This window comes from Sporosarcina sp. P7 (genome assembly GCF_002743425.1).
Lineage (GTDB): Bacteria > Bacillota > Bacilli > Bacillales_A > Planococcaceae > Sporosarcina.
Genome location: NZ_PDZF01000006.1, coordinates 57,672 through 115,342, shown reverse-complemented (window position 1 = coordinate 115,342; position 57,671 = coordinate 57,672). Strand labels below are relative to the sequence as shown.

Below are 57,671 nucleotides of genomic sequence, written 5' to 3'. Positions count from 1 at the left end.
ATAACGCCCACCCATTGTGTAATTGTAGCCGGCTTCACCAGCGACTGAACAAATGGTTCGATCCAGTTGACTCGAACCCAGACGGTTGAAGAAACGGCGATCCATCCCCTTAGAACTAAGTTTCCCCATATTTGCATAGAAACTGTAGGGAAGAATTGATTCTGGGCCTTCTTCAGAAATTAATTTTTTCCATTGATTTGTAATAGTTGTAATGGCTTCTTGCCAACTGATTGGAACGAATTGCCCATCGCCTTTTTCCCCGATTCGTTTCAAAGGAGTAGTAATCCGATTTTGATCGTAAATCCGTTCAGCCATATGCCGAACTTTGTTGCAAATACTTCCTTTTGTGATTGGATGTTCGGGATCACCTTCAATTTTAATGATTTTACCATCTTCTTTATGAATCAACAGTCCACACTGGTCTGGACAATCCAGAGAACAAACCGAGGGGACGATACCATTTTCTACATCAATATATGATTGCATTATACAAGTCCTTTCTACTAGAATAATTTTGTAATATAATATGGAATCCTGACATCGCTGAAGTTTCTAAATAAAGTAGTTATTTACATTCTGGAAATTGCGTTGATTGTAAAGGAATGCGTCTTCCTAAAGTATGGATCCGCGTTATTCCAATTTTAGTGAAAAATGCTCACTTATGAAGTTGATATAAACAAATGATTTTGCTAATTAGTATATCATACTATGGCAGTATATTTAGAAAGTTTCAATAACTGGTTGACTTAAAATTGATTATTATGTACAGTGAGTTCATTAGGTCTGTTTTTATTATATTCTACTAATTTCATATTATTTTTCTATCGAGAGAAGTTGAGGGACTGGCCCTATGAAACTTCGGCAACATAATTGTGCCAAATCCAGCAAGCGTAGCTTGAGAGATAGAAAGAGGAATGTATATTTATATTGCGCTAGCGATGAATACCAACGACTCTTTCTGTTTTTCACAGAAAGTTTTTTTGTTTTGTAAAGACATTACAAAACTGATATGAATGGAGGGCACTGATGTGTTGGAGAGAATTGGAATCACGAAAAACTTAGGTTGGGGCTTTTTTGGTGTGATGTTGTTTATGATGGGAGATGGAATTGAAGCCGGTTGGTTAAGCCCATTCTTAATTGAAAGCGGATTAACGATTCAGCAATCAGCTGCAATATTCACAGTGTATGGAATCTCGATCGCACTGTCATCTTGGTTCTCAGGTGTCTGTGTTGATGTTTTTGGCCCGAAACGTACAATGGCCATCGGATTAGCCGTCTATATTATCGGTACGGCAGGGTTTATTACATATGGCTTTTCTACGATGAATTACCCGATCATGCTTTTAACTTATTTCATAAAAGGTTTTGGTTATCCGTTATTTGCTTATTCTTTCTTGACATGGGTCATTTATAAGACACCGCAAAATAAATTGAGTTCTGCCGTTGGTTGGTTCTGGTTTGTATTTTGTGCGGGAATGATGGTACTTGGTGCGTGGTATTCAAGTGTGGCGATCCAATATCTCGGTTACATCAATACAATGTGGACATCCATTTTCTGGGTTAGTCTTGGTGCGGTTTTAGCTTTAATTATCAATAAAGACAAGTTTGAAAAGAAGAAACTAGCGAACAAAAAAGAAGCAGTCAAAGAATTATTGAAAGGTATTACCATTTTGAAATCAAACCCGAGAGTTGCTGCGGGCGGGGTTGTCCGCGTTATCAATAGTTTAAGTGTTTATGGATTCCCGGTATTCCTACCCATGCATATGGCACAACACGGTATTGAAACAACTGCTTGGCTGCAATTATGGGGAACATTCTTCTTAGGAAATATTATCTTTAATTTAGTGTTCGGCTTCATTGGAGACAAATTCGGTTGGAAAAACACGATCATTTGGTTTGGTGGAGTTGGATGTGCAATATTCACGCCACTTCTGTTCTATATACCGGTGATTACAAATGGTAGCATTGTTATGACAAGCATTGTCGGATTCGTTTGGGGTGGTTTAGTAGCGGGCTATGTTCCAATTGGTGCACTGGTACCTTCCGTTGCAGGTGAAGATAAAGGCGCGGCAATGTCCGTGTTGAATTTTTCTGCGGGTTTATCAACATTCGTAGCACCAGCGATCGCTTTAACGTTTATCGGGCTCGTTGGAGCGGAAGGGGTCGTGTGGATCTTCAGTGCCCTCTACCTAGTGAGTGCAATTATCGTAAAATTCATTCGTATACCGGAAGAAGAAAGTAGAAAGATGCAGGAAAAAGCTTTACTAGTAACCTCGTGAAATTACCGCTAGGTAGGCGGTGAATGATATAGTATAAGAAGGACTTTTATAACACAAACAGGCTGTGTACGCCTCTACTAGACAAGTGGATTTGGGCACGTGCATTCATAAAAAAGGAGATGTTGTCAATGGTTGAAAAGAATATTGAAAAGGCTGCATTTGCTGGAGGATGTTTCTGGTGCATGGTGAAACCGTTTAAAGAATGGCCAGGTGTCCAAGACATCGTGTCAGGATATATGGGCGGACATCTGGATAATCCAACGTATGAAGACGTGAAAAAAGGTACATCCGGTCATACGGAAGTCGTTGAAATCACATTTGATCCTGCCTTATTCCCATATGAGAAGTTGCTTGAAGTATTCTGGCAACAAATCGATCCGACAGATGCAGAAGGTCAATTTCACGACCGGGGCTCATCTTACACAACCGCTATTTTTTATTACACAGATACGCAACGGGAAGCTGCCGAAAAATCGAAAGCTGACCTAGCTGCAAGTGGTATTTTCACAAAACCTATCGTTACAACCATCCGCCCCGCAGAAACATTCTATCGGGCAGAAGAATACCATCAAGATTATTATATAAAAGAACAAGAACATTACAAGGACAACCGTGCACGTTCAGGACGCAATGAATTTATTGCTGAGCACTGGAGTAAATAACCCTAATGGTAAGAAGGACGAGCGTATTCATAGAACGCTCGTCCTTTTTGTTTGGAATGGTAGTTTAATAAAAGGCCAGGCAATGTTTAACTATAGCTGTCCATAATTGCTTAGTCTGGGGCGTCACGGTGTAAATTTTTTTGTTGTCAAATGAAATAATCATCAATAGATCTCCATATACTGTACCGCTCAGACCTTAGACTGATGCACAGTTCAGTCATCTGATGGACTCAATTTTATCAAGTTTCGCTTATGATAGAGTAAAGGGGTGTGAATATGCGGAAAACACTGTTAATAATTGCGGGAGTAGTACTATTAGGTGTAGTTAGCTTTTGGGTATATGACTGGATGAAAACGGACAGGGTTTCTGGTGCACTATCCATTGAAAAGGACAATGCGAAGTCACTGGATGTTGCTATACGTTTTGGTGCAGGTAAACTTCTAATTGAGGGAGGAGCCACGGGATGGGTGGATGGGGACATTGATACGAGTGTGAAAAAATGGTACCCGTCCGTTACGTATAAGAATAAAAGAGATGTAGGGTATGTGGAGATTCAGCAGAAAATGAAAGGTTTTTCAGCTTTGCGGAAGCAACGAAATGATTGGAATCTTCAACTGACAAATGAAATACCTGTGAATCTTGATGTTGAAATGGGTGTATCCGATTCAGAACTGAGATTGGCAGGAATTCCACTTAATCATTTAGCAATTGATGCTGGCGTTGGTGATACCCTAATCAATCTAGATGGCGAATGGAAGGATGGTTTTGACGCGGATATCAACTTGGGAGTGGGCGATGCAAAAATTTATCTACCTAAAGGGACTGGTGTTAAAATATCCGTTTCAAAGGGTATTGGTAGCGTGGGAACGAAGGGCTTACTATCTAAGGGCAAAGACATCTATGTAAATGAAGCATACGATCATTCGGATACTACCATTCATTTGAAGGTTAATGTTGGTGTAGGAAGTGTAGATTTTTCACTTATTGAGTAACAGGATGTTACAATCACCCATTGAAAAAGAAGCTGAATTCTAAAATGACATACGATTGAATTAGTTATGGATAATGATATCTTTAGACAAACAACGCTAAACCTGATCGCAGACATTACGTGATATAACTAATGAAGGATTGTTCTATAAAGATCGTATAAAGTAAAAAAATGCGTGAGGGCAATGTCATGATGGAAGACAAGGCTACCACGCATTTTTTATGTCTAGAGAATAAGATACGCAATGTAACTACCGAAATGGCTTCGTTTACGAGTATGTATTATAATTCAGTACATAACTATATGTATTATATGGGATCGTCAACGCATGTATTAGACTGGAGAGGATAAAGGTGGAAACACAGCCTAGCGCGAAGCCGTATGTAATCACAATTGCAGGAGCCGTCTGTTGGGGATTGATCGGTTTATTCATAGCGCCACTGTATGCACGAGGATTCACGGCTTGGGATGTGGTAGCGATTCGAGGAATCCTCAGCTTTGTGTTTTTATTTGCCATTATGATGCTGTTTTTTCGTGATCAGTTACGGACACGAATAAAAGATCATGTACTTTTTGCGAGTGCAGGTATTTTCAGTCTTGCGCTATTTAACTACTTTTACTTCGAAGTGTTTTCACGATCCAGCTTGTCTCTTGCCGTGACGTTATTATATACAGGACCGATATTCGTAATGGTTTTATCGCGGATCTTCTTTAAGGAACCGCTGACCACACGCAAACTTTTAGCATTAGCATTAGCCATTGTAGGTTGTGCATTGGTGGTTAGCCTACTGCCCCTCGGATCGGAAAGTATACCTAGTAAGACACTGTTCATGGGGATTCTTTCGGGGTTTTGCTATGCATTGTATAGTGTTTTCACCAAGCCGATAACCAAAAGATATTCGGCATTGACGATTACTACGTATACATTCTTTTATATGGCCTTGTTCATGTCGATGACAAGTGATGTCTGGCGTAAAGTCGATACATTTCAGCATGTTGATGTGTGGATAGCCGCTTTACTTCTAGCGCTAGTTTCCACTGTGACCGCGTATGTGTTGTATACATCAGGTTTGAAGCATTTGGAAGCAGGGAAGGCATCGATTCTTGCGACGATTGAACCCATTGTGGCAGTTGTCGTTGGTGTATTGTTCCTTGGTGATCAATTGCTTCCGTTACAGTTATTCGGCATTGCACTGGTGCTGTATTCGGCCATCCTAATAGTAGGTAGGAAAGTGAAAGGTAAGAAAAATCTGTGAGAGAAACAAATCGCGTTTGACGGCATAAGGGAACGGAATATTTTCTCTCACAAATGCATTTATGATTTGAGTTTTCCTATCTCATCCGCAACCACAAATGCCAAATCATCATTCCCGAATAGCTGAAGCACATCCAGCATCGTTTCATTATCTATATGAAGTTCGTCGAATTCATCATTGCTTTCCACGACTTCCTTTAAGGCGGAATTTGCTTGTTGTTCAGGATATGCTTTCTGATAAAGGACTTGAGGATTCAGCTTATGATTCGCACACCACTGGACAAACAGGCGGATCATTAAGTTTTCGTCATCTTTATATTTTTGAATGACTTGTTCCTCGATACTTTTAAACTCCATAGTGCAGACCTCCCTGGTCGTTTGGTTCTTTTAAGTATAAACGATAGGGAGACTATCTAGTAGTAAATGTGGTTGATATTGATTTGGATAGAAATGCGCTGCCCAATTCAGGCAACGTTTTTTATTTATCAATTTTATGTTACTTGTATGCGTAATTACGAATAAATCATAATAGGACCATACTATCAAATCATACTAGTTCACTTGCTAGTTTAGCAAGCTAGTCTGCAAGTTATTTAATTTGTGTTGCACGACGTATTTACCATTGTAAAGGCAGACGGATAATTTTGTATTCTTACAAAGTTTGCTACACTAGTAGTATCGCCGCTAGTCAATGATACGGAAGAACGTGTACATACAGCTTTGATGAAATAGCGGATACTATAATCGGGGAGGTTTTGGAAATGGCGGAAGATCGGTATCAACGTGGTTTGGAAAAGTTAATGGAACTTACGTTATCGGGTGAAGATAACCCAGCAGGTGAGATGGAAATTGGAGAGAGCTTCAAAGATGTAGCACCGGATTTGACTAAGTATGTAGTGGAATTTGCGTTTGGTGATATATATTCGCGACCTGGATTGGATAATAAACAGAAGGTCCTAACGACGATTACGGCACTTGTGGCACAAGGTAAGCCGCAGATTCAGATGCATATTAAAACAGGTCTTGATGTAGGCTTGACACCAGACGAGATTATCGGTTGTATTATGCACCTCATACCGTACACAGGATTCCCGAGCGTGCTGAATGCTCTATCTGTCGCTCAAACAGTATTTGCGGAACGTGGAGTATCCATTACGAAAACGGACGAGACCTGAGCATATTTAATTCGAATGGTATATCGTAAAGTGGCTTCAACCGGTGACGTGTAAAACGGTTGAAGCCACTTTTCTAATTTTTAAGATGGACTAACTACTTTGCTGATCAACTAAAGACATAATAGCCTGAATAGGAACTGCAGTATATGTAAGTGATACTTAGTCAAATCTGTCATTCATTATATAAATTCATTATAATAAACGAGTGTTGATCAATTACAAATAGTACACTATATTGCGTAAACGACTAGGGGAGAGATATCACATGTTTTCGAAAGAAGAAAAAGATGCAATTTACAAGGTAATTTATACTAGAAGAGATGTGCGAAGTTTTTTACCAACAGCCATTCCTGAAGAGGCGATACATAACATATTAAAAGCCGCTCACCAAGCACCTTCCGTCGGCTTCATGCAACCTTGGAACTTCGTGATCATTTCATCTGATGAAATGAAAGAAAAGTTAGCTTGGGCAGCTGATAAGGAAAGACGTGCGCTAGCTATTCATTATGAAGACGAGGCAGAAAAAGAGACAAAGTTCCTTGGCTTAAAAATACAAGGATTGAAAGAAGCACCCATCACTATTTGCGTAACATGTGATCCGACTCGTGGCGGGTCACATGTCTTAGGACGTAATTCCATTCCTGAAACAGACATGTTATCGACTGCTTGCGCCATACAGAATATGTGGCTAGCAGCATGTGCAGAAGGATTGGCAATGGGCTGGGTGAGTTTTTATAAAAAAAATGATGTCCGCGATATTTTGAACATCCCCCCTCATATTGAACCGATTGCTCTTCTATCTATTGGTTATACGGAGCATTATCCTACTGCGCCTATATTAGAAACAGAGAATTGGGAAAAACGACGAAGTGTAGATGATTTAATTTTTTTAGATCAGTGGAATAAGCGATAATTGTAAAGTGGTTAGGGACTACATTTGACGTGGCCATGACAAATAGGAGTAGTTTAATCATAATTTTTGGTGATAGCTCAAAGAAGTGGAATTCATCGATGCATTTTTTGTATAATAGTAAGACTGGCATCTGTAAGGGATAAGTATATGTAATAAAACCATTTTTGCACATGCAGATGCAAGTTATGAAGAGAGGATTTGAACACAACGATGAGTACTAATTTTTGGCTTGATCTACCACGGCCATTTTTTATATTAGCACCGATGGAGGATGTGACGGATGTGGTTTTTCGTCACGTAGTAAGCGAAGCTGCACGTCCAGATGTATTCTTTACTGAATTCACAAATACGGAAAGTTTTTGTCATCCAGAAGGAATTTTCAGCGTACGCGGACGTTTGGCATTTACAGAAGACGAACAGCCAATCGTTGCACATATTTGGGGAGATAAGCCTGAACATTTCCGCGATATGAGTATTGGGATGGCGGAACTTGGTTTTAAGGGATTGGATATTAATATGGGATGCCCTGTGCCAAATGTAGCAACAAAAGGTAAAGGCAGTGGTCTGATTAACCGTCCGGAAACAGCCGCGGCAATTATTCAGGCAGCAAAAGCTGGCGGATTGCCTGTGAGTGTAAAGACTCGTCTTGGCTACACAGATATAGAAGAGTGGCATACATGGCTCAGACATGTACTGGAGCAAGATATTGCGAACTTGTCGATTCATCTTCGTACCCGTAAGGAAATGAGTAATGGGAATGCACATTGGGAATTGATTCCGGAGATCAAGAAACTTCGTGATGAAATAGCGCCTGATACACTGCTGACGATCAATGGAGATATTCTTGACCGTCAAATGGGTCTGGAGCTTGTGGAAAAATACGGTGTCGATGGAGTTATGATTGGTCGCGGAATTTTTAATAATCCATTTGCATTCGAAAAAGAGAAGAGAGAGCATGATCATAAAGAGTTACTGGATCTACTGCGTCTTCATCTGGATCTATTTGATAAATATTCGACAGAACTAGAACCGCGGCTATTTAAACCGTTACGTCGTTTTTTTAAGATTTACATTAAAGGGTTCCGTGGAGCGGCTGAACTTAGACATGAATTAATGAATACGAATACGACAGATGAAGTGCGTGCATTACTGGATAGTGTGGAACTCGATTAATACATTTTAGATAACCTTTAGCGGACATGATCTGTTTATATAAGCGAAAGCCTCCTTGCCATACCAGGAATACTGGTATGAGTAAGGAGGCTTTTTGTATCAAGAGGCAATGTGGAAGTTTATCTTGTTACTTAAATAAACCAAGCTTTTCAATACGGCGAACCGCTTCTTGCAATCGTTCTTCACTTTCTAACAACCCGACTCGAATATATCCTTCGCCGTATACACCAAATCCGTTCCCTGGCGATACTGCAACATCTGCTTTGTCCAGTAATAAGTTAGCAAAGGTTTCACTTGTAAAGCCTTCTGGGACAGGTAGCCAAGCGAAAAATGAGCCAGTAGGTGCTGTAACGTCCCAACCGATGCGTTCACATTCCGTTAGCAATACCGTCAGACGGCCTTCATAGAGCGCCACTAACTCTTCAACGCATTGTTGCGGACCTGTCAATGCTTCAATTGCCGCACGTTGAACCGCTGGGAAGATGCTAGTGAATAAATGGTCTTGCAATACGTTTAACGCTTCTATTATCTCGGAGTTACCGACTGCAAAACCGACTCGCCAGCCTGCCATATTATACATTTTGGAAAGAGATAGCATTTCAATGCCGACTTCCTTTGCTCCTTCAGTTTGTAAAAAACTAATCGGTTTCTTACCTTCAAAACCAATACCGCCATACGCAAAATCTTGTAAGACCGCAATCTGATGTTCTTTGGCAAATGCCACCGTTTTTTCATAAAACTCGGGTGTGGCTGTAACACCCGTTGGATTACTTGGATAGTTTAAGTACATGAGTTTGGCATCATTTTTCTGATCATCCGTTAAATTATCGTAATCAGGAAGAAATCCATTCTCCTTACGTAGCGGCATCGTATCATATCGAATACCTGCTAAGCTGACGCCGGATAAGTAATCAGGGTAACCCGGGTCTGGCAGCAATAATAAGTCACCTTCATTCATAATAGCAAGAGGTAGCTCCACGACACCTATTTTTGTACCGCCAAGTACCGCTACTTCTGTTTCGGGATCAATCGTGACATTGTATTCACGCTGATAATATTCAGCAACTGCTTGTTTTAAAGCAAGTGTCCCCCGAAATGGAGAGTAACCGTGTGTAGCTGGATCTTCAACGGCTTCTTGCAATGCTTTAATAATATGAGGAGGTGTTGGCTGATCAGGATTTCCACGTCCTAGGTTAATCACATCTCTGCCTTCATCCATAGCCTTTTCTATTTTATTTAATAATAATGTAAAGAAATGCGGAGGGAGTTGTTGTAATCGGTTGGATAATGCCATAGTCTATTCCTTCTTTCTTTGATAGGGTATGTGCGTTAAGTATACATAGATCATACAAGATTTTTCAATAGAAGGATTGTGATTCGATTCTAGAACATTGCGAAAATTAGTCGATAGAGATTAAAGCTGATAGAATAAGTCGGATATTCCGATAAATTGGCGTTATTCTCCTTGACAGTTGTATTAATTCAGATTAGTATATGTTTTATGCATATAATTTAATAGCAATCTCTTATCAAGAGCGACGGAGGGAAATGGCCCGATGATGTCCAGCAACCCCTTGAATAATCCAAGGAAGGTGCCAAATCCTACAGTATGGTTTTCCATCTGAGAGATAAGCTGAGAATATTTCAGTCCCTCTTTCATTTAGAAAAATGAAAGATTTTTTTATTTAGAAAGAAATTTTCTAGCCAACTGTTTATGATTATTTACTTGAATGTAGAAAGAAGTGAGACTATGATCCAAATTCAACATTTGTCTAAGGAATATCAGACAAAAGAAAAAGTGGTAAAAGGTGTAGATGACGTATCACTAGACATCGAGACAGGAGAAATATTTGGCATTGTCGGTTATTCAGGGGCCGGGAAAAGTTCACTTATACGTTGTTTGAATTTGTTGGAAAGGCCAACGAGCGGCACTATTTTAATAGATGGTGTAAACTTAACGAAACTTTCAGGGATTGAGCTTCGACAGGCACGCTTGAAGATCGGAATGATTTTTCAGCACTTTTATTTAATTAGTCAAAAGACTATTTTCGAAAATATCGCATTCGCTTTACAGGCAGCGAAAATGCCTTCAGATAAAATAGAGACACGGGTAATGGAACTTCTCGAAATGGTGGGTCTGTCGGATAAACGCAATGTATATCCTGCCCAGCTAAGTGGGGGACAGAAACAACGCGTCGGTATTGCGAGAGCGCTAGCCAATAATCCATCCGTTTTGCTTTGTGATGAAGCGACATCTGCACTGGACCCTAACACGACTATGTCCATTTTGCGATTGTTGAAAAAGATTAATCAAGAATTGAATATCACGATTGTTTTAATTACGCACGAGATGAATGTGGTAAAAGAGATTTGTGATCGCATGGCGATTATGCAAGACGGAAAAGTGATCGAAGAAGGGCCAGTATATGACATCTTTTCTCATCCAGTTCAACCATTAACGAAGGAGTTTATTAGCAGTGTGGTGTCTTACGACATTCCTGAAGCCGTCATGTCCAATTTGGTCGGTACATTGATAAAAATCACATTTAAAGGTGAAGTAGCGATGGAAGGTGTAATTTCCGATACGATGCAGAGATATAAGGTCAAAGGAAACTTCCTGCATGGTTCGATTGAATATATTCAAGAACGAGCACTTGGGATTTTCTTGATGGAATTACAAGGTGAGCGTGAAGAAGTAGAGCAAGCGATTGCATACATACTGAAACAAAACGCACAAGTGGAGGTGATCCGACAACATGTTTGATCTATCTCACATCATGGAACTCATGCCGGATATTACAAAAGCATTTGGTGAAACATTGTACATGATCGGCATCTCACTTACGATTGCGCTGATTATTGGATTGCCGCTTGGCGTTCTGTTATTTACAACGGATAGAGGATTATTTTTAGAGAACCGTGCAATTAATTCGGTTATTGGGTTTCTCGTCAACATCATTCGCTCTATCCCATTTATCATACTACTTGTGGCTCTAATACCTTTGACGAAACTGATTGTCGGAAGTACGATTGGACCAGCAGCTGCAAGTGTGTCGCTTTCCGTTGCAGCCATTCCTTTCTTTGCAAGGATTGTTGAAACATCCATGCGTGAAATTGATAAAGGAGTTATAGAAGCAGCGATTTCAACGGGTGCTTCGCCCTGGATGATTATTTGGAATGTGTTATTGCCTGAATCAAAGTCGAGTATTATCCAAGGACTTACACTGACGTTAATCAACTTAGTTGCCTATTCAGCAATGGCTGGATTTGTTGGCGGAGGTGGAATTGGGGACCTCGCAATTCGTTTTGGCTATTACCGATATGATGACAGTATTATGCTCGTCACCGTCGCCATTCTAATAATACTAGTGCAGTTGATTCAATTTAGTGGAGATCGTTTTTCAAAAATGATAGATAAAAGATAATAGGGGAGAGATGGATTATGAAGAAACTGGTACTTGCATTCATTCTTACTGCGTTAGTTGCGGCTTTAGCGGCTTGTGGAGAAGAAAAGTCTACTGAAAAGTCGAATGAGGATAAAAATATACACTTTGGTGCAACTGCAGGTCCTTATAGTGACATGCTAAAAAAAGCAATACAACCTGCACTTGAGGAAAAAGGATATACTGTCGAAATCACGGAATTTAGTGATTATATACAACCCAATATTTCGTTGGATAGCGGAGATATAGATGCGAACTTGTTCCAAAATATCACGTACTTGGAAAACTTCGAGAAAGAAAATAAAATGGAACTCTCTGAATTGATTATCGTACCGACCGCGCCATTAGGTATCTATTCAAACAAATATACATCTCTCGATGAAATTGAAGAGGGATCAACTATCACTATTCCAAATGATCCAGTGAATGCTGCAAGAACGTTATATGTATTGGAAGATGTAGGGTTAGTGAAAATGGATGAAGGCATTGACCAATTAACGGCATCTGAAAAAGATATCACAGAGAACCCAAAAAACTTAGTAATTCAGCCGGTTGAAGCAGGGCAATTGCCCCGTTCGGTAGAGGGGGCTGACTTGGCTGCAGTGCCTGGTAACTTTGCAATTGCAGCAAATATGGATTTGTTAGACGCATTAGCTTTAGAAAATATGCCTGATCGGTTCCGTAATGTTGTAGCCGTGAAAACAGAAAACGTAGATAAGCAATTTGCGAAAGACATTATTGAAGTAGTAGAATCTGAGCAGTTTTTAGAAGTGATTGAATCCGAATTTAAAGGTTTCGGTAAACCAGCTTGGATGGAAAAGAACTAGTTGGACGTAAAGTAATACGATAAAAAATATACCAGACTCGAAGACAATGGAAAGTGTCTTCAAGTCTGGTATTTTACTGCTGTTTATTCTGTCTCCACCAATACAATATCATCAATAATAGGTACGTCGCGTTTTAACTCCGTAAGCATTTCTTCATCTACAGAGCTATCGATTTCACAAATCGTAATAGCGGGACCGTCAATTGCAAATCGTTCATTCGCCATACGGGCAATATTGATTCCTTTTCTCGAGAGAATTCCTAAAAGATCTGCAATAACGCCTTTTTGATCGGTGTGGCGGATCAATAGTGCTGGACGTTCGCCTGAGAATTTTAACGGATAATCATCAAGTTCTTGGACTTCGATTTTACCTCCACCAAGTGAACTGGCGAGAACTTTTACTTTGTTAGTTGGTCCTGTCAACTCGATGAGTACGGTATTTGGATGATAGCTCCCCAGCACACGTTTCGTAAATTCATATTCTAATCCTATCTCCATCGCAAGTTCTTTCGCATGCGGAATTCTATCATCTGTCGTATTGTACCCCATGACACCGGCAAGAAGTGCCAAGTCGGTACCGTGTCCTTGATAGGTCGTCGCGAAAGAACCCATCAGTGAAAACTTTGCATGAATGGGTTGCTCGTTCAATAGCTGATGCGCAACGTTTCCAATTCGTACGGCCCCAGCAGTGTGGGAGCTTGATGGGCCAATCATGACAGGACCAATGATTTCATAGGCACTTTGGTATTTAGCAGGCGCACTACTGCTTTTTTCTTTTGACTCTTTTTCTTTCCCGAATACTTGGTCCTTCAGTTTTTGCCCTGTGGGTGTACCAGCTAGGCCACCTATACCCGTTTCGCGCAGTGACTCTGGCATATTTTGTCCGACTTCGTGCATGACATGGATCACTTCGTCAGGTGGGATGATGCTCACCACTCCTGCCATCGCCATATCTGCAGCCGCTTCAGCTGTGATAGCATGTAGTCCATTTCGAATGATACAAGGGATTTCTACAAGACCCGCCACAGGATCACAAACAAGTCCTAATGAGTTTTTCAGCGCAATACCTATTGCATGACCGACTTGTTCGGGTGTGCCGCCGGCAAGTTCCACTAATGTTCCTGCCGCCATTGCAGTAGCGGAGCCGACTTCTGCTTGGCATCCTCCTGCAGCTCCAGAAATGGAAGCGCGATTGGCGATGACTAAGCCTAGCGCGGAAGCCGTGAACATGGATAAGACAATTTGTTCGCGTGTATACTTGCCACTATCTAGCGCATGTACGAGAACGGCAGGCAATATTCCTGCTGACCCCGCAGTAGGGGTTGCGACGATTCGTCCCATATTCGCATTTACCTCTGAGACAGCTAGCGCATTTGCAGCGGTGTGTAGAGTAGAAGGATGAACGAAAGAATTCCCCTTTTCGGCATAGTCATATAGGCGCTGTCCATCACCGCCAGTTAGTCCTGTGCGTGACATCACAGATGTAGTTGTCCCTTTACGAACAGCTTCTTCCATCACCGTAAACTGTTCTGACATTTTCTTGATGATAGTTTCTCTTTGCATGCTTTTTTGTTTAATTTCGGATTGAATCATTAACTCGTAAATTGGCTTATGACTCTGTTCCGCATGCTCGATCAGTTGGTGTAAGCTCGTGAATGCCATATGTGTTTGCTCCTTAAAGAGAACCGTTCGGATAGAAAGATTCAAGAACCATTCTCGTTGTATTTGACAAAAGATATCGTATTTTTGAAAGCGCTTACCTATAATTATTTGTTACTTTACGTGAAATGTCAATCAATCGAAAAGATACAGAAGCACCTGATGCCCAGTTGTGTATATGTTTACTAACTTTGAAGATCCGAGTTGTTGAATGAGCCTGAAGGCACCTTTGTATCCGGTCGATAGGTCACTAAATTGAACTCCTTTAATTGAGGTATTACTAAGTTAGTCTATAGTGTTAGACGTAAAGTTTCAATGATTTACAACGAAATGGATAAGTCCAACACGATCATCTTATGGTATGATTAATCCATGAGAATATAAGTATGTCAATATACAATACTACTTGCTAGGTGGGGGATTCTTACATGAATGGAGAAATAAATTCAGCACAAGAAATTACTGAACTTAGAAAACAAATTATTAAGTATGAGAAAATTATAGAGGATTTATCAGCGCCAATTATTCCTTCTATTGTACCAGAAACCATTTTAGTTCCGCTAACAGGAGTTCTTTCAGTAGGACGCTTTATGCATATCCAAGAAAAGATTGTGCAAAGAATATCTGCTAACAACATACTTACAGTAATCTTTGATTTTACCGATATCAGCAATTTGGCAGTAGAAGAAAATATGGGGTATGAGTTATTGAGTGAAAAAATTAATGAATTGGTCAGTGTGTTGCAATTAATGGGAACAGAAACCATTTTTGTAGGTTTTTCACCGGAGTTTGCTCAAAATTTAATTCTATCCAATGTATCGAACTATAATCATATTCGTGCGTTTACGAATTTCCGTGAAGGTCTTCGATACTTATTGGATCAAAAGGGAATGGAAATTGTTTATAAAAAGTAAACGAATGCTTGTGTAACAGCGGATTTTCAGTCTACTGTTATGCAGGCATTCATGTATTATTTTACACTACCTCGGACGACTAATACGTCACATGATGCAGTCAAAACAATTGCCTCAGAGACAGAACCTAGAAAAAAATGCTCTACGTTCTTCACACCTTGAGCACCGCAGACGATTAAGTCAGCTTCTACTACTTGAGCAAGTTCTTTGGAAATACTTACTTTCGGATCACCATGTTTGACGTATGTTTCCACATCGTCAATACCTTCTTCTTTAGCAAGGGTTATATAGCTATTCAGCAAATCCCCTATGCGTTGCTCTTCTCGTTCTAGAAAGGATATATCATCTTCGTCAATCGAAAAGATATCAATGACGCTGACGATGTGCAATCTCGCATTTTCTTCTTGCTTTACAACTTCTATCGATTTATAAAAAGCCCGTTTTGCTTCACTTGAACCATCTACCGCGACTAGAATATTCATATATTCATTCATCTTACAATCTCCTCCCGAAAATCAGGGTCATCTTTCATTCGTCCGATGTACTAACGATAGTATGGTAATAATCTGCTAATTATTATACCATGTTTGTAAGTAATATCTGTTAATCCATAGAAAAAACCGAGAGATCTGTGAGGTAGTGCTTTTACGTTTTCCAGTCACCGAGCACAGTTTGACAATTCATTTTCGTATGATAGTTAGAAAAAATAGCTGAACTACTTGTATAAATATTTAACATGAACATACTACACCTAGTAACCAGGGCGTTAGAGTGAATAAGGAGGAAGAGAACATGACAAATGTAAATAACAGGCTATCAACTGAAGAACAAGAAAAAGTCCTCGCAACACTTCAATTACGTTTCGTAAATAATATGGTTCGCCACGCGGATATGGATTGGTCTTCAGTACATGCCAAGCTTTTAGAAAACGGGGAAAAGCTATGGTCCCTCAATGAAATGGAAGTTACGGGAGGGGAACCAGACGTAGTGGATTATGATGAAATTACGGATCAATATATCTTTTTTGATTGTTCGGCAGAGAGCCCTGTCGGTCGCCGAAGTGTTTGCTATGATCGAGAAGCTTTAGAATCTAGAAAGAAGAACAAGCCGGAGAACAACGCGGTGGATCTGGCGAATGAGATGGGAATTGAATTATTGACAGAGGAACAATACCGTTGGCTCCAACAGTTTGGGGAGTTTGACAGAAAAACCTCGAGCTGGGTGCGGACACCAGAAGAAATTAGGAAACGTGGTGGAGCTCTATTTTGTGATCGTCGATATGATCAAGTATTTTTGTATCACAATGGAGCAGAGTCGTATTATGCTGCAAGAGGATTCCGAGGCTCACTCAGACTGTGAACTAGAAAGTACTATAGTCTGGGCAGTTTCGATTAACCATTCTCTTTTCTAGTGTATTTCATCTGTGGTAAGATAAAGAAAATAGTAGTTTGATATGGGGATATAGTATGGGGTATATAGGTAGAGTAGTGGCAGTATGTATTGTTATACTGTTCAATATCTTACGTTATGGCTATTACAATATCTATTTAGGTTATTTGTTTGAAAAGAGTTTCTTTATTTTGACAGGGATTTTTTTGTTGGTTGCCTGGATAGGTGGTAGACAATACGACGTAGCTAAGTTTTACGCAGAGAAAGATCCGCTAACCAACGCATACAATCGGCGAACAATAGATACAGTATTTAAGAAGCAGATTTCTCAATATAGAAATCGAGGGAAGAAAATTGGTGTAGTATTGATTGATCTTGATAATTTCAAGAATATAAATGATACCTTCGGTCATCAAACAGGTGATGAATTATTACGTCACGTTGCCGAACTAATCATGAGTAATGCGAAAAAAGAAGACTATGTCGTGCGATGGGGTGGCGATGAGTTTGTGCATGTAATTCTCGATCTAAAAGAGGATACTCTTTCAGACTATGTTCGGTGTTTAAGAAGTAAATTATCCAATTTGGATATAGAATCGGTCAACATCGTTAGTGCTTCAATCGGAATCGCAGTTTATCCGGATGATGGAGAGACTTTTGAGGTACTGATTCAGAAGGCAGATACATCCATGTATGAGATGAAAAAGCATAATTAGTTTCTAATCCTTGTTCAGTCTGCATACCAGACTGAACAAGGATTTTTGAAATGAAAAAATGTTGGTGATGTATTAAATGTGATATGCACTTCGGTAAGAGTTTAACGAATGATGCTACTCGGATATATAGGATAGCTAGTAGTTATGCTTAAACTTCTCATGTTCTCTCAATGGTCGCTGTAATTTCCACACCCGTCAAAGCCTGTGTAGCTAGACGGTCCGCTTCGCTGTTCTTCTTGCGTGAAATTAGTTCATACCGCGGTTGGAATCCTAAAGAGTCCATCTTTTCTTCAACTTTATTCGCCCAACTGTATAGTTCTTCTTCAATTACAGGCCATTCTTCGCTTAAATGATTGATTACTACCCGTGAGTCACCCATAATCTCAATGGGTAAGTGGTGCGCTCCAAGCGTTTCAAGTTCTTGCAAGCAGAGATGAAGTGCTGCATATTCTGCTTCGTTGTTTGAGGACAAGTGTGTAGCAATGGCGTTTTTTCGTAGCCTATAAGATTTACCATTTTGGTTATAAGAGAGGACGCAACCGAGACCGGCCAACTTTGTATCCCAATCGAAACCGCCATCGAAGTATACAGTTATATTATGTGGCTCTGTTTCGATGCCTTTCAAATAGCCTTTTAATTCCTTAATAGTCCAGGAACTATCAAATTGATCTGTAAACATGATTTGCTTTGTGCGACCTGTTTTCTCTAAGTCCTCAGCAATCAGCAGGGCTTGGTCTGCAGGTAATTCTCCGGACTTGAAAACGGTTGGTGTTCCTTTTTTTGATTTATAATGCCATTCAATTAATACATTCAAAGTGATCCCTCCTATATATTCAGTTTATCCGATAAAGACATATAAAAACCTATTAATAAGTAAATCATATCGACATAACGGAGATAGTGAATATGACCTTAATCCATGCCTTTACGAAGGTACGAAAACGTATGCTTATAAGGTCTATGAATAATTTCAGGGGCTTACGGCGAAGTCGGTCGTGAATGAAGGAACTCTTGTGGAGGGTTCTACCATTGAGTCACCAGCCAGGTCCAAACAAATAGTAGAAGCTATTAGGGAAACTGGAGGTACGTTCATTACTATCTTTGAAGATGAAATTTTAGAAGCACGCATCAGTCTCCAACATAGAAAAAACCTGCGCGAAAAGCTGCCATGTGCAGTACACATGATGGTTTTCCGTGCAGGAATTATTGAATATTATGCGATACCCGTATTCCTTTGAACCTCTTTAACATCTGGCTCACCTAACACACCTTCCGTTTGTGCAACGACAACGGCACATGCGGCATCACCGGTAATGTTGACGGCTGTGCGCACCATATCAAGTAGGCGATCTACTCCGAGAACGAGTGCAATACCTTCAACCGGCAAGCCCACTGACGTTAGAACCATTGCTAGCATGATGAGGCCTGCACCTGGAACAGCAGCTGTTCCAATACTAGCCAGTACTGCTGTTAACACAACAGTGAGTAACTGTCCCATAGTTAATTCAACGCCATAAGCTTGTGCAATGAAGATTACAGCTGCCCCTTGCATGATTGCGGTACCGTCCATATTAATAGTGGCCCCTAGGGATTGAGTGAACGAACTAATAGACTCGGGTACTTTTAACTTCTCCTGCGCAGTTTTCATAGAAATCGGTAGTGTTGCAGCAGAACTTGCCGTACTAAATGCAACAACTTGTGCTGGAAAGAAGTTTTTAAAGAACCAAATCGGGCTACGCTTACCGATCAATGCGATTGATCCGCCATAGACGAGAATGGTATGGATTACGAGGGCTCCGAGAACTACTCCCATATACATACCCATTACCTTCAGTGCATCTATACCCTGGCTTCCAACGGCTGATGCAATCAAACCGAATGCCCCATATGGCGCGAACTTCATGACAAATGTAATTAGATACATAATGAGTTCATTTGCTTGTTCAAAAAACTCTTTTACTCTATCAACTTTACTACCCATCATGGCCATTCCAAAGCCAACCAATGCGGCAAAGAAGATAATCTGAAGCATATTACCTTCTGCCATAGCGCTAACCGGATTTGTAGGAATAATTCCTAATAGGGTTTCTGCTACTGGTGGAGCTTCTTGCGCTTCATATGTGGCGTTGGCTGTTTCGAAATTACCTCCTTCACCTGGTTTTAGCAATAGACCGAGAGAAATTGCAATAACCAGGGCGATGGCTGTAGTTATCAAGAAATAGCCGATGGTCTTCCCACCAATTCTACCTAATTTCTTCGGATCACCAATTCCAACCGTTCCAAGGACGATAGAAATGAACACCACGGGCACCACTAGCATCTTCATGAGATTCAAGAAGATTATACCAAGTGGTTTAAAAATAAATGCGTCCGCTTGCGTAAAAATACCAGGCGTAAAGATATTCAAAACTAAACCGACAACTACCCCTGCAATAAGTGCAATAATAATATTTCTGGCCAACTTCATAAATATCCCTCCTTCATATAATGTATTCAATTAGTAAGTTAATAATGAAAGCGCTTACTTTCTATTATTCGATATATTTTGCAGAATGTCAACTTAATGTGTTATATACTTAACAGATTAGTAAATAATTAAAGAGAAACAATAAAAGTGTATAGTCGAAGTAGTACCATTTCCAACTATGCATTTCGGAGAAGAAATAGATTGGATGTAAGATATATTTCTGAAGAGGATGTTTAATAGAAGACGTCCAACTCCTAGTATGGCCATTATAAAATTAACTTCAGTCTTTGTATGATTAAATAATGCTGCATGAAAGGCAAAAGAACACGTATTCATTGTTATCATTTGTAGATCAAACCATAGAAATAGATTGATATCTTACAAAATTCAAAGTAGTATTTGGTTTTTATTGTGTACCGCTGTACAATTAGGTTATCAATGGATAATTATTATTTTGAAAAAGGAAGTGGGTCAACTGAAAAAATGAGGCCGACGAGTAGGGGCAGATGGCGAGAAAAGCCGTCAAATACTTTTGGAAATTTCCGCCACGCAATTTGCTGTTCATGGTTTTCATAAAACGAAGATTAGTGAAATCGTGAAGGAAGCAAATGTCACACAGCCAACGTTTTACTTATATTTTAAAAGTAAAGAAGCTGTATTTCAGGAATTAGTCGATATATTCAAAGAAAAATTATATCATCATGTAGCACAAAGCAAACTTCCCGCAGATATAGCAGAAGAAGGGCTAATGGAGCGAATTGTTTATGGTTTATGTGCTGTTTTTGAACTATTCCAGCAGAATGAAGAAGTTGCACGGATTGGTTTTGTTGTTTCAGAAGAAGCCGCTAACATTAAAGAACAAATGACTGCACAATTAGAACGTAATCTTATAGAGGAAGCAGAGCTTGGATATTTTCATACAAATATAAACTTTGACGTTGTCGCTGCAGCAATGGTTGGAGCTATTGAATATCTCGCGATCACTAAACTTTGGACGGGCACACATACACCAGAAGAACTGGCTGAAGAAATTACACTCTTATTTTTACAAGGGTTGAAAAAATAAGAATTGAATACATAGGCATAAGCTTAAATATAGAGTTTATGCTTTTTACTTCTGAAAACATATCAAAATAGGTTGTTAAGCACATGAGAGATGGGACTCCAGTTGAAGGGGTATAATCCATGGATAAATACAAAAAAGAATCAAATTAGACAAGATGATGAAGAATCGCATGAAGGCAGTGAGATCAAACAGTGAAATCATTCAATTTTTCGTAATGCTTAGAATTGATAACATAGTGGAAAAAGATACGTATTTGCTAGGGGGTTTATTACCTTCAGTAGCTAAAATGATAATGGAAGTATAAAAGTCTAAAAAATTGTAATCCATCTAACGCCCTAGAGTAAACAAATAACTAGAAATGATTGACACATATATTTATATACTATAAAATAAACGTCAACACTACTCAGGAAATGGTTTACTCAAAGGGGATTAGACAAATGATAGACTCAAGAAATAAATTAAAAATGATGATTGTAACCGCATTATTCGCAGCCCTTATCGGTGTTATGGCACAGCTAACGATTCCACTGCCATTAGTTCCGATTACAGGACAAACACTGGCAGTCGGTTTAGCAGCGACTATTTTAGGTTCACGTTATGGAACGATCTCTGTACTAGTATATTTAGCGATGGGAGCGGTAGGGATGCCTGTATTTTCAGGCATGTCTTCAGGGTTAGGTGTAATTTTTGGACCTACCGGCGGATTTCTAATTGGCTTTATCCCAACCGCATACATTACGGGTTATTATATGGAGCGCACGAGTTTCAAACTACCGAATGCAATTATTGCAAATATCATTGGAATGTTCATCGCCTTAGCGTTTGGTACAGTATGGCTAAAGTTTATTGCGGAACTTTCTTGGACAGCTGCCGTCATGGCGGGCTTTGTTCCATTTTTAATCGGTGGTTTCATCAAAGCATTTCTTGCAGCGTGGGCGGGTATTACAGTTCGCGGAAGATTGCTCGCTAATCGATTATTGCTCGCTTAATTTAATCTCACAGTATAAAAAACGTTAATTCATATTATATGAGTTAACGTTTTTTTTAGATGTGTTAGTCCATTGGTATTTCACGTTGAGTGGATTAGGAAAGCAGTTGGATTACTGAATATTATCGCGTTCTGGTATATACTAACAATAGCGAGTATTCAAAATAATGGGGGCTGTTAGTATGAAGATTGCTGTAGCTATAGATGGTTCTGAACATGCTTTTCGTGCAGCGAAATATGCGCTGACACTATTAAAAGAAGCACAAGACGCGGAGCTTGAAGTGATTTCCGTAACCGACTATAACAAAGTGGAAGATGAACAACTCCTGTTGCAAAATCTAAAAAGCTTATCCTTATATCAAGATCGAATTGTGAGGCCAGTAGTGGAATTGGCGGAAAAAGTCGGAGTTAAAACGAGTATCACGCTGTTACGAGGAAATCCAGACCATGAAATCATTACACATCTGCAGACAGCAAATGTTGAGCAATTGGTACTGGGTAGTCGTGGAATGAACATAATGCAGGAAGTAGTGCTTGGCAGTGTAAGTCGCAGTGTAATGGAGCAAGCAAATTGTCCAGTAACAATTGTTAAGTAAATGAAGTGGTCATATGATCTTGTTCACTGGACATTTATATTAGAATTATGGTTTTCTGGGAAGCTGATTGTTGGATTTTTGTTAAATAATTGGTAGAATGATTTTGGATTGATAGAACAGGGACTTACTGCTGGACTATACGATCCGTGAAAAGGGTATAGAGTATGAGAATGGAATGTTATGTCTGTGACGGAAGCTGAGAGAAGATCTCAATTGTAAAAACGAAGAAAGTAGTTTTAGGAGGTTTTATCATGAAGATTGCTGTGGCGGTAGATGGCTCAGATAATGCATTACGGGCAACAGATTACGCGATCATGTTAATGCAACAATTTTCTGGAGCGAAACTGGAATTGATCCATGTGATCGACTTTAATAAAGAAGATGAGCGATTGTTAAAACAAAGTCCTAACAGTCTTGCTATGTACCAGAAGAAGAAGATGCAATCTGCATTGAAGTTAGTCAATGATAGTGGAATAGTCGCAGAAGTTACAATGCTCCAGGGAAATCCGCATCAGCAAATCATTAAACACGTAAACACGAATGAAATTGATCATCTCATCCTAAGCAGTCGCGGTTTAAAATTACTTAAAAAGCTAGTTATGGGTAGTGTCAGTCAAAAAGTAATTAAACATGTGAATAGCTCTGTCACGATAATTAAATAAACAATATAAAGCAGAACTGCCGTAGCATATCCTACAGATATGTTACGGCAGTTTTTTAGAGTCTTTTACTGTCGGCGTATGCTGGTTCTGGACTTTGCGTTTTCATATCGGTGATTGAAGAATTATCTTCCCACTTATCTAGTATCACGGCATTGGCTGTATTGCCAAATACGTTCAACAATGTACGGAAGCCATCAGTCAAACGATCCACTCCAGCGACAAGCGCAATACCCGCAAGAGGTAAATTGGCTGCGGCAAGTACAGTGGACATCATAATGATACCTGCACCTGGCACACCAGCTGTACTAAATGATACGACAAGTGCACTGACAATGATTGCTAGGATTTGTGCGCCACTCAGCTGGATATCAAATAGCTGAGCAACGAATAAAGCATTGAATGTCTGCAAAATGCAAGCACCGTCCCGTTTCAAGGCAGTTCCTAAAGGTATCGCAAAACCTGCAATCTCTTCTTTCATTTTAAATTCTTTTTTGCTATTTTCAATAGCGACCGGCAATGCTGCATTAGAGCTAGCCGTACCGAATGCGATACCGAATGTCGGCTGGAAGCTTTTCCAGAAGTGCTTTGGAGACACATGCAGGAAGCTTAAAATAACAAAGTACGCGATAGCCATCAGTGTCAAAGCTAAGATTAATCCTAAAATATAAACAAATAATTTTTGCAAAATATCAAGACCTTGCGTGGCAATTACAGAACTAATTAAGGCGAAAACACCTATTGGCGATAATTTCAAAACAAGCATCGTAATCTTTTCTACGATAGTGTGTACGCTTTCTACGAATGAAAGAAATGGTTTTGCTTGACTGCCAGCCATACGAATTCCGATAACAACAATAATTGCCGTGAAGATAATCTGCAACAAATTCCCTGTGGCGAACGCTTCGAATGGATTGGTAGGAACTATCGAAATCAACCATTCAAGAATACCTTGTCCTTCCTTTGCCTCTCCCGCTGCCACTTCCCCTAAGCCATCTACCATATTCCCGGGTTTCAATACTGAAGCGGTGATGTAACCAATGACAAGCGCGAGTATGCTTGTGCTGATGTAAAGGAATAATAGCTTCCCTGTCAACCGTCCAACTTTTTCAGAGTGATCTATACTAGAGAAACCTACAATCAAAGATGTAAACACAATGGGTACTACTACGAACTGGATTAAGCTCAAGAAAATTTTACCAATTGGGGAAAGTACGTATTCATTCAATTGCGGTACTGCTTGCGGGAGAAAGATATTTACGATAATGCCGAAAATTATACCCGACATAAGACCGACTGTGATTTTTGTTGAAAGTTTCATAGAAAACAACTCCTTAAATCCTTATTGATATAGTAGGTTTAATATAATGAAATATATATGTTTTGTCAATGCTAATAATTCTAACTATTGAAAGAGTGTATACAAGTCGCCAAGTTTATTGAGTCTTGTTCAATAAGATCGAATGGTTTCACGATGAATTGAAACCACTACCTTAAGAAAGGGCAATTATGTATACAACTAATATTAAATCATGTAAGATACCCCTGTAGGTATGTGAGGAGGGACGAGATGAAAGAACAATCGTATGAAAATCATACACGGGTAACACCTTTGCAACACTATATTTGGTTACCATTAAGCGTTCTATTGATTTTGACAACAGCGATCTATGGAATTTATCAATTTGTAAAGCATGGTTTTTCAATGCAGATTATGTTATTATTCGCTGTCATCGTTCTTGCTATTATTCCAGGGATGCTTGCACGGATTTATGCGTTGTCTTTGCAAGATCGATTAATCGTCACGGAAGAACAGCTTCGTTACTTTATGTTGACGGGTAACCGTTTAGCTGCACATTTGACGAAATCACAATGGATTGCATTACGATTTGCTTCAGATGAAGAGTACGTGGTGCTTGCGAATCGAGCAGCAGTGGAAGATCTGTCACCTGATGAAATTAAGAAATCCATAAAATCATGGAGAGCAGATCATCAGCGTGTGTAATGAAAAAAGAGAGCACAGGATCTGAACTAGATCTGTGCTCTCTTTTAATTTGGTTACATATTCTATATCGCTAATTATCGATATATTGATAGCAAAAAGGCTGAAGATAAACTACATATCATGACAAGTAAAAACACCATATCTACCCCGGTATACCGTGTAGGATAATAATACGTCCTCGCAGCACCCATCTGATACTGTTTAGCTTCCATCGCCACGGCAATGCGTTGTGCGCGACGTATACTTTGGGCAAATAGAGGAACTGTATGGGACTGCAATCGTTCATATATACCTCTAAATCCTTTTGAAAACTGGATATTCCGTACTTTTAAAGCATTCCTACGAATTTGCAGCTCTTCAGTGACAGCAGGAATTAAACGAAAAGCTGCAATAAAGCTATAGGCATATTTAGACGGCAGACGAAACTGCTGCATCATAGCATAAAAGAATAGTACGGGTTGGATTGTTAAGATAAACGTAAAGCCGAAGAAGCCAAATGAAAGTGATTTACTCCCGAGCAACAGCGCGTGTTGAATACTCTCTTCGGAAATCTTGAGTAGTCCCCATTGCCACAACACCGTTTCACCCTTACCGAATAATAACATCGTCAATCCAGTGGACAGGAATGAAATGACTAACGGAATGGAAAGCAATAAAAGTTTCTTCAGTGAATAGCCGCTGAATATATAAAATAATATTCCATATAGAATAGCTTGTGAGATAGCAAAAGGTAAACTTTGATTCACAAGCGTAATGATCAAGAACGCAAAAAATACGATGAATTTTAGCGCGGGATTGACTCGGAATAGCCAGGTTTCGCGTTTAGGTGTGAACCAATTAAACACTCTTTGCACCACCAACTTCATTAGCCGTATGCACAACGCCGTCAACTACAGTCCAAACAGCAGTAGCGAAGTTCTCTACTATTTCCGTATCATGCGTAACCATCAAAATTGTCATGCCTTTCGTGCGCAACTGCTCCAATTTCTCAAGAATAGCGAATGTGTTTCGTGCATCCTGTCCAAAAGTAGGTTCATCGAGTAACAGGATATCCGTACTAGGAGTAAGGGCAGTTGCTACACTCAAGCGACGCTTTTGGCCCGTAGATAGTTGATAAGGATGGCGTGAAACGGAATCGGGCAGGTTAAATAAGCGCATCAATTCCTTTGCATACATGTCTGCATCGGCTTTTGGCATACCGTGCAAAGATACTGTTAATTCTTCCGTGATCGAGTTCGTTACAAATTGTAGTTCGGGATTTTGAAAGACGAGCGATAGACCTTTCGGGAGTTGCCGTTTCTTCTTTTTCCACACAATGGCTACGCCGTTCACTTCATAGACGCCGTTAGTCCGAAGCAATTGCATAAGAGATAAAAGCAATGTACTTTTACCAGAACCATTTTCCCCAACAATCGTAATCCAGTCACCGGCCTGTACAGTCGCATGTTTGGCGGAAATCTTCTCCACTAGACCACGATAACCGTGAAAATCCTCGATATGAATTTTCTCTTGTGATGAAACCACTTGACGATTTAGCATCATCAATTGAAATGCATCAGAAGTTTTATATTCTTCCCATACCCCTGGATACCAAATGCCATAACGTTTCAGTTCTTCCTGAAAGTTTGCAAAAATATCTGCAGGTGAACCGTCTGCTAGTATGACACCATGATCATTAAACAACACAACACGATCTACCCAGTCAGCAATCAAATCGATTTTATGCTCCACGATGATCACAGTTTTATCAGCGGTTGCTTCTTTAATAGAAGTCCAAATCTGTTGCGTGCCTTCCGGATCCAGTAATGCGGAAGGTTCGTCCAGAAATAGCACGTCCGGTTCCAATAATAAAACAGAAGCCAATGCCAACCGTTGTTTCATACCTTGAGACATTTCATTGATGGGCGTGTGGGCATCTATCAAGTGCAAGTCTACACGCTTCAACACCTCCTCAATAAGAGGTGCCATTTCTTCACGTGGCACCTGAAGATTCTCTAAAACGAATGCGAGTTCTTCATCGACGTAGGTCATACAGAACTGTGTATCTGGGTCTTGGAAAACGAACCCCCACGAGTCTGGTAACTGAATGCTTGTTGCTTTCATTGGCAGTTCGATAGAGTTCGGGATAATGCCACTCAGTACTTGAAGTAAAGTGGATTTCCCACAACCGCTAGGACCGAGCATGAGAACTTTTTCACCGGACTGAACAGAAAAGGAGAGGTCCTTAAAGACCAAAGCATCTTCTCCAGGAAACTTCAGTCGTAAATCGGTAACGCTGATGTTATTCATAGTTGGATCATACCTCCGCTTTTACTGATCAAGCATCGTATATTCTTTCTTATCGACGGGGCGAATTAGCGATGTCACACCTGTTGCTTCTAGCGCTTTTACAATAAACACAGCGAAAATACCTGTGAAGATGAATGCGCTGATTGCACGTAATCCGTATTTCACAATGAGTGCCCATGTTTCGAGTGCTGCGTAACCATAAATCAAATCAAGTCCGAAACTTGCAAGACATGACGCGACTCCTGCTAACCCTGCAATTAAAATAGAATAGCGTCGATAACGGAATGCAGCGAACAATAATTCAGCAGCAAGTCCTTGTGCGAATCCATACATCAATACTTCAATACCATGGCCGGCAAATGAAGACAAGGAAGCCCCTGCAATACTTGCGATGAATGCAGTACCGGGCTTTCGTAATAATAGGAAGGCAAACGGTCCCACCATGAACCACATACCGTAAAGCAGTTGACGTGCAACAGGCATGATCGGTTTGACGACAGTGTATAAATCATCCCAAAACTTCATGAGCACGCCAAATACAACGCCGATCATGATGGTGATCAATAAATCGGTAAACTTTAACTTTTTCAAACTCTTCCACTCCTCGTTATTTTTTATACAAAAAAGCCGTCTGAAGAGCAGACGGCCGAGGAAGGAAAGAGATTCCTGTATAATTCCATCGATCACGCTCTCTACGCTGGCATTACCCAGATCAGATTAACGGTCAGCAGAGGATTCATCTGCTATCTCAGCCTGATTCTCTCAAGCACCCGGACGGACAATCATGTAAGCAATTCTAGTATACAGCACGTTGAATTGTGTGGCAACTTATGAAATTACTAGACGTTCAATTAAATGCTGACAGTTCAAGTGGAACATATTGTATTGAAATCCTGATATACTAAAAGGATCAAACTGTTCATAATTATATTCTCGATATCATGCAAATAGAGTGTAAAAGGAGTTTTCACATGACAAAACATATAGCATTTATTGACGTGGAGACAACAGGCATGCGTGCCGAGACGAGTGAAGTAATCGAGTTAGGGGTTATGCTGGGAGAGTATGAAGATAATCGTATTGTTCGAGTGGCAGATGAGTATTGCGAGTTTCAAGAACCGTTCTATTCTATCTCCCCGATCATTACCCAGCTCACTGGCATTACCGATCAGATGGTCAGAGGGAAGTCGCTTGATATGGATAGAATACTAAAAATACTAGATCAAGCAGACGGTATAGTAGCACATAACGCATCATTTGATAGGGGCTTCGTTAGTCGACTATTACCTGAAACGCTCGACATGGACTGGTATTGCTCCGTTAGACAAATCAAATGGAAAAATTATGGATTTGAAAACGGCAAACTACAACAATTGCTGAGAGCGCACCGAATTCAAGTGCATAACGCCCATAGAGCGCTCGATGATGCGAAGAATCTAGCTGTGTTGCTGAACTCATCCAATCCCAACTTGGCGGATGATACATTCATCTCGTATTTGATGAATAAAGCCCCAATGAAGAAACCAGCAAAATCAAGATTTTAACTACTAGAAAGACCAGTCATCATGGGATGACTGGTCTTTTCCTTTTCGATACGACTCTTGGGTTACTGCGGCCATGTGGTTTCTATGCTACTACTATATTTAGTTGCGCGTCATGTCATTGATACAAAAAAATACAAAAATCTACTGTCCATGGAATAGTTTATCTAGATAAAAGGGTATGGTAAATAGAAGTATGTGACTTACTAAATAACTGAAAGGAATGAGAAGATGAAAGTAATTACAAAGAAGTCACATAAGAAGTTACGTCTTCTATTGCAAGCCTTTTTCGTCATGATGGGTGCAGTGATTACAGCGTATGGACTTGAGTCAGTCCTTATTCCAAACAATGTATCGGATGGTGGGGTTACAGGACTAAGTATTGTGGGTTCTAAAGTTTTTGGACTTCCGTTAGGTGTATTAATTGCGATTTTAAATATACCGTTTATCTTCCTTGGTTACAAACAGGTAGGTAGGCGCTTTGCAGCACTTTCTGTCGTGGGCATCGTATCCTTAAGCGCCAGTACAAGTTTAATGCATCATATTCCCATCATTGTTCAAGATGATACATTATTGATAACTGTCGTTGGCGGTATCATTATTGGAGTCGGAATCGGAATAGCTTTGCGTAATGGTGGAGCACTTGACGGTATTGATATGCTCGCAGTATTGCTTTCAAGAAAACTCCCATTTGGGACAAGTGATCTAATCTTATTCCTAAATGTTTTTGTCTTTATCGTCGTTTCAACTGTCTTTGGGCTGACTGGTGCGATTATGTCAGCAATTGCTTATTTCATCGCATCGAAAGTCATATCTATCATGGAAATTGGATTTAGTGGTTCCAAAACATTTAAGATTGTAACGGATCAACCTGAATTGATGATAGAAGAGATTCATGAACGTTTAGGTCGAAGTGCTACTTATCAAGTGGTGCAAGGGAGTTTCACGAATAAGGAATTCATAGAAATCACTTGTAATATTTATCATTTGGAAGATAGTAAAATGAAAGAAATCATTCGTGACGTAGACAAAAATGCATTTGTGGCGGTATATGAAGTTGCAGAAATTAAGCGGGGGAATTTTGGCGGGAGTCAACTACGTTAAGTGGGTGTAATTGAAAATATATTTGTCTGTAGAATATAATTGTACAGTAAGTAAGTCTAGCTTTGATAAAAGAGTGTAGGGATTAGAATATTACAACTCCGCAAAAAGAAAATAACAAACAATCACTCACTCATCTGTTTTAAAGGGAAAAGTATCTTGGAGACTAATCCCGCATGTGGAAGTATTATTATTAGTCCTTCACTAACGCAGTGATCTTGATGTTTATTCTTCTATTAAGGGAACATAAAAATCCAGATAGGTTCGCGCATTTAATTTATGGAAAACTGCTGAATTAAATTTCGTTTAACTTTTTAGAGTAGTAAGTTATAATGGAATAGACAATATATAGACTTGGATTAAGTTTTTTGTTTATATATTGCGGTCGCTCCCCGTATAGGGAGTGTGGATTGAAATTGTCGGGAGAGGTTGCAGAAGGGATATTTATTTCTCACCCTCTAAAAAATAAAACGAATCACGTAAAAGCGTCTGCATAGTAGCAGACGCTTTTTCAATCATAAAGTAAATTTTCGTACAAGCGCATTGAGTTCTTCAGCCAATCGGGCTAAATCGTCGGAGTTACTTGCTATTTCTTCTATTGCGCTACTTGCTTGTTGTGAAGATGCTGAAGTTTGCTCCACACCTGCAGCAGACTCTTCAGTAATCGCTGCAATCTCTTCGATGGACCCACTCATTTCCTGACTGCTTTCCGAAATATCTTGAAGGTCGTTCGAGATACTTTGGATCCGATTGACCATATCCGTTACGGCGTCACTTATATTATCAAATGTTTCATTAGTACGTTTTATTTGGATTGTCCCTTCCTCCACTTGCTTATATCCTTCTTGTAATGAATTGGTAACCATAGTGGACTCAGTTTGAATCCGATTGACGATTTCAGTGATATTGGTAACGGACGCGGAAGATTGTTCTGCCAGGGTCCGTACTTCATCGGCCACCACAGCAAATCCTTTACCGTGTTCACCAGCTCGAGCTGCTTCAATCGCTGCATTTAACGCTAACAAATTAGTTTGTGCTGCAATTCCTTGTATAACCAAAACAAGTTGGGAAATTTGTTGTGTATGCTTGTCTAATCCTTCTACGTTTGTCACTGCATTATGGACGATTTGATCGATAATCTTCATCTGTTCCAATGAAGAATCCATCACTTTGCTCCCAGTACTCGTCATGTTCAGCACTTCATTTGATGACTGCTGAATATGGACTCCGTTTTCATTGGCATCCATTACTTTGGAGACGAAGACTTCCATTGAAGTCGACAAACTACTTGCGTTAGTGGCTTGGGATTCAGTGCCGTAAGCCAAATCTTCCATTGTAGTAGCGATCTGAGCAGTACCTATTTTTATTTCTCCAGCAGATTGAGTCAGTTCTTCACTTTGTGATGAAACCGTTTGAGCCACAGTATGTATCTCATCCAATAGTTTGTGCGTATTATTACTCATCTCATTCGTAGATGCGAACAGTTGTCCAATTTCATCTCGCAAATTTGTTTCTAAAGGCGGACTGCTTAAATTCCCGGTAGCGATACGTTTCATTCGTTCCATTACCACGTGAAGAGGCTTGGAAATAGAATTGGCGGTAATGACAGCAACTACCATGCTCAAAAGAATAACTAAGGTTATTACACTTGTAACCAAAATCAATGTATTTTTGCCACTTGCAAGCAAATTCTTTTCAATATCAATAATGATGACTTCACGATCCTCAGCTGCTTTTTCGTATGAGTGCATTAAGCTGCGTGCCTCATCATTCGAGGCCAACAAATTACGTTCAGCCAACTCTTTGTTACCACGTTCATATTCCGCGAAAACATTTTCTGTGATGTACTCCCGCCATTCGACGGTTCTTTGAATCAAATCCTGTATTTCCTTCGAATTTTCCAGATCACTAACAGTGGTTTGATGCTTTACACCATCTTCTGTATATGTATCAAATATCTCTTTGTAGCTTAATTCTCCTGTCATAATATATCCCCTGGAGGAGGCGATTCGATTCGCCATACCAAGTGCCAACTGCTCGTCTGCAATTAATAGAGGCAACTCTTTTTCTAGAATGTTTTTCGTTGCTTCATTATTTGCGTGGAGGGTAGAGAAAATAAACATACCTAGTAAAACTATTAATAAAAGCACAATAGAGAAGCCTGTTAGTAGTTTTGACTTAATACTATTGAATCTAATCATCCGAAATCCTAACTCCTGTCTGTTTTTATTTCATTATACATCCTGATGAAGTTTAAATCTATGAAAATAGGTTAAAAGTCTATTACTTACACTAAATAACATATAGGTCTAGTTTCTTACAATATAAAGAGGTTAAAATCAATTATTCATCTTTAACGTAGAAGACGGTACATTAGATGAAATGAGCATTAAATTAATCTAATAACACGGTCTATAATTTGTTGGAATAGATAAGGATGGCTATTTTGGATCCATTGCGATAGACACAAATAGTCAGTTACTATTTGTGGTTGCTGAGGATTGATTATCTAAATAGTGATAAAATGTTGACTTACTGATACCAGTTTCTTCTTTGATATCGTATATAGTGTTAGGAGGTGTATTGTTTGATTAGTTGGCTGTTCACCTACAATCGGACGAATATATCTATACCCTATGTATCCAGATTGTTTCCTAAAATGATTCTATTATGGGACTAGAAATGATATGCTGTTTGTCTTTTAAGATAGTATGAACTTATTTATGACGAGAGGGGAACAATATGCAAACTTTCCAGCAGCAATGGTTTGGTAATGTGCGCGCCGATATATTGGCAGGTATAGTCGTAGGACTAGCGCTCATTCCGGAAGCATTGGCTTTTGCGTTTATCGTTGGGGTTGATCCGCGTGTCGCGCTATATGCATCATTTACTATTGCCATTATTACTGCGTTTGTCGGAGGCAGACCTGGATTGATATCGGCTGCTACGGGTGCCATGGCATTAGTACTTGTCAGTTTAATGGCCGATCATGGTCTCGAATACGTACTGGCAGCCACTATTTTAACGGGTATTATTCAATTGATTTTAGGCTCACTAGGCGTCGCAAATTTAATGCGCTTCATACCGAACTCCGTGATGTTAGGATTTGTAAATGCGCTAGGAATTATGATTTTTATTACACAGCTACCATATTTGATTGGTTCGGGTATGATGACGTATGTATTTGCGATCGCTACATTGATTTTAGTATATGCAGTACCGCGTTTCTTTACATTGATACCGGCTCCGCTGATTGCGATTGTGGTTATGACAGCCATTGCGCTGTTCAGTGGAGTTAGATTACAATCGATCGGAGATTTGGGGGCGATGCCGAGTTCATTGCCAACATTCTTTTTCCCTAATATTCCATTGAACTTTGAGACCCTGAAAATTATTTTACCGTATTCATTGGCACTGTCGATTGTCGGGTTACTAGAGTCGTTGCTGACTTCGCAAGTGCTGGATGACATGACAGGCACACCGAGCAATAAAAACCGTGAAGCACGCGGACAGGGTATTGCTAACTTCATCACTGGATTCTTTGGTGGAATGGCAGGCTGCGCGTTGATAGGGCAATCCGTCATAAACGTCAAATCGGGTGGTAGAGGTCGATTATCTACATTGACTGCTGGAGCATTTTTACTGTTTTTGATTATGGTATTAGGGGATTTGGTCGTCAAAATTCCGATGCCTGTTCTTGCAGGCGTCATGGTTATGGTGGCGGCTACGACTTTCAACTGGGGATCGTTTAAATTTCTTCGAACTGCACCACGATCAGAATCTATTGTTATGCTGATAACAGTGGTGATTATTTTATACACGCATAACTTGGCAATTGGTGTAGTGATCGGGGTTGTTCTAAGTGCATTATTCTTCGTTGCGAAGATATCGCGTGTCTCGGTAACGAATAAAGAGGGTATCTATAAAATACAAGGTCCATTATTTTTTGCTTCTACGACGAAGTTTATCCAGGCATTTGATGAGATACATGAAAAGCAAATTGTTATTGATTTTGAAAATAGTCAGCTGTGGGATGAATCTGCAGTGGGTGCCATTTTAAAAGTGGTATCAAAGCTTGAAAGTAAAGGGACAGCAGTCACGATTCGTGGACTAAATTCTTCAAGTGAACAATTATATGAAAAATTATTGTGAGGGAGTGAACGATATGAAAATTGCTGTAGCGATTGATGGGTCTGAAAATGCGATGCGTGCCGCAAAACATGCGATTATGCTAGCGGAATATTTACCTAAAGTTACGTTAGAGATTATCTATGTACAGGATTTTAGCAAGGCAAAGGATGAAAGGCTGTTATCACAAAGCCCTGAAAGTCTATCACTGAAACGAGAACAAAAGATGCAACCGATTTTAGCCATGGCAAAAGAGGCGGCTGTGGATGCGAAAGTGATCATGCTTAAAGGGAATCCAAGCCAGGAAATTATAAATTATGTAAATCTAAAAAAAATCGACAAACTAGTTATCGGCAGTCGTGGTTTAAATTCATTACAGGAAATGGTGTTAGGTAGCGTCAGTCATAAGGTGATGAAGCACGTTGAGTGTCCTGTGACCATAGTGAAATAAAAAAGAGATTGTCTACGCTGATATAGCGTGACAATCTCTTTTTTGCACTGATCGGAGACTACGTACTCGTACTACCTATTCTTCAATCACAAAATGAAAGCTTGTTAATTGGAACTATCACTTCTATTATTCTTGAGTGTGTGTTCACTTGCTCACATCGTGAAATATTTTCCTGGAAATTAGTTTACAACCTGATCTTCGAGATTTTTCCACAGATGGTGGGCTTCTCTCGCAATATGTTCCAGCAAATCCGGCGGAGCCGTTGTAACTGCGGCACATGCTTTGATTAGGTCACTTAATTCTAGCTTGAAAGCTTCGAGTGCTTTTGCTTCTTTTATCACCATTTGATTGAATGTATTTAACACAGGTGATACTTCATTACGTGGTCTTCGAATGATCGTCTTCAAAGCTTGCGCTTGTAGTAAAAGGTTTTCAAACTTCCTAGTCATCGCGCGCACTTGATCGTGTAATTCATAGTTAGAAGCATCCACGTAATGGCTGATGAATAGTAAGTGGTCAAGCATTTGACGAAGCCAGAAGTTGCTCTCATGTAGTGTTGCATCCGCTGGTGTGATGTAAGAATTCGTTTCAATTAATTTGAACACACGCTCGGCTTCCTCAGCCTCTCGAATCATGTGATCAAGAAGGGAAGTAGGGGTAGAAATAATTACATCGCAATGTAACGCACGATCCATCGTATGCAGGAGTAAATCAGCGAACTCTTTTGTAGAACTCTTTGCCTCGTCGATAATTAATCCGATGTCACCGGTTTTAGATTCAGTCTTTTTAAAAATTTTCCCCATGCGGTCGATCATTTGCTGATTGGCGCGTGCTAACTCTAACTCATGATGACTGATTTCTCGATCGAAAAACTCACCATGTTCAAAGTTATTGCGCACCCAAAAATCAATAATACCGTACGTATCCCGTTCATAATTATCTGTATAACCAGCCACTCATACATACCCCCTAATTTATCTATCTGTTATCCATATCATCCTATTCGTACTTTGCGTTGTTTATGTATAGATAGGGTATTGAAAGAGAAAGTCATCCATTTCTGGAAGAAGTGTATATACTGAAGGAAGAGGTGTTGTAAAATGAAAATCGGCATAATTGGGACTGGCAATATTGCGCAGTATCTTTTAGAAAGTATCAACTGGAACAGCAAAGTGGACGGTGAAGTTATTTCCATATTCGGTCGAAACCTAGAGGTGGGGCCGAGACTAGAAACACAGTACAGCGCAACGTTCTATACGGACTTTCAGGAGTTCATTCAATCTCCTATGGATGTAGTCGTGGAAGCAGCAACGATTGAAGTAGCGATGAAGCATATGGAAGAAGTGCTGGTGAATAAGAAAGACATGATACTGAGCAGTATTGGGGTATTTAAAGATGTTGCATATTTGAATGAAATGAGAGAAGTAGCGCGTAAGAATCAGCAACATATTTACCTACCTTCAGGAGCGATTGGTGGACTAGATCTTCTACAATCAGCCAATTCACTAGGTGGATTAAAGGAAGTACGCATTACGACTAAAAAGTCTTATCCATCACTAGGGCTAGATGTGAAGTCTGCAGAAGAATGTATTTTTGATGGTGTAGCTTTAGATGCAATTGAAAAATTCCCTAAAAACGTCAATGTTGCATTGCTATTATCCATTGCAGGACTAGGTGCGGATAAAACGGCAGTACGCGTGATAGCAGATCCGAATATTCAACGGAATACACATCTTATTGAAGCGAAAGGTGATTTCGGTAAAATGAATTTACTAATCGAAAATGAGCCAATGCCAAACAACCCTAAAACAAGCTATCTTGCGGCATTAAGTATAGTATCTACTTTACAAAATAAAGGAAATGCGATTACCATAGGAAGCTAATTAAAGAGAAGATATTTTATATGTATTAAGAAAAAAGAAGAAGTTCTATGTAAAGTCAACAGGTGACAACCTGTCGCATGGTAGAATAACTGTTTTAGTTGATTGCAACATTGAGCTAATTAAACGTCTTTTTCTAGTTCAATTAAAGTGGCAAGTTAGTTGAATAAGGTCAATTAAAATTTAGAAAGCAGGAAAACGTTTTGATTTGGGGATGGGGAGAAATTCTTGCAGGATCTATAGCAATATTGACACTGGCATTTGGAATTCTTTACTCAAAGGAATACCATGAAAAGAATAGTAAAAAATCAAGTTCAGGGGATGGAACTATAATAGGTGAGCTACTTGCTGCTACCTTAACAAATAGTCCCTACTACGTTTTGAAAGCATTCTTTATTTTGATAGCAATCTTTATTTTGGTTTGTATTGTCATATCGAAAATGTAGAAGGCAGTTGTTGGAAGTATGTTATATTGGATTTAGAGATTAGTGGGAGTGTTACTATTGAAAGCAAAAATGAATTTAAAGGTTTGTGAAAAAGGGCATACTTATTACAAAAGTAGTGACTGCACAAGTTGCCCTACTTGTGATAAAGAGAATAAACCAAAAAGTGGATTCCTATCGAAATTAAGCTCACCTGCCAGAAATGCCTTAGTTCATAATGGTATTGATACTTTACAAAAACTATCAAAATACACCGAAAAAGAAATTCTGAAAAACCATGGCATTGGACCCGCTTCCTTACCAATTATGAGAAATTTTTTAGAAGAAGAGGGTTTATCATTTAAAGAATAATACTGTATTTTCTTATAAATTATACTTGGTTGGATAGATGATGCTGGATGTCAACGTTGAGTTGATCCAGCATCAAGCAGGAGGACTCTATCTATGAATCCTAAATGGAATGAGAAACTTGGTTAAGTCATTGAAAACATATTAGTCATGGATCGCTAAGAGCATCTGTAACTAATGAGTTGTCGACGGAAGAGGACATACTTTCAACAATGCCTTTGCTGTACATCAATCTAAAGAAGGCTTTGAAGCATTTTATCAAAGAATTCAAAGTGATAAATCTTACTAAAAATTAACACCCCTTAAGCTAGACTTTTACAAAGAGTCAAGCTTAAGGGGTGTTTTTTATACAGCGTGTGGAGCGTTGTTATGATTTTAGATGTTTGCTGTGTTTATCGCTCCTAGAGAATAAGCTTGCCATCAGTAATAATCCATTAAGGAATTATGGATTGAGCGGTTAAAATCATCAGATTACAGTCACACTGTTACATAAAGAAAACAATGGTTCGTTATGATGAATTGAGGAGATGTCTATATGGAAACTACTATAAAGAAGTTACATGAAATAAAAAAGGCATTGAATGCAAAGTTCTTTGAACGTGAAAACGAGGTAGAAGGGATCTTAATAGCTCTCCTATCCAAACAACATATGTTAATGATTGGGCCAGCTGGTACAGCGAAATCTGCACTATCAGTAGAACTAGCAAAAATCGTGAATGGCACGTCCTATTTTCAATGGTTACTGACAAGATTCAGTACCCCGGAGGAAGTATTTGGACCACTGTCGTTAAAAGATTTAGAAGAAGGCGTATATAAGCGCAATACGGCAACAAAAATGCCAGAAGCACATTTGGTATTTTTAGATGAAATCTTTAAAGCAAACTCTGCTATATTAAACAGTTTATTGACCTTAATCAACGAAAGACTATTTTATAATGATGGACAACCTATCAAAGCACCCTTAATGTCAATCATTGGCGCTTCCAACGAATATCCCGAGGAAGGCGAAGGTCTAGAAGCTTTATTTGACCGCTTCCTATTACGATTTGAAATTAATTTCATTGCAGATGAATCGAACTTTGTATCCATGATGAAAGATGAAGGCGAACATGTCGAAATTCCGACTATGCATTTGGATGAGTTAGTGCAACTTCAAAGTATGACCAATAAAGTGCATATTTCAGATGAAGTATATGATACATTGTCTACAATTCGAAGAGAACTCCAGGACGAAGGAATACAGCCGTCGGATCGTCGATTCAAACAATCTTTAAGTATCTTGCAAGCGAGAGCTTTGATCAATCAAAGAGAATCCGTACAGCCGGTTGATATGGTGATTCTTCAGAATGCTCTCTGGGAGACTTTGGATCAAAAAGAGACGGTTTGCCGTATTGTCCGTAGACATTCACAGGATAGTTTAGCACAAAGACTTTCAGCAATTGAAAATGAAGCGAATGAGATCTATGATTGCGCATTGCGTGACCAGTCAACAGAAGCAGGTATGGAAGCGGTCCAGAAAATTTCTGCTTTATCAATAGAACTCAATAATTTAAAAGAGCAGAATGGTAGCCGTACTACTGAAGTGGATCATTTACAAAAACAAATTATTTCCTTGAAAAATGAAGTAGAAAGCAGCCGAATGGATACTGCATACTACGGTGGAATGAACGAAAAGAAAGAGGGAAATAGTGAGCGGCGTGGTATCTTCTTCAGAATGTAAAAGGAGTGATATTTAATGAAAAGAAGTAAAATAATTAGAGATCATCGCTCCGTACTGAATACAGATGCATTTGATAAAAGACGCTTTAAAGAACTGTTCGGGATGTCAGACGGTTTGCAAAAGGTCAGGGAAGAAGGACAATTACCTACTACTGAAGCGTTGCTAGGCGATGTCTGGGCATCGTTATATAAAATGAAACCACGAATTTTACTTGAGCTAATGGATCCAGCACTGAAAACGAATAAGACCATTATGGAAAAGCTAATGAAAGATGAAAAGTTTGAGGAATATAGAAATTTTACTCGATTGGACGATCTGGCTGCAACTGTCTGTACCGTAAAGTTGGTTGAGAAAATCAATCTATGGCTCGCAGAAGCAAAAGCTATGGATGAAGAATTACTAAAGAAAATGGAAGCTGTAGAAGCGCTACAAGATGACGTGCCGATTGAACATTCGGATCGACAACAGGACGTAGAAGACGGATCTGTCCAAGAACTGGCCGATGCTACTGATAAGTTAAATGATCAGCTGGAATTTACACTCGAAACAAATGGCGAACGATTTTTGCAAGCAATCGATGAAGCGGTTGAAGAATCGATTAAAGTAAAAGACAGCCTGATATCTCTGATAGGCGGGTGCAGTGCCGGTAAAGGGGACGCAGAGTTAAAAAAAGTGCCGTTACGTGAACAACTGGCAGTAGCGGATCAACTAGCGATGGATCCAAAAATGCAGGAAATTGCAGAGTGGGCTGGTCGTTTTCAAGAAGTGGCGCGGGAAAAGCAGAAGACGACCTATGTGGAGGCGATAGAGAGACGTGGCGTAACTATTGGAAATGAAATAGAACGTCTCTTGCCGATGGAATTAGGACTATATTCAAATGAGTCGATGAGAAAAGATTTTCTGCGGCGTTTTGCGGAAGGAAATACTATGCAGTTTGAACAGAAGAAGCGAGAAAATCTTGGCAAAGGTCCAATTGTTTTTTGTCTTGACCAATCGGGAAGTATGAAGTTGCTTGATACTCAGTCAAAAGGGTTCATCTTGGCACTTCTATCCATCGCCAAGAAACAACGCCGGGATTTATGCGTTCTATTATTTTCTACAACCATTCAAAAAGAAGTATTCACTAAAGGTAAGATTACGTCAAATGAAATTGCACGACTGGCCAGAACATTTTTGGGCGGGGGAACAGATTTTACACTATCACTGCAAGGCGTCCTTGAAGTAATAGATGACAGTACATTTAAACATGCAGATGTCATTTTTGTTAGTGATGGAGAAGACGAGATTAGCGAAAGTTTTCTAACGGAATTCAATGATAAGAAAAAACAAAAGGAGTTCAAAGTACTTACATTAGCAATAGGAAAAGATACAGCCGTCGCAGAATCATTCTCAGACCGTGTCTTTCATATCACCGATTTTGATGACGAAGGAAGCTTTATCGCTTTTGAAATCTAATTGATGCAAGTCCTAAAACCCTTCAGTATGCGGAGGGTCATTTTTGTTTATCATAATATTAAATTTTTGGGGTATTCTAATCAAAACATACAAGCTAGTTGAGGTGATTGGAATGCTAATTGAAAGATCGTCTTCTTGGAAAGAAGGATTTATTCAACGACTTGAAAACCATGAACCATGGAATAATGCGGTGCTGTATAACATGAGCTATGAGATCACGAAAAACAACTTAATTACTGATTTTACTGGATTGCAGTCACTTGCTTACTTACCAAATGTAAAACCGTTACCTCATCAAATAAAAGCGGCTGAACGAGTGATTGAACAGATGAACGGTAAAGCGATTTTGGCGGACGAAGTCGGGCTTGGTAAAACCATTGAAGCAGGTCTGATTATTAAGGAATATTTGCTGCGAGGTCTCGTGAAAAAAGTGCTGATACTAGTACCAGCTTCTCTAGTTAATCAATGGGTGGAAGAGCTATATACGAAATTCCACATCCCTGCGCTGTTGTACAAAAAGAATTATGAGCTCGATTATGTAGATGTAGTCGTCATGAGTATGGACACAGCCAAACGCAGTCCGCATAAGGAGAAAATTTTTGCGCAAGATTATGATTTGATTATTGTAGATGAAGCGCATAAATTAAAAAATCATCAGACGATCAGTTATGAATTTGTACAAAGTTTGAAGAAGAAATTTTGTTTATTGCTTACAGCAACACCGATCCAAAATGATACGTTTGAATTGTTTTATCTAGTGACGTTACTTAAACAAGGCCATTTAGGAAACTATGAGGAGTTTTCCTCAGTGTTTTCTGCTAAAAATCGTGATGAAGAGCGAGATAGTTATTTAAAAGAGCTAGTCAGCCAAGTCATGGTACGTAATAGGCGGCAGGATACGGGTGTGGAATGGTCCACAAGAAAGATTCATACAGTTCCTATCACATTCACGGACAATGAAAGACAGGCCTACACCGCTATATCCAATCTGAAACAAATATCTCCGCTATTCTCCGATGCATTTTCCACGATGACTTTACAAAGGGAAATGTGTAGTAGCCCCGACGCCACAATGGTTACATTGAAGAAGAAACTGCAGGAATGTAAGCAGGTGGAAGAAATCTCCTATGTGGAAGATGTCATCAATCAGTTGGAAAAATTGACGATTCATTCTAAAGCTAAAAAGGCGGCCGAATTGATTGCACAAGCGAACGAAAAAGTGATTATTTTCACTGAATATCGTATGACGCAATTATATTTGAGTGACTATCTGTATGCGAATGGGATTTCGAATGTTATTTTCAACGGTAAGTTAAGCAAAAGCAGCCGGGAGTGGATTAAGCATTTATTTAAGCAGCAAGCGCAAGTGTTAATCGCGACAGAGTCTGGAGCAGAGGGGATTAACCTACAATTTTGCCATCACGTCATCAATTATGATCTTCCTTGGAATCCAATGAAATTGGAACAGCGGATTGGTCGGGTACATCGACTAGGACAAGAACACGATGTACAGATTTATAATTTGGCTGTAAAAGAAACGATTGATGACCATGTGGTGAAAGTGCTACAAGGAAAAATTGAGACGTTCGAACAAGTTGTAGGCGAACTAGATGATATTTTGGAAATGAAAGAACAGTCTGTGTGAAGGAGGAGAATGTATGCATTCGACAGAAATCCATACGTATCTTCACAGATTCTTCACGGAAAATAACTGTGAAATACTTCATGAAAATGAACATTATCTAACTGTGCAACTAACCATCGATATGGATAAACGAATTATGAACCGCCCTTTTTATTGGAGGTATATTGAAAGCGTCAATGAAATACCGAATCCGGCACAGCTCACGCTAATTACAAACATGCAGCAGTTGCAAAACGGGATGAAAGGAGAAGTAATTCATCTAGGATCTCCGCGGCTACATCAATTATTTCGATTGACCAAAGAGATGGGGCAGTATGTGAAAATGTACGAGCGCATAGCAGACACTAACGAACGGCGGATTTTAACTCCGTGGGTGGGTGTAAATTATAAAGTGTCATTCACCAGCCATCAAACGAAGGAAATACTGTATTCAGTAGGCATCAATTTGATGACGGGTACTGTCGTAAAAGAGTTCCAGGAGACTATTGGTATGCGAGATTTGTCCGAGCAATCGTCTGAACAAGTATTTCACTTACCTTATATCATCACGCCTATTCGCGCACTTGATCGATTGGATACTGTGATCACTCAAGTAATTGAAGGGGAAGATCTAACGTGGGTGGAGGAAGCGGAAAAGAGATGGAGGAAAGACCAAGCAGTATTAGATTATTTCTATGAGGGGCAGGAACCGAAACCTGAGTGCTATGAGATGGAGAAGCAAGCGATGGAAGAGCGTTTTAAACCGCGCATTACGGTAGATGTGGTGAATGGTGGGATATTTTATTTGAAATAAGAAATGCGCTGTTGAAAGTGTAAATAACTTTCAACAGCGCGTTATTCTGTTTATTCATAAATAAGGGATGTAAACAATCACCAAAATCACGATCCAAACAAGATCCACAAATTGCCAGTAGTAAGAGAAAATCTTTTGCTTCTCTAAAAACAAGGTATATGGAATCTTTCTTTTGAAATGAATAAGTATGATCGTGAGCCAACCGCAACCGAATGCCACATGGGCTGCGTGGAGACCAACTAATACATAAAAAGCACCCATAAAAACGTTAGTTCTTGTGGTATAGCCTGCCTGAATATAAGACGCAAACTCATTGATTTCAACCCCAAGGAAAGCGAGGCCTAACAAAAGTGTGATGAGCAACCAAATGATTGTAGCTTTCCCATTGTCCTTCTTTAAATAACGATCCGCCATGAAAATCGTTCCACTACTCGAAAGTAAGAAGACTGAAGCCAATACAACAGTTTTCCAATTGAAAATATCGGAAGGTTGTGGGCCACTTGAAGCAGGGGTATAAATGAAATAGGTGATAAACAATACCATGAACATGATTGCTTCCACTCCTAGATAGATAAGGAAGCCTAACTGTTTATCTTTAAATAAAGCTGTCTCTGCATTATTCATTTTACATCCCCCCTTCCGTAAACCGATTCCCGTTCATCATTGAATGAGCGGACGATGAATAGAACGAATATGGTAGCGCCACTAATGGCGGCAATCCAATAAGATTGATAGATCAAACCGAATCCTGTTACGAATATCGCCAAAGCCATTAGGAATGGTAATAACGTATCTTTCGCAATCGGAGCGTGACGAGGATTTTCTGCTACTTTCATGTTTTCGTTATGTTTCTTTGCATACCAATAAGCATCTGTTCTTTCAACCAACGGCATAGGTGTGAAGGAGTCTTCAGGCGATGGAGAGGCGACACTCCACTCTAGGGTCCTACCATTCCATGGATCGTTTCCTGCCGGCTGGGCGTGGCGAGTGGTTCTTACGATATTGATTATGAAAACGATGATGCTGATCCCCATCAGGAATGCACCAACCGTACTTGTAAAGTTTAAAGCGGTGATACCTTCATCTGAACCATACGTGTAGACCCGACGAGGCATTCCTTGTAAACCCGTGATGTGCATTGGCAAGAATGTCATGTGATAACCTGCGAGGAATAACCAAAAATGCCATTTCCCTAATGTTTCGTTCAGCTTGAAGCCGGTGATTTTGGGATACCAATAATATAGCCCTGCAAAAATCCCTAAGATTGTAGAAGCCAAAATGACGTAATGAAAATGTGCTACAACGAAATGCGTGTCATGGAATTGAAAATCCGCTGCGGTCAGTGAGAGCATTACGCCTGTCACTCCACCCATAACGAACGATGGAATAAAACCAATGGCAAATAGCATGGGAACAGTAAACACAATTTTTCCACCACGCATAGTAAATAGCCAGTTGAATACTTTCAGACCTGTAGGAATCGCAATGACCATTGTAGTCACAGCGAAAAACGTATTGATGATTGGCCCGAGACCGACAGTAAACATATGGTGTACCCAGACCATGAATCCTAACACACCAATCATCAGTAAAGAGACAACCATTGCTGGATAACCAAATACTTTCTTTCTTGAGAAGGTCGAGATAATATCCGAGAACAGTCCGAATGCCGGCAATGCCAGAATATAAACTTCGGGGTGTCCGAAGAACCAAAATAAATGTTGCCAGTAGACAGGATCACCATCTTCGCCTGAGAAGAATGTCGTCCCGAAAAGTCGGTCGAACATTAGTAAATACAGTGCAATTGCAAGTACTGTAAATGCGATCAAGATCAAGAAAGAAGTGATTAAAGCAGCCCAAGGAAATAAAGGCATGCGCATTAATTTCATGCCGGGCGCACGGTTCCTAATGATAGTGACAATCATATTCAGCGCGGTTAATAAAGTACCGAAGCCTGCAATCTGGATACCAAAAACATAGAAGTTGGTGGCGGCTCCTGGTGTATACTGAACTGTTGAATAAGGTGCATAGCCTGTCCAGCCAACAGCAGGTGAGCTGTCGAGGAAAAAGGCTGAACCGAACATAACGCCACCTGCGACAAACAGCCATAGGGACAATGCATTCAAGAATGGAAATGCTAGATCACGTGCCCCGATTTGTAATGGTACGGCTATGTTCATTAATCCGAGCAATAAAGGCATTGCTGCGAAAAAGATCATCATAGTACCGTGTGACGTGAAGGTTTCATTATATTTCTCTAACTGATAGACCATAAAGTTATTATTCGGTAAGGCTAGTTGCATTCTGATGAGTAAGGCGTCAAGACCTGCCCTCAGGAAAAATAGAAAACCGAATATCATATACAATGTACCGATTTTCCGATGATTGGTTGTTCGTATGTACTCCCAAATGACGGGATACTTATGTTTTCTGACTACATAAATGATAGCAGTAGAAAGCAAGATAATGAGCAGGCTCCAAGCGATGACCAGATCGATCGTCAGAAAGATCGTTTTTCCGAAAAGTGGGATGTGCATAATAGTTTTCACTCCTAACAGTATGCGTAAATGGCAACATCGGGATGCTACCATTTACTTAATTATTAATATAGTTTTCATATTCTTCTTTGGAAACAACCTTAACAGTAAATGTCATATTTGCGTGCTGAATACCACAATACTCGGCGCATTTACCTTTGTAGACACCTATTTCAGGCTCTTTAATCTCATAGACAATAGGCTTGTTAGGGATTAAATCAACTTTACCCGCAAGTTCCGGTACCCAGAATGAGTGAATCACATCTTCTGTGGACAGATGGAGAATGATTGATTCACCTTCAGGTAATATGAGTAAGTTTTCTTCTGTTTTATCCGTATCATAAGTGAATGTCCATTGAAATTGTTTGGCGGAAACATGAATATGTACACCTTCATGGCGGGATTCAGCTTCAGCCACTGGGGATTGATGATATGAAATCCAGAGAGCAGGAATAGCTAATATGACGAGTAGTATAATGGGAATGATTGTCCAAGCTAGTTGAAGATGTCTTTTTTGCTTATCATTCAAATAGTGAGTGGGATCATGTTCCCGTTCTTTCTTATAACGATATGTAATGATGATCTTGACGAGTAAAAAAAATACAACTGCAAGCACTAGAAACATAATACCGAAACCGAGCCAAATTAGAAAAGCCTGATCTTTACCTGTAGTACTTTTAGGATTTAGTACAGTGATATTTGAACAGCCGGAAAGTAGTAGAAGCGGAAACAATAAACGGATTTTTTTCACTCACATAACTTCCTTCCTATATGTAATACTATTTACTTAAATGCCCTTCCCTGTCTACTTGGAATAAAACATAGAATTACTAAATTTATAAAGAGAGAAAGATATTTCATGGAAAATAAGGCTTAATAGAAGGCTTGGTGATACATAACTAAAGAAAAATATTTATTTTTTGAATAAAGTTGTTATATCAAATGTAGAAACGGGTACGTGATTACTAGAGCATGTAATGTAAGGGGTGATATATTGGTGTATATACGCAAATCAGTCGGCACAATGTTATTATTGTTACTGATAATCTTAAGTGCATGTGGCCAAGACAAAGGATATAGCGAAGCAGATATCCGCGAAAACTTACAAAACCTAGACCCTGATGATCCAAAAACTACAAAAATCGAACGAGGGAAAGAACTTTTTGATAATACGAATGCATTACTTCCTGAAAACGTGGGTAATAGTCTGTCTTGTATCAGCTGTCATGGAGATGGCGGACTGTCAGCAAATTCACCGATGGTCGGAGTGACTTTGAAATATCCGCAAGAGCATCATGGAAAATGGACGACGATTGAAGATCGTGTCAATGGGTGTTTTATCCGCAGTATGAATGGAGCGGAACTTGAGCAAGGCAGTGAGGATATGAAGGCGATGGTTGAATATTTGACGTTCATCTCAAAAGATGTAAAGACGGATGAGGATATTACATGGAGAATGAATAACAATAAAGATTCAATTCCTGAACCAGATGTCGAAAACGGTCAGCAACTGTTTACAGCTAAAAACTGTATTTCTTGTCATGCAGGAGATGGTTCAGGTACAAGTGACCATACAGGTCCGGCACTTTGGGGGGATGGTTCATTTAATGAAGCAGCAGGTATTAACCGTATCAATAAAGCAACAGGTTACATTCAAAACAATATGCCTAAAGGTCAGGCAGGTACGCTGACTGATCAAGAGGCTGCCGATTTAGCTGCGTTTGTGTTATCACATGATCGCCCCGAAGGTGATCCTAAAAAGGTTGGAGATTACCATAAAGATCCCGAGCGTGATTATATTACAAAGGAACGTCGTCAAAAGATTCGAAACGGTGAATTTGATTGGACGGAACTTGATGTCGTTGAAAAGAATTAATCAGAGTTTACTAGTAGCCCAGTTGAACAGATGTAGTATCTGTTCAACTGGGTTATTTTCATTATGTGTGAATATAAGATAAACTAATAGCACATAAGAAACTATATGATTGCTTCACAATCTCTGCCATGACGGAAAGGTAGCACGTCCAGTATAATGAAGATAGGTAATACAAATCCGTACGTTTAATGGGTTTTGCCGAACCTGTATAAAAACTGGATGAGCTTCTTATCACGAGCGATCAGCCGATTACGTCGTAGAACGTGGAAATAAAATTTCTATAGCTCCGTTTCATATTACACTTGCCAATCCTCAACATATTAAGAATGTTCCTGGACGAAAAACAGATATGAAAGACGCCGAATGGATTGCCCAGTTGGGTCGTTGTGGTCTTATTCAGGCTTCGTATATTCCCGACTTCGATGTGATGGAATTGCGATTACTGACGAGGCGCAGACAGTCCTACATGCAAAAACGAACGCAGGCCAAAAACGAACTACACAATGTGCTTCAACGATCCAATATTAAACTCACTGGCTACTTGTCGAATATTTTTTCAAAGACAGGACAAGCCTTACTCCGACTATTTATTGACGGAGAAGTATTAAGCATCGAACGGATAGAGGCATGTAGACATGGACGTGTGAAAGCCTCTGCGCAGGATTTATTGACCGCGATGGATGGGAAACTTAGTAGAATCAATCGTCGATTATTGGAAGATTCTTTCGAGGAATATCATTTTTATTCACGAAAGATCAAGCAGATAGAGGAAGACATTGAACGCTTTATTTTGGAGTACTTTCCGGAAGAGTACGCGCTGCTGATGGAAATCCCTGGTGTGAAACTACAGAGTGCCGCTGTTATTTTAGGAGAAATTGACCCAAATATAGAGGCCTTTCTAACAGTTGGACATTTAGCTCCTTGGGCAGGGGTTTCTCCAGGGTCTAATGAAAGCGCAGGGAAGAAAAAAGTTTACGCACCATCCAAGGGAATAAATATTTAAAAACAGCACTGTATGCAAGTGGTGGGATGGTCGGTCGATCGAAGGATCCAGCCTTTAGTTCACTCTATTATCGTATTTCCGCTCGGGGATCGAAGATGAAAGCCGTGGTCGCCTGCGGTCATAAATTATTGAGGGTTATTTATAAAGTATTATCGGAACGAGTGCATTGCAACAAAGAAAAAGCCCTAGGATTGCGGCAATCTTTGTATTGATTTTGATCATGAATGCACTATTCATTAAACGTCAAAGTATATTGTCGTTGTTCCGTGTGACTACCGTGACACAACAGCGGGCGAGAAATATGACAGTGTTTCAGGCGGTCATTGGTGTGTTCGGTATTCTCCTCATTGTATTCGGCTATTATTTATCATCCCGATTATTTAGTAGTGTATTTCTTGGAAATCAGCTATTTCTAGTGATGATCGTCATACTAGCTTCTGTGATCGTAGGCACCTATTTATTTTATAAAGGATCTGTCAGCTTTATCTTTAACTTGATTCGTAAACGCAAAGGGGGATATCTGAACGTTAACGACGTGCTATCACTCTCTTCGATTATGTTTCGAATGAGATCCAATTCTCTTTTATTAATGATTATTACATCTTTATCTGCACTATCCATAGCATTACTTTCATTAAGTTATATATCGTATTACTCAGTAGAGAAGTCGGTGGAGCGAACTATTCCTGCCGACTTTACCATTCCTGATACTATGCGTGCAATGGAATTTACGCAGACACTTGACAGTGAAGACATAGCCTATTCAGAGTCAGCTATTGATCTATTGACTATACCTGTTGATTTGTCGAGAGTTATGTCTTTTACAGGTGAAGAAAGTCAAGATATGAGTTATACCGATACACAGATGATTGTCATTAGTGATGCAGTATTGTCGGAGATAGACGTAGCAGAAAAGGGAGTGCTCTTCGTCAACTCAGATAGTCTGACGGAAAAATTCTTAAAGTTTCAAAGGAATCAGCAAGTAGTATTCCAAGGCAAAGAGCATATATATAATCTGACACTGAAAGGGACGGAAAGAGTAGCAGTTCTTCCAACACGTGTAACTTATGGTTTTGTTGTTGCGGTAGTGGATGAACAAGTATTCCGGAAAATGAGTGTAGATAAAGATCCTTCCATTACACCCGAATTTACTGAGTATCATGGCGTGGATATCGAGAATGAAAATGATCTCGAAAAAGCGAATGAACTATTTAATGTGTTGGGAATAAACGAATGGGCAGGACATGAATCAAAGCTTGAGGAAAGAACGAAACAGATGCAAAGTGCTGGCATGATTATGTTCATCGTGGGATTCCTCGGCCTCGCGTTCCTTGTTACGTCAGGCTGTATCCTATACTTTAAGCAGATGTACGAAAGTGAAGATGAAAAGTCGAACTACACTATTCTTCGTAAATTAGGCTATACACAAATGGATTTACTAAAAGGGATTCAACGAAAGCAGTTATTTAACTTTGGTATTCCGTTAGTCGTCGGTCTCTTACACAGCTATTTTGCTGTAAAATCCGGCTGGTTTTTATTCGGTACTGAAATGCTGACACCAACGATTATCGTAATGTTAATCTACACAGCACTATATTCTATATTTGGTTTGCTTTCCGTGTTGAATTATAAGCGTGTGATTAAAGATTCTCTATAGCAGATAATTACCCCTGACGCGACAATGATCAGGGGTATTCTATAATGAATGAGTTACTACCTACTAATTCAGTTACTACGATTTGATATGCTTTATCTAAATTTGCCAATTAAAGAATGCCGAGTAGCGTTCCTCTGATGTAAGTAGACACCAACAAATACGACAAACTCAGAGGCTGGAATGGACAACCAAATACCATTCAAACCAAATAAACGGGGTAAAATCATCAAGAAAATCAACATAATGATAATTTCGCGAGAAGCAGTGATCCAAATTGCCATCCGTACATTGCCGATAGACTGATAATATGTCATCATCACAAAGTTCGTACCTGTGAATAAATAAGCGAAGAAAAATAGATTAATTCCTGTAGTAGCCAAATCTCTTACGGCTTGTGGGAAGTCCCCGAAGATCGATACGATAGGGCCTGCCGCGAATTGACCGACAAGGAAGAACACAGCACCCGCAATGACAACGGTGAGAGTGGCCTTTTTTACAGTTTCCCTCATCCTTGCCTGGTTGCCGGAGCCTTGATAATAACTGATAAGTGGCTGAATCGCACCACCCATTCCAAGGAACAGCATGAGCATGACGCTGTGTACATAGTTCAAAATAGAGAAGGCCGCAACACCTTCCGTGCCGGCCATCCGTTCAAACGCGATATTATGTGTAATGGTAAAGAAAGAGATCCCTAGCTCGGAAAGGAAGCTCGGAAATCCAACAAATAGAATGGCTAGAAACAGCTTTTTATTAAACTTCAAGCGAATCAGTTTCAAGTTATTGTTCTTTTTTAAGAAGTGGGTTGCGAGTACTAGCATTCCTATGAATGATGCAATAATGGTGGCGGATGCAGCACCGGCAACACCATAATCAAAAATAAATAAGAATACATAATTCAGGACGATGTTGACGACAGATGTCACAATTAGCCCAGTCATTGACAGATTCGGTGCTCCATCGTTGCGTACGAAAATGCTAAAGGTGTTTTCTACAGTAAAGATAAAGCCAAACAGTAGAATGACAAATAAATATTGTGAAACATAAGGGAAAGTAGTCGTATTGGCTCCAAGTGCGTAAGCTAACGGATCCCTAAAAATAAAAGCAGTTAAACCTACTATAATAGTGGATAAGAAAATGGAAAAAATAGCATGTGTGAAAATCGAACGAGCTTTCTGCACATCTTTGGCACCCATTGCCATTGAGTATTTCGTGGCGGCACCTATACCAATCCATAGGGAAATAGCAAAAAAAATCGTATAAACGGGAGCCGAAATTCCGACTCCCGCTAATGCTTCTGCACCTAATCGATTACCGACCATGATGCCGTCCGCTACAATATTGATTGCCATCAACAACATACCGATAGTTGACGGTATTAAGTAACGCAAAAAGATACGTCCTACTGGCTCCGTATCCAATTGATTTGACTTGGGTGAAAAGCTCATTGCAAAGGACTCCTTTGAAGGTCAAGTTCCATGATAAGACAAGGGAATTCACCCAAATCATCAATTTGTCCATTTAACCTAAATCCGAACTTTTCATATAAGTGTTTCGCTGCTTTATTATCTGGATAAATACTTAAATAAATCTTGTCACATTGATACTTTTCTTCCATTCTGGTAAGTAGAAGTGTTAGGAATCTGCTGGCATAACCTTTTCCTTGGTGATGCTGATCGATCATAAAGCGATCAAGCCATACATTGCCTGTATCTGCCTCACGTCCATGCATTGCATAACCGACTAAATCTTCTCCATCATATAATCCAATGGACTTCCATTCTGGTTCGAATTGTGATTGTGCTAGTGAAAATGAATTGCTTTCAATAAAGTTCTTTTGGTTTTCGTGTACGGATAAATAGGCAACATCTTGCCAATTTTCATTCGTTACCTCACTTGCGTGGAGGCTCATAATTCCATCTCGCTTTCAATTTTGTGTAAAACGGTAAAACTATTTTTGTTTTATCAGTTTATTTATTCATTGCTTTACAATAAACCCAAACAACAGAATATCCACTATGGAATCCAGTGCTTCGGTTACAGTCATACGATTTTCATAGAAAAACTTTCGATCAAGCGTGAAGTTTGTTGCATCTATGATCAACTTCATCAGTAACTCTACGTTTTGATCTGCAATGATTCCTTCATAAATTCCTTGTTCAATCAATTCGCGAAGTTCATCCCATTCATTAAGTGCTGCGTGGACGCGTTCCCATTGTTCGGGATGCGTTTTTTTCATCTGATCAAGGATTTGCCAGTTATAAAAATCATTGTATTTCGGAATGACTGTAATGACTTTCTTAATCTTATCTACAAGAGGTAGTTCTTGGTCGTTCATAATCCTATCGGTTTTTTCGTCGAACTCCTGTAATGTTGAGTCTATAATAGCATCTAAAATTTCCGTTTTGGAAGAAAAGTGTTCATACAAAGTCCTTTTGCTAATACCCAGCCTTTTGGCTAAATCGTCCATTGTGAACTTCATACTTTTCTCATGAACTTCTTCGAGGAAAGCCTTCATAATACGTGCTTTCATTTATCGTACTCCTATCCTTATATACAGAATGAAAACTAGAAAAACATATATAGTTTTCATCGTTCTTTTATTAGTATAAACACATTTTATATAAAAAGCAAATACTATTGCTTAAAATAGTATTATTTAAATAAATAGGCTTATAAAACTCTTAAATAGAGTGATTTTATTGTATACGTACAGGAGGTTGTGTGGCTGTTTGAGAGAAAAGAAATTGGTTGTAGCTGTTGCGGGTGCGAGTAGATATATTGGCCATAATTTATTGGAAGACTTAAAGGAAAAGCCAAAGTGATTAGTCTGTCGCAGAATGGAGATCAGCGGAAAAATACAGATGAATTAAAGTGGCGATCTTGTGATTTGTTTTCTATGAAAGATGCAGAGAAGAGCTTGGCTGGTGCTGACATTGCGGTATATCTTGTGCATACTATGCTGAAGACAGCGAAATTATTTCAAGGTGTTTTTGAAGATATGGATGTCATTTTATCGGATAACTTTGCGCAATAAAGTTCTGTTTACTGCATTACGTGCAGGGCTGATTGTCGGTCCACAAGGCACTTCCTTCCCAATTGTAACGAAGCTAGTTAGACGACTCTCAGTAATGATTTCACCTAAATGTTGATGATGAATTGATTTGTCGCATCTAATGTACGATAAAAATCCGGATTCGTAGTATTGCACTGTGAATTCGGATTTTTATCGTCTGGAATGAATGTGCCTTGCTTGCGCTAAACACTCAGGCTGTTCTTAATAAGCTTCAAATGTTAGGTTCATGCAGTACAGATTACGTTATTCTAAGAATAAAATTACCATTTTTACATTACTGCAAAACGCACGGATGTTGTATAACGAAAAGCAGCCGAAATCTATTCGGCTGCAGGGATTATTAGGCATTTAGTGTTGCTTGCTTAGCTTCTACAAGCGGACCGCCTTCTTTTAAATACTTCTCTACACCTTCTGCTGCACGATATGCCAACGCGCCAATAGTTGAAGTGGGGTGATGACCTCCGAATTGAGGAAACGCTGAACCGCCGACTACGAATAGGTTGTCCATCTCCCACATTTGAAGGTAGTTATTCACCGCAGAGGTTTCAGGGTCTGCCCCCATGATGATGCCGCCCGCGTAGTGACCGCCTGAATATATATGGTCAAACTCTTCCGGAACCTCATCTTCGTCAATGATATCTGCCCCCATTTCTTTCATGATTTCGCTACATTTTTCAATTCCAAATTTTGCAATGTTGCGGTCTTGATCTGTGTAACGATTCGTAATGCGTAGTAGGGGATCTCCGTATTCATCTTTGTACGTTGGGTCTAGATCCACGTAATTATGCCACCATGACATGACAGCAGGTGTATACCACACAACTAGCGAACGATTCGCGTAATGGATCGAGTTTTTCTTAAACTCAGGTCCCCATTTGGGTGTCCCTTTAGGAACATGGTTCGTCGAAATAGCACCATCCCCATATTGGCGCATTTCGATGCCGCCACCGTTAATGAAATCTAGATTAGAGTGATCAAAGTTATCACCGGCGAAGTCACTCATAGCACCTCCAAGAGCACCTGCTCCCATATAGAGGTTAAACTTCTTCTTTTCAAAATATCCTCTTGCTCCAAGGAATGTGATGTTAAATTGTCCATTAAAGTTCCGTCCAATTGTTCCTTTACGTGTTGTTGGATCGTACTGTGTCCCAATCTCGGAAAGCATTAATAAGCGATTATTAGTGAAAGAAAACGCACCTAATACGACAACATCTGCAGGTTGTTCATATTCAATTCCTGTACGTGTATCAGTAAACAGTACGCCAGTCGCTTTTCCATCTTTATGCAGAACGCGACGCACTAAAGAGTTGGTCCGAATTTCGCAGTTTCCCGTTTTTCGGGCAGTTGGAATAACTGTAGCCAATGGATCCGATTTAGCCGTGAAGTCACAGCCATACATCGTACAATAAGAGCAGAACATACAAGCATTTAATTTTTCACCGTCCGGATTCGTATACGCCTGTGATAAGTTTCCAGAAGCAACTTGATAAGGATGATAACCCATTCTCTTAGTAGTTTCTTTAAATAACTTTACAGCTGGCGATGCTAGCATAGGAGGGTTAGGATAATCATTAGAACGCTTATCCCCAAGTGGATCGGGTTCGCCTGAAGTACCGGCGGTTTTTTCCCACTTATCGTAATAAGGTTCCATTTCATCATACGTGATGCCCCAGTCTTGAATAGTCATACCTTCAGGAATTTTCTCTTTGCCGTAACGTTCAATGGTTTTAGAACGCAATTCAAAATCGATCGGCCTCCACCGATATGTCGCACCTGCCCAGTGGACACTACCACCGCCCAAATCGGTACCAGCCATCATTTCTGCCCTAGTCCGAACAGGAAGGGCAGTATCTTCTATGTTCACGCGTGACGTAATGGTTTCAGGAGATAGATTTTGCATCATCTCGTAACGATTAGTGTAGCGTAATTCATCTTTAACACCGATATAGTCCCGTCGGTCTTGTTTTTTGCCACGTTCTAGTGTTACTACTTGATAGCCAGCTTTAGCTAATTCAGCAGAGACTACTCCACCTGCCCAACCACTTCCTACTACGACAACATCTACTTTTTTTAGTTTTTTCGCCATATGAGTTCCTCCCGTTATCAGTGACCTTGATAATTCCGTAAGCTTTCAGGTTTCATTACTATGAAGTCTTCTTTTTCGATATCTGCTGTATAGCTCATACGTGGACCGGGGAATTCCTTCATTCTCCAGCCTTCCATATTACGGTTCCCGCCATATACTGGGTCAGCATAAGCGCCTTCAATGGTTGTACGTAGTAATAGATTAAAGAACGTCGTCGACGAGACACCGTTCACTTTCCCTTTTCCCTCATCGAACATCTGCAAAATCTCATCTTGCTGCTCCGGTTCTAAATTACGAAAGTTTGTTTCGAATTTCTCTTGTGCCGTTTGTTCCAATGCATGTACACCTTCCATGAAAATATCGCCTCTTGTCATGGGTGTCTGATACCTGAAGGCAGGTGTAGGTACTTGCGTTTCTGCATTTGGACCTTGGTCTTGAGTCGAATCTACTTGGTTTTCATATGGATCTGTAGCACCTGTTTGCAAAAACGGTCCTTTCATATATTCTTTTGCGTTCATTCCCCATTCCCCGGCAAGTTGTCGATCGATAAAGTAGGGGACTCCTAGTTCAATAGCGCCTGGGCCTAAATCATCTTTGGGAAACAGCCTTTCAGTAGCAGCGGAAAGTATAAGAAAGTCTTCGGCATTACTAAAGAAGGTACGTGCCTCCAATAAGTGGTTATCTTCTTTTCCCGTGTTTGTTGGTGCGCCTGGTTTTTGGAGCTGGTTAGTCAATAATCCACCGAATAGTGATCCACCAACTAGACCACCAGCTAATAGACCGGTGTTTTTCATGAAATTCCTACGACTCATTCCTTTTTGTGTATCTTCAGGTTGTCTAGGTTCTGTCACGTTGCTCTCCTCCTTGTATATATGACTTTCATAATTTACCAATGCACCACTACTTATCATAGTGTGATGAATGGGGAAAGATTATACGTAGTACCAAGATCTTACACATTAAAATGGAAAGAATAGAGTGATTAATAACTCAGAATGAATATGTAAAATAAAAACCCCTCTATAAATCATCGTATTTGAGTGATTACAGAGGGGAATGTTCAGACTATAGGTTATTAATCATTAGTTTTATCTTCAGTATCTGTATCAGGTTCCATGTCTACTTCTGGCTCGTCCACATTTACATCATCATCTGGCGTTACATCAGCGGGTTGATCTACTTCAACGTCGTCATTTTCATCTATACCAGGATCGTCATCTCCGCAAGCACTTAGAACACCCACAGATAAAATAGCAGCTGTTCCTACTTTCAATAAATTACTTTTCTTAAGTTTATTAAAATTCATTATTAATATCCTCCTCTAGATGTTTGGTAGACTTTCTTATGTTAATAATATCCTCATTTTAGTTTTGTAAACCTAAAATTTCACAAGTGGTTCTTTAGTAACGGTAATGACAATACAGAATAAATGAAATGTGGTGAAAAAATGCATACTCCAAAAGAATAGTGATTACAAGAAGAGAAAACTGAAGAAAGGTGGTGAAAGTGCTATGATGGATATAGACATGCCTACCTCAAAAGTGATGGACTAAATCCGTTACGCAAATTGGCTTACTTATAAAGGAGAGAATGTTTCATGAAAAAAGAACAACAACAGAATTTATTCAAAGAAATTATGGGGAATTACCCCACTGGTGTAACAGTGCTGACTGCAGTAACTGAAGACGGCACACCAGTTGGACTGACAGTAAACTCTTTCGCCTCTGTATCCTTGGATCCGATGCTTCTCTTATGGTCTATTGATCATAGAGTTTCTTCTATTAAAGCATTCACAGAGGGCGGTAAATTTGCTGTGCATGTACTTGCAGGTGATCAACAAGAGCTTTGTAGTACGTTTGCGAGTCGTGTAGAGGATCGTTTCTCTACATGTAAATGGGAGATGTCAGATAATGGATTACCAATTATCGAGGATGCATTCGGTGTATTCGAATGTAAAACGTTCCAAACAGTTGAAGCTGGTGATCACACTATTATTATAGGCGAAGTAATCGACCTAAAAGTCGAGAAAAATAAAGACCCTATGTTATATCACCGTAGAGTATTTGGATCTGTGCCGCCAGTTTTCTATCAACAAGATGACAAAGCGTGAATTTGAAGCATATTACAGCCATAAAAAAGCCGTCTCAATTAGACGGCTTTTTTCATGTATATTCTATTATTTACGTTTTATCCAGTTTTCACAAGTAGCTTACTATTACCCTAGTTTATCGTCTGCAGTAATATCATTTGGCTCTCGTATTAAATAATATTTGCCTTTTGTATACATAGCGATGACTACTGTCAATACAGCAGCCAATATAGCAGCCATAAATGCAGCTGTAGACTGTAGGAATATACCGAGATAACCTGATGCCGCAATGGAGCCGAATGTACTGGCTATAAGTAGCGATGCAACACCAACGGGATTCCATTTATATAAATATTCTTGTCTCGCAACGTAATAA

General features: G+C 39.7%; 57 protein-coding genes and 3 riboswitches (2 of these 60 cut by a window edge). Of the genes, 34 read left to right on the top strand and 23 right to left on the bottom strand.

Annotated elements, in window-relative coordinates; translation table 11 throughout:
• Positions 1–486, bottom strand: partial view of a molybdopterin oxidoreductase family protein gene (locus CSV60_RS07915; protein ID WP_099636579.1) — the beginning only. 1,551 nt of this gene lie to the left of the window's left edge; 486 of the gene's 2,037 nt are visible here — the first part of the coding sequence; it begins with the start codon at positions 484–486; its stop codon lies beyond the left edge, outside the window.
• A 332-nt stretch (positions 487–818) separates the two neighbouring features.
• A riboswitch (SAM riboswitch) is annotated at positions 819–909 on the top strand.
• Between the two features lie 119 nt (positions 910–1,028).
• Between CSV60_RS07915 and CSV60_RS07910 the strand changes: the two genes are divergently transcribed.
• The 4 genes from CSV60_RS07910 to CSV60_RS07895 all read left to right on the top strand — a co-directional run bounded on the left by CSV60_RS07910 (position 1,029) and on the right by CSV60_RS07895 (position 5,189).
• Positions 1,029–2,279, top strand: coding sequence for an MFS transporter (locus CSV60_RS07910; protein WP_099636578.1), 1,251 nt, complete (start codon positions 1,029–1,031; stop codon positions 2,277–2,279).
• A gap of 128 nt (positions 2,280–2,407) precedes the next feature.
• Positions 2,408–2,941 carry a peptide-methionine (S)-S-oxide reductase MsrA gene (gene msrA / locus CSV60_RS07905; protein ID WP_369823604.1) on the top strand — a complete coding sequence of 178 codons (534 nt, stop codon included), beginning with the start codon at positions 2,408–2,410 and terminating at the stop codon, positions 2,939–2,941.
• Positions 2,942–3,217: 276 nt separating this feature from the next.
• Entirely contained in the window at positions 3,218–3,934 is a 717-nt protein-coding gene (locus CSV60_RS07900) for a toast rack family protein (RefSeq protein WP_099636577.1), read from the top strand.
• Between the two features lie 352 nt (positions 3,935–4,286).
• Positions 4,287–5,189, top strand: a complete 903-nt coding sequence (locus CSV60_RS07895; RefSeq protein WP_099636576.1) for a DMT family transporter — start codon at positions 4,287–4,289, stop codon at positions 5,187–5,189.
• A gap of 59 nt (positions 5,190–5,248) precedes the next feature.
• Here CSV60_RS07895 and CSV60_RS07890 read toward each other — a convergent pair whose 3' ends face one another.
• Positions 5,249–5,545: a hypothetical protein gene (locus CSV60_RS07890; protein WP_099636575.1), complete on the bottom strand. Its 297-nt coding sequence runs from the start codon at positions 5,543–5,545 to the stop codon at positions 5,249–5,251.
• A 404-nt stretch (positions 5,546–5,949) separates the two neighbouring features.
• On the opposite strand from CSV60_RS07890, the gene CSV60_RS07885 reads away from it, so the two are divergent.
• From CSV60_RS07885 to CSV60_RS07875, 3 genes are all read left to right on the top strand, one after another.
• Positions 5,950–6,363 carry a carboxymuconolactone decarboxylase family protein gene (locus CSV60_RS07885; RefSeq protein WP_099631831.1) on the top strand — a complete coding sequence of 138 codons (414 nt, stop codon included), beginning with the start codon at positions 5,950–5,952 and terminating at the stop codon, positions 6,361–6,363.
• Between the two features lie 265 nt (positions 6,364–6,628).
• A complete protein-coding gene (gene bluB, locus CSV60_RS07880; RefSeq protein WP_099636574.1) occupies positions 6,629–7,276 on the top strand; it encodes a 5,6-dimethylbenzimidazole synthase in 648 nt (215 codons plus the stop codon).
• A 210-nt stretch (positions 7,277–7,486) separates the two neighbouring features.
• The gene (locus CSV60_RS07875) at positions 7,487–8,449 is read left to right on the top strand and encodes a tRNA dihydrouridine synthase (protein WP_099636573.1); all 963 of its coding nucleotides are present in this window, start codon (positions 7,487–7,489) and stop codon (positions 8,447–8,449) included.
• A 127-nt stretch (positions 8,450–8,576) separates the two neighbouring features.
• Here the strand turns inward: CSV60_RS07875 and CSV60_RS07870 are convergent, their stop codons facing one another.
• Complete coding sequence (locus CSV60_RS07870) at positions 8,577–9,743, bottom strand: pyridoxal phosphate-dependent aminotransferase (protein WP_099636572.1); 1,167 nt, start codon at positions 9,741–9,743, stop codon at positions 8,577–8,579.
• A 229-nt stretch (positions 9,744–9,972) separates the two neighbouring features.
• Positions 9,973–10,084: riboswitch (SAM riboswitch) on the top strand.
• Positions 10,085–10,199: 115 nt separating this feature from the next.
• On the opposite strand from CSV60_RS07870, the gene CSV60_RS07865 reads away from it, so the two are divergent.
• Genes CSV60_RS07865 through CSV60_RS07855 form a run of 3 tightly spaced genes read left to right on the top strand, consistent with a single transcriptional unit; the run spans position 10,200 to position 12,719 of the window.
• Complete coding sequence (locus tag CSV60_RS07865; RefSeq protein WP_099636571.1) at positions 10,200–11,213, top strand: methionine ABC transporter ATP-binding protein; 1,014 nt, start codon at positions 10,200–10,202, stop codon at positions 11,211–11,213.
• The gene (locus CSV60_RS07860; protein WP_099636570.1) at positions 11,206–11,874 is read left to right on the top strand and encodes a methionine ABC transporter permease; all 669 of its coding nucleotides are present in this window, start codon (positions 11,206–11,208) and stop codon (positions 11,872–11,874) included. The genes CSV60_RS07865 and CSV60_RS07860 overlap by 8 nt, the downstream gene beginning before the upstream one ends.
• Before the next feature lie 17 nt (positions 11,875–11,891).
• Positions 11,892–12,719 carry a MetQ/NlpA family ABC transporter substrate-binding protein gene (locus CSV60_RS07855; protein WP_099636569.1) on the top strand — a complete coding sequence of 276 codons (828 nt, stop codon included), beginning with the start codon at positions 11,892–11,894 and terminating at the stop codon, positions 12,717–12,719.
• Positions 12,720–12,802: 83 nt separating this feature from the next.
• Here CSV60_RS07855 and sdaAA read toward each other — a convergent pair whose 3' ends face one another.
• Complete coding sequence (gene sdaAA, locus CSV60_RS07850) at positions 12,803–14,380, bottom strand: L-serine ammonia-lyase, iron-sulfur-dependent, subunit alpha (protein ID WP_099636568.1); 1,578 nt, start codon at positions 14,378–14,380, stop codon at positions 12,803–12,805.
• Positions 14,381–14,805: 425 nt separating this feature from the next.
• Here sdaAA and CSV60_RS07845 point away from each other — a divergent pair, with 425 nt between their 5' ends.
• On the top strand, positions 14,806–15,291 hold the full coding sequence (locus CSV60_RS07845; RefSeq protein WP_099636567.1) for an STAS domain-containing protein: 486 nt from the start codon (positions 14,806–14,808) through the stop codon (positions 15,289–15,291).
• 56 nt (positions 15,292–15,347) lie between these two features.
• On the opposite strand, the gene CSV60_RS07840 is transcribed toward CSV60_RS07845, so the two are convergent.
• The gene (locus CSV60_RS07840; protein WP_099636566.1) at positions 15,348–15,785 is read right to left on the bottom strand and encodes a universal stress protein; all 438 of its coding nucleotides are present in this window, start codon (positions 15,783–15,785) and stop codon (positions 15,348–15,350) included.
• Positions 15,786–16,083: 298 nt separating this feature from the next.
• Between CSV60_RS07840 and CSV60_RS07835 the strand changes: the two genes are divergently transcribed.
• Positions 16,084–16,650, top strand: a complete 567-nt coding sequence (locus CSV60_RS07835; RefSeq protein WP_099636565.1) for a DUF4256 domain-containing protein — start codon at positions 16,084–16,086, stop codon at positions 16,648–16,650.
• 107 nt (positions 16,651–16,757) lie between these two features.
• Positions 16,758–17,396 carry a GGDEF domain-containing protein gene (locus tag CSV60_RS07830; protein ID WP_099636564.1) on the top strand — a complete coding sequence of 213 codons (639 nt, stop codon included), beginning with the start codon at positions 16,758–16,760 and terminating at the stop codon, positions 17,394–17,396.
• A gap of 157 nt (positions 17,397–17,553) precedes the next feature.
• Here CSV60_RS07830 and CSV60_RS07825 read toward each other — a convergent pair whose 3' ends face one another.
• Entirely contained in the window at positions 17,554–18,210 is a 657-nt protein-coding gene (locus CSV60_RS07825; RefSeq protein ID WP_099636563.1) for a reverse transcriptase-like protein, read from the bottom strand.
• Between the two features lie 399 nt (positions 18,211–18,609).
• On the bottom strand, positions 18,610–19,863 hold the full coding sequence (locus CSV60_RS07815) for a dicarboxylate/amino acid:cation symporter (RefSeq protein WP_099636561.1): 1,254 nt from the start codon (positions 19,861–19,863) through the stop codon (positions 18,610–18,612).
• 532 nt (positions 19,864–20,395) lie between these two features.
• On the opposite strand from CSV60_RS07815, the gene CSV60_RS07810 reads away from it, so the two are divergent.
• The 4 genes from CSV60_RS07810 (at position 20,396) to CSV60_RS07795 (ending at position 23,178) form a co-directional block, all read left to right on the top strand.
• Positions 20,396–20,929 carry a TetR/AcrR family transcriptional regulator gene (locus CSV60_RS07810; RefSeq protein ID WP_158233162.1) on the top strand — a complete coding sequence of 178 codons (534 nt, stop codon included), beginning with the start codon at positions 20,396–20,398 and terminating at the stop codon, positions 20,927–20,929.
• Between the two features lie 440 nt (positions 20,930–21,369).
• Positions 21,370–21,921: a biotin transporter BioY gene (locus tag CSV60_RS07805; RefSeq protein ID WP_099636559.1), complete on the top strand. Its 552-nt coding sequence runs from the start codon at positions 21,370–21,372 to the stop codon at positions 21,919–21,921.
• Between the two features lie 181 nt (positions 21,922–22,102).
• Positions 22,103–22,516 carry a universal stress protein gene (locus CSV60_RS07800; protein WP_099636558.1) on the top strand — a complete coding sequence of 138 codons (414 nt, stop codon included), beginning with the start codon at positions 22,103–22,105 and terminating at the stop codon, positions 22,514–22,516.
• Positions 22,517–22,767: 251 nt separating this feature from the next.
• Positions 22,768–23,178, top strand: coding sequence for a universal stress protein (locus CSV60_RS07795; RefSeq protein WP_099636557.1), 411 nt, complete (start codon positions 22,768–22,770; stop codon positions 23,176–23,178).
• Positions 23,179–23,233: 55 nt separating this feature from the next.
• Here the strand turns inward: CSV60_RS07795 and CSV60_RS07790 are convergent, their stop codons facing one another.
• The gene (locus tag CSV60_RS07790) at positions 23,234–24,496 is read right to left on the bottom strand and encodes a dicarboxylate/amino acid:cation symporter (RefSeq protein WP_099636556.1); all 1,263 of its coding nucleotides are present in this window, start codon (positions 24,494–24,496) and stop codon (positions 23,234–23,236) included.
• 249 nt (positions 24,497–24,745) lie between these two features.
• Between CSV60_RS07790 and CSV60_RS07785 the strand changes: the two genes are divergently transcribed.
• A complete protein-coding gene (locus CSV60_RS07785) occupies positions 24,746–25,180 on the top strand; it encodes a DUF6526 family protein (RefSeq protein WP_099636555.1) in 435 nt (144 codons plus the stop codon).
• A 74-nt stretch (positions 25,181–25,254) separates the two neighbouring features.
• Here the strand turns inward: CSV60_RS07785 and CSV60_RS07780 are convergent, their stop codons facing one another.
• Genes CSV60_RS07780 through CSV60_RS07770 form a run of 3 tightly spaced genes read right to left on the bottom strand, consistent with a single transcriptional unit; the run spans position 25,255 to position 28,060 of the window.
• A complete protein-coding gene (locus CSV60_RS07780; RefSeq protein ID WP_099636554.1) occupies positions 25,255–26,025 on the bottom strand; it encodes an energy-coupling factor transporter transmembrane component T family protein in 771 nt (256 codons plus the stop codon).
• Positions 26,018–27,469, bottom strand: coding sequence for an ABC transporter ATP-binding protein (locus CSV60_RS07775; protein ID WP_099636553.1), 1,452 nt, complete (start codon positions 27,467–27,469; stop codon positions 26,018–26,020). Before CSV60_RS07775 ends, CSV60_RS07780 begins: the two co-directional genes overlap by 8 nt.
• A gap of 21 nt (positions 27,470–27,490) precedes the next feature.
• Complete coding sequence (locus CSV60_RS07770; RefSeq protein WP_255397309.1) at positions 27,491–28,060, bottom strand: ECF transporter S component; 570 nt, start codon at positions 28,058–28,060, stop codon at positions 27,491–27,493.
• A gap of 81 nt (positions 28,061–28,141) precedes the next feature.
• A riboswitch (TPP riboswitch) is annotated at positions 28,142–28,253 on the bottom strand.
• A gap of 187 nt (positions 28,254–28,440) precedes the next feature.
• On the opposite strand from CSV60_RS07770, the gene CSV60_RS07765 reads away from it, so the two are divergent.
• Positions 28,441–29,013 carry an exonuclease domain-containing protein gene (locus tag CSV60_RS07765; protein ID WP_158232053.1) on the top strand — a complete coding sequence of 191 codons (573 nt, stop codon included), beginning with the start codon at positions 28,441–28,443 and terminating at the stop codon, positions 29,011–29,013.
• Between the two features lie 228 nt (positions 29,014–29,241).
• The gene (locus CSV60_RS07760) at positions 29,242–30,114 is read left to right on the top strand and encodes a YitT family protein (protein WP_099631854.1); all 873 of its coding nucleotides are present in this window, start codon (positions 29,242–29,244) and stop codon (positions 30,112–30,114) included.
• A gap of 512 nt (positions 30,115–30,626) precedes the next feature.
• On the opposite strand, the gene CSV60_RS07755 is transcribed toward CSV60_RS07760, so the two are convergent.
• Positions 30,627–32,312, bottom strand: coding sequence for a methyl-accepting chemotaxis protein (locus tag CSV60_RS07755; RefSeq protein WP_099636552.1), 1,686 nt, complete (start codon positions 32,310–32,312; stop codon positions 30,627–30,629).
• Between the two features lie 541 nt (positions 32,313–32,853).
• On the opposite strand from CSV60_RS07755, the gene CSV60_RS07750 reads away from it, so the two are divergent.
• Positions 32,854–34,263: a SulP family inorganic anion transporter gene (locus CSV60_RS07750; protein ID WP_099636551.1), complete on the top strand. Its 1,410-nt coding sequence runs from the start codon at positions 32,854–32,856 to the stop codon at positions 34,261–34,263.
• A 13-nt stretch (positions 34,264–34,276) separates the two neighbouring features.
• A complete protein-coding gene (locus CSV60_RS07745; RefSeq protein ID WP_099636638.1) occupies positions 34,277–34,690 on the top strand; it encodes a universal stress protein in 414 nt (137 codons plus the stop codon).
• Between the two features lie 179 nt (positions 34,691–34,869).
• Here CSV60_RS07745 and CSV60_RS07740 read toward each other — a convergent pair whose 3' ends face one another.
• Positions 34,870–35,646 carry a DUF2935 domain-containing protein gene (locus CSV60_RS07740; protein ID WP_099636550.1) on the bottom strand — a complete coding sequence of 259 codons (777 nt, stop codon included), beginning with the start codon at positions 35,644–35,646 and terminating at the stop codon, positions 34,870–34,872.
• Positions 35,647–35,790: 144 nt separating this feature from the next.
• Between CSV60_RS07740 and nadX the strand changes: the two genes are divergently transcribed.
• From nadX to CSV60_RS07705, 7 genes are all read left to right on the top strand, one after another.
• A complete protein-coding gene (gene nadX / locus CSV60_RS07735; RefSeq protein WP_099636549.1) occupies positions 35,791–36,573 on the top strand; it encodes an aspartate dehydrogenase in 783 nt (260 codons plus the stop codon).
• A gap of 200 nt (positions 36,574–36,773) precedes the next feature.
• Positions 36,774–37,016, top strand: coding sequence for a hypothetical protein (locus CSV60_RS07730; protein ID WP_099631859.1), 243 nt, complete (start codon positions 36,774–36,776; stop codon positions 37,014–37,016).
• A 69-nt stretch (positions 37,017–37,085) separates the two neighbouring features.
• Positions 37,086–37,364, top strand: coding sequence for an RNA polymerase alpha subunit C-terminal domain-containing protein (locus CSV60_RS07725; RefSeq protein WP_199175262.1), 279 nt, complete (start codon positions 37,086–37,088; stop codon positions 37,362–37,364).
• 532 nt (positions 37,365–37,896) lie between these two features.
• On the top strand, positions 37,897–39,081 hold the full coding sequence (locus CSV60_RS07720) for an AAA family ATPase (protein ID WP_099636547.1): 1,185 nt from the start codon (positions 37,897–37,899) through the stop codon (positions 39,079–39,081).
• A gap of 15 nt (positions 39,082–39,096) precedes the next feature.
• Positions 39,097–40,536: a vWA domain-containing protein gene (locus CSV60_RS07715; RefSeq protein ID WP_099636546.1), complete on the top strand. Its 1,440-nt coding sequence runs from the start codon at positions 39,097–39,099 to the stop codon at positions 40,534–40,536.
• A gap of 112 nt (positions 40,537–40,648) precedes the next feature.
• On the top strand, positions 40,649–42,181 hold the full coding sequence (locus CSV60_RS07710; protein ID WP_199175253.1) for a DEAD/DEAH box helicase: 1,533 nt from the start codon (positions 40,649–40,651) through the stop codon (positions 42,179–42,181).
• Between the two features lie 13 nt (positions 42,182–42,194).
• Positions 42,195–42,974, top strand: coding sequence for a YqhG family protein (locus tag CSV60_RS07705; RefSeq protein ID WP_099631863.1), 780 nt, complete (start codon positions 42,195–42,197; stop codon positions 42,972–42,974).
• A gap of 54 nt (positions 42,975–43,028) precedes the next feature.
• On the opposite strand, the gene CSV60_RS07700 is transcribed toward CSV60_RS07705, so the two are convergent.
• The 3 genes from CSV60_RS07700 to coxB are packed head-to-tail and all read right to left on the bottom strand — an operon-like array spanning position 43,029 to position 46,262.
• Positions 43,029–43,598: a cytochrome c oxidase subunit 3 gene (locus CSV60_RS07700; RefSeq protein ID WP_099636545.1), complete on the bottom strand. Its 570-nt coding sequence runs from the start codon at positions 43,596–43,598 to the stop codon at positions 43,029–43,031.
• Positions 43,595–45,511: a cytochrome c oxidase subunit I gene (locus CSV60_RS07695; RefSeq protein ID WP_099631865.1), complete on the bottom strand. Its 1,917-nt coding sequence runs from the start codon at positions 45,509–45,511 to the stop codon at positions 43,595–43,597. The genes CSV60_RS07700 and CSV60_RS07695 overlap by 4 nt, the downstream gene beginning before the upstream one ends.
• 58 nt (positions 45,512–45,569) lie before the next feature.
• Entirely contained in the window at positions 45,570–46,262 is a 693-nt protein-coding gene (coxB, locus tag CSV60_RS07690) for a cytochrome c oxidase subunit II (RefSeq protein ID WP_099636544.1), read from the bottom strand.
• A 246-nt stretch (positions 46,263–46,508) separates the two neighbouring features.
• On the opposite strand from coxB, the gene CSV60_RS07685 reads away from it, so the two are divergent.
• The 3 genes from CSV60_RS07685 to CSV60_RS07675 all read left to right on the top strand — a co-directional run bounded on the left by CSV60_RS07685 (position 46,509) and on the right by CSV60_RS07675 (position 50,047).
• On the top strand, positions 46,509–47,387 hold the full coding sequence (locus CSV60_RS07685; RefSeq protein ID WP_233189571.1) for a c-type cytochrome: 879 nt from the start codon (positions 46,509–46,511) through the stop codon (positions 47,385–47,387).
• A 274-nt stretch (positions 47,388–47,661) separates the two neighbouring features.
• Positions 47,662–48,390, top strand: coding sequence for an IS110 family RNA-guided transposase (locus CSV60_RS07680; RefSeq protein WP_143565328.1), 729 nt, complete (start codon positions 47,662–47,664; stop codon positions 48,388–48,390).
• Positions 48,391–48,556: 166 nt separating this feature from the next.
• Positions 48,557–50,047 carry an FtsX-like permease family protein gene (locus CSV60_RS07675; RefSeq protein WP_099636542.1) on the top strand — a complete coding sequence of 497 codons (1,491 nt, stop codon included), beginning with the start codon at positions 48,557–48,559 and terminating at the stop codon, positions 50,045–50,047.
• A gap of 92 nt (positions 50,048–50,139) precedes the next feature.
• Here CSV60_RS07675 and CSV60_RS07670 read toward each other — a convergent pair whose 3' ends face one another.
• The 3 genes from CSV60_RS07670 to CSV60_RS07660 all read right to left on the bottom strand — a co-directional run bounded on the left by CSV60_RS07670 (position 50,140) and on the right by CSV60_RS07660 (position 52,577).
• A complete protein-coding gene (locus tag CSV60_RS07670) occupies positions 50,140–51,492 on the bottom strand; it encodes an MATE family efflux transporter (protein WP_099636541.1) in 1,353 nt (450 codons plus the stop codon).
• Positions 51,489–51,956: a GNAT family N-acetyltransferase gene (locus CSV60_RS07665; RefSeq protein ID WP_099636540.1), complete on the bottom strand. Its 468-nt coding sequence runs from the start codon at positions 51,954–51,956 to the stop codon at positions 51,489–51,491. Before CSV60_RS07665 ends, CSV60_RS07670 begins: the two co-directional genes overlap by 4 nt.
• A 66-nt stretch (positions 51,957–52,022) precedes the next feature.
• Positions 52,023–52,577, bottom strand: coding sequence for a TetR/AcrR family transcriptional regulator (locus tag CSV60_RS07660; protein ID WP_099636539.1), 555 nt, complete (start codon positions 52,575–52,577; stop codon positions 52,023–52,025).
• 288 nt (positions 52,578–52,865) lie between these two features.
• On the opposite strand from CSV60_RS07660, the gene CSV60_RS07655 reads away from it, so the two are divergent.
• A complete protein-coding gene (locus CSV60_RS07655) occupies positions 52,866–53,081 on the top strand; it encodes a hypothetical protein (protein WP_099636538.1) in 216 nt (71 codons plus the stop codon).
• Between the two features lie 379 nt (positions 53,082–53,460).
• Here the strand turns inward: CSV60_RS07655 and CSV60_RS07650 are convergent, their stop codons facing one another.
• The 3 genes from CSV60_RS07650 to CSV60_RS07640 form a co-directional block, all read right to left on the bottom strand.
• On the bottom strand, positions 53,461–55,206 hold the full coding sequence (locus CSV60_RS07650) for a GMC family oxidoreductase (RefSeq protein ID WP_099636537.1): 1,746 nt from the start codon (positions 55,204–55,206) through the stop codon (positions 53,461–53,463).
• A gap of 17 nt (positions 55,207–55,223) precedes the next feature.
• Positions 55,224–56,057, bottom strand: coding sequence for a gluconate 2-dehydrogenase subunit 3 family protein (locus tag CSV60_RS07645; protein WP_099636536.1), 834 nt, complete (start codon positions 56,055–56,057; stop codon positions 55,224–55,226).
• Between the two features lie 224 nt (positions 56,058–56,281).
• A complete protein-coding gene (locus CSV60_RS07640; protein WP_099636535.1) occupies positions 56,282–56,512 on the bottom strand; it encodes a hypothetical protein in 231 nt (76 codons plus the stop codon).
• Between the two features lie 291 nt (positions 56,513–56,803).
• Here CSV60_RS07640 and CSV60_RS07635 point away from each other — a divergent pair, with 291 nt between their 5' ends.
• Positions 56,804–57,316 (top strand): flavin reductase family protein, encoded by a 513-nt coding sequence (locus CSV60_RS07635; protein ID WP_099636534.1) that lies wholly within the window; start codon positions 56,804–56,806, stop codon positions 57,314–57,316.
• Positions 57,317–57,421: 105 nt separating this feature from the next.
• On the opposite strand, the gene CSV60_RS07630 is transcribed toward CSV60_RS07635, so the two are convergent.
• Positions 57,422–57,671 carry the 3' portion of a purine-cytosine permease family protein gene (locus CSV60_RS07630; RefSeq protein WP_099636533.1) on the bottom strand. It continues 1,157 nt past the right edge of the window, so only the last 250 of its 1,407 coding nucleotides appear in the window; its start codon lies beyond the right edge, outside the window; it ends in the stop codon at positions 57,422–57,424.

What these genes read in the sequence shown, in the direction of transcription:
- msrA (WP_369823604.1), top strand. Translation starts at nt 2,408, where the DNA reads ATGGTTGAAAAGAATATTGAAAAGGCTGCATTTGCTGGAGGATGTTTC.
- CSV60_RS07900 (WP_099636577.1), top strand. Translation starts at nt 3,218, where the DNA reads ATGCGGAAAACACTGTTAATAATTGCGGGAGTAGTACTATTAGGTGTA.
- CSV60_RS07890 (WP_099636575.1), bottom strand. Translation starts at nt 5,545, where the DNA reads ATGGAGTTTAAAAGTATCGAGGAACAAGTCATTCAAAAATATAAAGAT.
- CSV60_RS07885 (WP_099631831.1), top strand. Translation starts at nt 5,950, where the DNA reads ATGGCGGAAGATCGGTATCAACGTGGTTTGGAAAAGTTAATGGAACTT.
- bluB (WP_099636574.1), top strand. Translation starts at nt 6,629, where the DNA reads ATGTTTTCGAAAGAAGAAAAAGATGCAATTTACAAGGTAATTTATACT.
- CSV60_RS07875 (WP_099636573.1), top strand. Translation starts at nt 7,487, where the DNA reads ATGAGTACTAATTTTTGGCTTGATCTACCACGGCCATTTTTTATATTA.
- CSV60_RS07870 (WP_099636572.1), bottom strand. Translation starts at nt 9,743, where the DNA reads ATGGCATTATCCAACCGATTACAACAACTCCCTCCGCATTTCTTTACA.
- CSV60_RS07865 (WP_099636571.1), top strand. Translation starts at nt 10,200, where the DNA reads ATGATCCAAATTCAACATTTGTCTAAGGAATATCAGACAAAAGAAAAA.
- CSV60_RS07860 (WP_099636570.1), top strand. Translation starts at nt 11,206, where the DNA reads ATGTTTGATCTATCTCACATCATGGAACTCATGCCGGATATTACAAAA.
- CSV60_RS07855 (WP_099636569.1), top strand. Translation starts at nt 11,892, where the DNA reads ATGAAGAAACTGGTACTTGCATTCATTCTTACTGCGTTAGTTGCGGCT.
- sdaAA (WP_099636568.1), bottom strand. Translation starts at nt 14,380, where the DNA reads ATGGCATTCACGAGCTTACACCAACTGATCGAGCATGCGGAACAGAGT.
- CSV60_RS07845 (WP_099636567.1), top strand. Translation starts at nt 14,806, where the DNA reads ATGAATGGAGAAATAAATTCAGCACAAGAAATTACTGAACTTAGAAAA.
- CSV60_RS07840 (WP_099636566.1), bottom strand. Translation starts at nt 15,785, where the DNA reads ATGAATGAATATATGAATATTCTAGTCGCGGTAGATGGTTCAAGTGAA.
- CSV60_RS07835 (WP_099636565.1), top strand. Translation starts at nt 16,084, where the DNA reads ATGACAAATGTAAATAACAGGCTATCAACTGAAGAACAAGAAAAAGTC.
- CSV60_RS07830 (WP_099636564.1), top strand. Translation starts at nt 16,758, where the DNA reads ATGGGGTATATAGGTAGAGTAGTGGCAGTATGTATTGTTATACTGTTC.
- CSV60_RS07815 (WP_099636561.1), bottom strand. Translation starts at nt 19,863, where the DNA reads ATGAAGTTGGCCAGAAATATTATTATTGCACTTATTGCAGGGGTAGTT.
- CSV60_RS07805 (WP_099636559.1), top strand. Translation starts at nt 21,370, where the DNA reads ATGATAGACTCAAGAAATAAATTAAAAATGATGATTGTAACCGCATTA.
- CSV60_RS07800 (WP_099636558.1), top strand. Translation starts at nt 22,103, where the DNA reads ATGAAGATTGCTGTAGCTATAGATGGTTCTGAACATGCTTTTCGTGCA.
- CSV60_RS07795 (WP_099636557.1), top strand. Translation starts at nt 22,768, where the DNA reads ATGAAGATTGCTGTGGCGGTAGATGGCTCAGATAATGCATTACGGGCA.
- CSV60_RS07790 (WP_099636556.1), bottom strand. Translation starts at nt 24,496, where the DNA reads ATGAAACTTTCAACAAAAATCACAGTCGGTCTTATGTCGGGTATAATT.
- CSV60_RS07785 (WP_099636555.1), top strand. Translation starts at nt 24,746, where the DNA reads ATGAAAGAACAATCGTATGAAAATCATACACGGGTAACACCTTTGCAA.
- CSV60_RS07775 (WP_099636553.1), bottom strand. Translation starts at nt 27,469, where the DNA reads ATGAATAACATCAGCGTTACCGATTTACGACTGAAGTTTCCTGGAGAA.
- CSV60_RS07765 (WP_158232053.1), top strand. Translation starts at nt 28,441, where the DNA reads ATGACAAAACATATAGCATTTATTGACGTGGAGACAACAGGCATGCGT.
- CSV60_RS07760 (WP_099631854.1), top strand. Translation starts at nt 29,242, where the DNA reads ATGAAAGTAATTACAAAGAAGTCACATAAGAAGTTACGTCTTCTATTG.
- CSV60_RS07755 (WP_099636552.1), bottom strand. Translation starts at nt 32,312, where the DNA reads ATGATTAGATTCAATAGTATTAAGTCAAAACTACTAACAGGCTTCTCT.
- CSV60_RS07750 (WP_099636551.1), top strand. Translation starts at nt 32,854, where the DNA reads ATGCAAACTTTCCAGCAGCAATGGTTTGGTAATGTGCGCGCCGATATA.
- CSV60_RS07745 (WP_099636638.1), top strand. Translation starts at nt 34,277, where the DNA reads ATGAAAATTGCTGTAGCGATTGATGGGTCTGAAAATGCGATGCGTGCC.
- nadX (WP_099636549.1), top strand. Translation starts at nt 35,791, where the DNA reads ATGAAAATCGGCATAATTGGGACTGGCAATATTGCGCAGTATCTTTTA.
- CSV60_RS07725 (WP_199175262.1), top strand. Translation starts at nt 37,086, where the DNA reads ATGAATTTAAAGGTTTGTGAAAAAGGGCATACTTATTACAAAAGTAGT.
- CSV60_RS07720 (WP_099636547.1), top strand. Translation starts at nt 37,897, where the DNA reads ATGGAAACTACTATAAAGAAGTTACATGAAATAAAAAAGGCATTGAAT.
- CSV60_RS07715 (WP_099636546.1), top strand. Translation starts at nt 39,097, where the DNA reads ATGAAAAGAAGTAAAATAATTAGAGATCATCGCTCCGTACTGAATACA.
- CSV60_RS07710 (WP_199175253.1), top strand. Translation starts at nt 40,649, where the DNA reads ATGCTAATTGAAAGATCGTCTTCTTGGAAAGAAGGATTTATTCAACGA.
- CSV60_RS07705 (WP_099631863.1), top strand. Translation starts at nt 42,195, where the DNA reads ATGCATTCGACAGAAATCCATACGTATCTTCACAGATTCTTCACGGAA.
- CSV60_RS07700 (WP_099636545.1), bottom strand. Translation starts at nt 43,598, where the DNA reads ATGAATAATGCAGAGACAGCTTTATTTAAAGATAAACAGTTAGGCTTC.
- CSV60_RS07695 (WP_099631865.1), bottom strand. Translation starts at nt 45,511, where the DNA reads ATGCACATCCCACTTTTCGGAAAAACGATCTTTCTGACGATCGATCTG.
- CSV60_RS07670 (WP_099636541.1), bottom strand. Translation starts at nt 51,492, where the DNA reads ATGAGCTTTTCACCCAAGTCAAATCAATTGGATACGGAGCCAGTAGGA.
- CSV60_RS07665 (WP_099636540.1), bottom strand. Translation starts at nt 51,956, where the DNA reads ATGAGCCTCCACGCAAGTGAGGTAACGAATGAAAATTGGCAAGATGTT.
- CSV60_RS07660 (WP_099636539.1), bottom strand. Translation starts at nt 52,577, where the DNA reads ATGAAAGCACGTATTATGAAGGCTTTCCTCGAAGAAGTTCATGAGAAA.
- CSV60_RS07650 (WP_099636537.1), bottom strand. Translation starts at nt 55,206, where the DNA reads ATGGCGAAAAAACTAAAAAAAGTAGATGTTGTCGTAGTAGGAAGTGGT.
- CSV60_RS07640 (WP_099636535.1), bottom strand. Translation starts at nt 56,512, where the DNA reads ATGAATTTTAATAAACTTAAGAAAAGTAATTTATTGAAAGTAGGAACA.
- CSV60_RS07635 (WP_099636534.1), top strand. Translation starts at nt 56,804, where the DNA reads ATGAAAAAAGAACAACAACAGAATTTATTCAAAGAAATTATGGGGAAT.